The 56003-nt window shown below is 59.8% G+C and carries 58 protein-coding genes and 2 pseudogenes (1 of these 60 cut by a window edge); 18 read left to right on the forward strand and 42 right to left on the reverse strand.

The window, feature by feature from the left end:
- Positions 1-572 (forward strand): annotated as a pseudogene (rne, locus tag NV64_RS06330) (ribonuclease E); the annotation flags it as partial.
- A 348-nt stretch (positions 573-920) separates the two neighbouring features.
- On the opposite strand, the gene flgL reads toward rne, so the two are convergent.
- The 11 genes from flgL to flgB all read right to left on the reverse strand — a co-directional run bounded on the left by flgL (position 921) and on the right by flgB (position 10835).
- Positions 921-1886 (reverse strand): flagellar hook-associated protein FlgL, encoded by a 966-nt coding sequence (flgL, locus tag NV64_RS06335; RefSeq protein WP_101505560.1) that lies wholly within the window; start codon positions 1884-1886, stop codon positions 921-923.
- A gap of 21 nt (positions 1887-1907) precedes the next feature.
- Entirely contained in the window at positions 1908-3560 is a 1653-nt protein-coding gene (gene flgK, locus NV64_RS06340; RefSeq protein WP_101505561.1) for a flagellar hook-associated protein FlgK, read from the reverse strand.
- A gap of 145 nt (positions 3561-3705) precedes the next feature.
- Entirely contained in the window at positions 3706-4635 is a 930-nt protein-coding gene (gene flgJ / locus NV64_RS06345; protein ID WP_101505562.1) for a flagellar assembly peptidoglycan hydrolase FlgJ, read from the reverse strand.
- Positions 4635-5744 carry a flagellar basal body P-ring protein FlgI gene (locus NV64_RS06350; RefSeq protein WP_056236612.1) on the reverse strand — a complete coding sequence of 370 codons (1110 nt, stop codon included), beginning with the start codon at positions 5742-5744 and terminating at the stop codon, positions 4635-4637. The genes flgJ and NV64_RS06350 overlap by 1 nt, the downstream gene beginning before the upstream one ends.
- A 9-nt stretch (positions 5745-5753) precedes the next feature.
- Positions 5754-6455 carry a flagellar basal body L-ring protein FlgH gene (locus NV64_RS06355; RefSeq protein WP_056236614.1) on the reverse strand — a complete coding sequence of 234 codons (702 nt, stop codon included), beginning with the start codon at positions 6453-6455 and terminating at the stop codon, positions 5754-5756.
- Positions 6456-6537: 82 nt separating this feature from the next.
- Positions 6538-7320, reverse strand: a complete 783-nt coding sequence (flgG, locus tag NV64_RS06360; protein WP_056236616.1) for a flagellar basal-body rod protein FlgG — start codon at positions 7318-7320, stop codon at positions 6538-6540.
- Positions 7321-7335: 15 nt separating this feature from the next.
- Positions 7336-8091 (reverse strand): flagellar basal body rod protein FlgF, encoded by a 756-nt coding sequence (locus NV64_RS06365; protein WP_056236618.1) that lies wholly within the window; start codon positions 8089-8091, stop codon positions 7336-7338.
- 21 nt (positions 8092-8112) lie between these two features.
- Positions 8113-9309 (reverse strand): flagellar hook protein FlgE, encoded by a 1197-nt coding sequence (flgE, locus tag NV64_RS06370; RefSeq protein ID WP_056236620.1) that lies wholly within the window; start codon positions 9307-9309, stop codon positions 8113-8115.
- A 24-nt stretch (positions 9310-9333) separates the two neighbouring features.
- The gene (flgD, locus tag NV64_RS06375) at positions 9334-10002 is read right to left on the reverse strand and encodes a flagellar hook assembly protein FlgD (protein WP_056236622.1); all 669 of its coding nucleotides are present in this window, start codon (positions 10000-10002) and stop codon (positions 9334-9336) included.
- Positions 10003-10013: 11 nt separating this feature from the next.
- The gene (flgC, locus tag NV64_RS06380; RefSeq protein ID WP_056236623.1) at positions 10014-10418 is read right to left on the reverse strand and encodes a flagellar basal body rod protein FlgC; all 405 of its coding nucleotides are present in this window, start codon (positions 10416-10418) and stop codon (positions 10014-10016) included.
- Between the two features lie 3 nt (positions 10419-10421).
- The gene (gene flgB, locus NV64_RS06385; RefSeq protein ID WP_056236625.1) at positions 10422-10835 is read right to left on the reverse strand and encodes a flagellar basal body rod protein FlgB; all 414 of its coding nucleotides are present in this window, start codon (positions 10833-10835) and stop codon (positions 10422-10424) included.
- Between the two features lie 153 nt (positions 10836-10988).
- Here flgB and flgA point away from each other — a divergent pair, with 153 nt between their 5' ends.
- The 3 genes from flgA (at position 10989) to flgN (ending at position 12541) form a co-directional block, all read left to right on the forward strand.
- Positions 10989-11657: a flagellar basal body P-ring formation chaperone FlgA gene (flgA, locus tag NV64_RS06390; protein ID WP_101505563.1), complete on the forward strand. Its 669-nt coding sequence runs from the start codon at positions 10989-10991 to the stop codon at positions 11655-11657.
- Positions 11658-11806: 149 nt separating this feature from the next.
- Positions 11807-12106 carry a flagellar biosynthesis anti-sigma factor FlgM gene (gene flgM / locus NV64_RS06395; protein ID WP_056236629.1) on the forward strand — a complete coding sequence of 100 codons (300 nt, stop codon included), beginning with the start codon at positions 11807-11809 and terminating at the stop codon, positions 12104-12106.
- A 3-nt stretch (positions 12107-12109) separates the two neighbouring features.
- Positions 12110-12541, forward strand: a complete 432-nt coding sequence (gene flgN, locus NV64_RS06400; RefSeq protein ID WP_056236632.1) for a flagellar export chaperone FlgN — start codon at positions 12110-12112, stop codon at positions 12539-12541.
- A gap of 126 nt (positions 12542-12667) precedes the next feature.
- Here the strand turns inward: flgN and murJ are convergent, their stop codons facing one another.
- From murJ to rimJ, 4 genes are all read right to left on the reverse strand, one after another.
- Positions 12668-14206, reverse strand: coding sequence for a murein biosynthesis integral membrane protein MurJ (gene murJ, locus NV64_RS06405; protein ID WP_056236634.1), 1539 nt, complete (start codon positions 14204-14206; stop codon positions 12668-12670).
- Between the two features lie 195 nt (positions 14207-14401).
- Positions 14402-15325, reverse strand: a complete 924-nt coding sequence (locus tag NV64_RS06410) for a Gfo/Idh/MocA family protein (protein ID WP_101505564.1) — start codon at positions 15323-15325, stop codon at positions 14402-14404.
- The gene (locus tag NV64_RS06415; protein ID WP_056237158.1) at positions 15318-15989 is read right to left on the reverse strand and encodes a DUF480 domain-containing protein; all 672 of its coding nucleotides are present in this window, start codon (positions 15987-15989) and stop codon (positions 15318-15320) included. Before NV64_RS06415 ends, NV64_RS06410 begins: the two co-directional genes overlap by 8 nt.
- Before the next feature lie 8 nt (positions 15990-15997).
- Entirely contained in the window at positions 15998-16591 is a 594-nt protein-coding gene (gene rimJ / locus NV64_RS06420; protein ID WP_056236636.1) for a ribosomal protein S5-alanine N-acetyltransferase, read from the reverse strand.
- 272 nt (positions 16592-16863) lie between these two features.
- On the opposite strand from rimJ, the gene grxB reads away from it, so the two are divergent.
- The 9 genes from grxB (at position 16864) to NV64_RS06465 (ending at position 23887) form a co-directional block, all read left to right on the forward strand.
- On the forward strand, positions 16864-17511 hold the full coding sequence (gene grxB, locus NV64_RS06425; protein WP_056236638.1) for a glutaredoxin 2: 648 nt from the start codon (positions 16864-16866) through the stop codon (positions 17509-17511).
- Positions 17512-17842: 331 nt separating this feature from the next.
- Positions 17843-18406, forward strand: coding sequence for a lipoprotein (locus NV64_RS06430; protein ID WP_056236641.1), 564 nt, complete (start codon positions 17843-17845; stop codon positions 18404-18406).
- Between the two features lie 318 nt (positions 18407-18724).
- Entirely contained in the window at positions 18725-19777 is a 1053-nt protein-coding gene (gene pyrC, locus NV64_RS06435) for a dihydroorotase (protein WP_056236642.1), read from the forward strand.
- A gap of 114 nt (positions 19778-19891) precedes the next feature.
- Positions 19892-20134, forward strand: a complete 243-nt coding sequence (gene dinI / locus NV64_RS06440; protein WP_056236643.1) for a DNA damage-inducible protein I — start codon at positions 19892-19894, stop codon at positions 20132-20134.
- A gap of 185 nt (positions 20135-20319) precedes the next feature.
- Positions 20320-20595, forward strand: coding sequence for a hypothetical protein (locus NV64_RS06445; RefSeq protein WP_056236644.1), 276 nt, complete (start codon positions 20320-20322; stop codon positions 20593-20595).
- 208 nt (positions 20596-20803) lie between these two features.
- Positions 20804-21058 (forward strand): biofilm formation regulator BssS, encoded by a 255-nt coding sequence (bssS, locus tag NV64_RS06450; protein ID WP_056236645.1) that lies wholly within the window; start codon positions 20804-20806, stop codon positions 21056-21058.
- Between the two features lie 131 nt (positions 21059-21189).
- The gene (gene solA / locus NV64_RS06455) at positions 21190-22317 is read left to right on the forward strand and encodes an N-methyl-L-tryptophan oxidase (RefSeq protein WP_101505565.1); all 1128 of its coding nucleotides are present in this window, start codon (positions 21190-21192) and stop codon (positions 22315-22317) included.
- Between the two features lie 417 nt (positions 22318-22734).
- Entirely contained in the window at positions 22735-23289 is a 555-nt protein-coding gene (locus NV64_RS06460) for a cytochrome b (protein WP_056236647.1), read from the forward strand.
- A gap of 22 nt (positions 23290-23311) precedes the next feature.
- A complete protein-coding gene (locus tag NV64_RS06465) occupies positions 23312-23887 on the forward strand; it encodes a YceI family protein (protein ID WP_056236648.1) in 576 nt (191 codons plus the stop codon).
- Between the two features lie 44 nt (positions 23888-23931).
- Here the strand turns inward: NV64_RS06465 and NV64_RS06470 are convergent, their stop codons facing one another.
- Positions 23932-24984, reverse strand: a complete 1053-nt coding sequence (locus NV64_RS06470; protein ID WP_056236649.1) for a rhodanese-related sulfurtransferase — start codon at positions 24982-24984, stop codon at positions 23932-23934.
- 318 nt (positions 24985-25302) lie between these two features.
- Between NV64_RS06470 and NV64_RS06475 the strand changes: the two genes are divergently transcribed.
- Both NV64_RS06475 and NV64_RS06480 read left to right on the forward strand, forming a co-directional pair.
- Positions 25303-26220, forward strand: a complete 918-nt coding sequence (locus NV64_RS06475; RefSeq protein WP_101505566.1) for a Kdo(2)-lipid IV(A) acyltransferase — start codon at positions 25303-25305, stop codon at positions 26218-26220.
- A 226-nt stretch (positions 26221-26446) separates the two neighbouring features.
- Positions 26447-26845 (forward strand): MysB family protein, encoded by a 399-nt coding sequence (locus NV64_RS06480; RefSeq protein ID WP_056236653.1) that lies wholly within the window; start codon positions 26447-26449, stop codon positions 26843-26845.
- A 205-nt stretch (positions 26846-27050) separates the two neighbouring features.
- Here NV64_RS06480 and NV64_RS06485 read toward each other — a convergent pair whose 3' ends face one another.
- The 3 genes from NV64_RS06485 to NV64_RS06495 all read right to left on the reverse strand — a co-directional run bounded on the left by NV64_RS06485 (position 27051) and on the right by NV64_RS06495 (position 31567).
- Positions 27051-27290: a YceK/YidQ family lipoprotein gene (locus NV64_RS06485; protein WP_255354443.1), complete on the reverse strand. Its 240-nt coding sequence runs from the start codon at positions 27288-27290 to the stop codon at positions 27051-27053.
- A gap of 178 nt (positions 27291-27468) precedes the next feature.
- Complete coding sequence (mdoH, locus tag NV64_RS06490; RefSeq protein ID WP_101505567.1) at positions 27469-30024, reverse strand: glucans biosynthesis glucosyltransferase MdoH; 2556 nt, start codon at positions 30022-30024, stop codon at positions 27469-27471.
- Positions 30017-31567 (reverse strand): glucan biosynthesis protein G, encoded by a 1551-nt coding sequence (locus NV64_RS06495; RefSeq protein ID WP_056237162.1) that lies wholly within the window; start codon positions 31565-31567, stop codon positions 30017-30019. Before NV64_RS06495 ends, mdoH begins: the two co-directional genes overlap by 8 nt.
- Before the next feature lie 252 nt (positions 31568-31819).
- On the opposite strand from NV64_RS06495, the gene mdoC reads away from it, so the two are divergent.
- Positions 31820-32959, forward strand: a complete 1140-nt coding sequence (mdoC, locus tag NV64_RS06500) for a glucans biosynthesis protein MdoC (protein WP_056236657.1) — start codon at positions 31820-31822, stop codon at positions 32957-32959.
- 152 nt (positions 32960-33111) lie between these two features.
- Here the strand turns inward: mdoC and NV64_RS24465 are convergent, their stop codons facing one another.
- Positions 33112-33717, reverse strand: coding sequence for a phospholipase D-like domain-containing protein (locus NV64_RS24465; RefSeq protein WP_369814376.1), 606 nt, complete (start codon positions 33715-33717; stop codon positions 33112-33114).
- Positions 33718-33729: 12 nt separating this feature from the next.
- Between NV64_RS24465 and NV64_RS24470 the strand changes: the two genes are divergently transcribed.
- On the forward strand, positions 33730-33912 hold the full coding sequence (locus tag NV64_RS24470; RefSeq protein ID WP_369878858.1) for a hypothetical protein: 183 nt from the start codon (positions 33730-33732) through the stop codon (positions 33910-33912).
- Between the two features lie 177 nt (positions 33913-34089).
- Here NV64_RS24470 and NV64_RS24475 read toward each other — a convergent pair.
- Together NV64_RS24475 and NV64_RS23660 are read right to left on the reverse strand one after the other, a co-directional pair.
- Positions 34090-34578, reverse strand: a pseudogene (locus NV64_RS24475) (phospholipase D-like domain-containing protein); the annotation flags it as partial.
- A gap of 170 nt (positions 34579-34748) precedes the next feature.
- Positions 34749-34916: a hypothetical protein gene (locus NV64_RS23660; protein ID WP_199177631.1), complete on the reverse strand. Its 168-nt coding sequence runs from the start codon at positions 34914-34916 to the stop codon at positions 34749-34751.
- 731 nt (positions 34917-35647) lie between these two features.
- Here NV64_RS23660 and NV64_RS06515 point away from each other — a divergent pair.
- Entirely contained in the window at positions 35648-37651 is a 2004-nt protein-coding gene (locus NV64_RS06515) for a bifunctional diguanylate cyclase/phosphodiesterase (protein ID WP_101505569.1), read from the forward strand.
- A 102-nt stretch (positions 37652-37753) separates the two neighbouring features.
- On the opposite strand, the gene NV64_RS06520 is transcribed toward NV64_RS06515, so the two are convergent.
- The 20 genes from NV64_RS06520 to NV64_RS06615 form a co-directional block, all read right to left on the reverse strand.
- Positions 37754-38983 carry a beta-ketoacyl-ACP synthase gene (locus tag NV64_RS06520; RefSeq protein WP_199177632.1) on the reverse strand — a complete coding sequence of 410 codons (1230 nt, stop codon included), beginning with the start codon at positions 38981-38983 and terminating at the stop codon, positions 37754-37756.
- Positions 38980-39711, reverse strand: coding sequence for a 3-ketoacyl-ACP reductase FabG2 (locus tag NV64_RS06525; RefSeq protein WP_101505570.1), 732 nt, complete (start codon positions 39709-39711; stop codon positions 38980-38982). The genes NV64_RS06520 and NV64_RS06525 overlap by 4 nt, the downstream gene beginning before the upstream one ends.
- A complete protein-coding gene (locus tag NV64_RS06530) occupies positions 39708-40184 on the reverse strand; it encodes a hotdog family protein (protein WP_101505571.1) in 477 nt (158 codons plus the stop codon). Before NV64_RS06530 ends, NV64_RS06525 begins: the two co-directional genes overlap by 4 nt.
- The gene (locus NV64_RS06535) at positions 40181-41335 is read right to left on the reverse strand and encodes a beta-ketoacyl-[acyl-carrier-protein] synthase family protein (protein ID WP_101505572.1); all 1155 of its coding nucleotides are present in this window, start codon (positions 41333-41335) and stop codon (positions 40181-40183) included. The genes NV64_RS06530 and NV64_RS06535 overlap by 4 nt, the downstream gene beginning before the upstream one ends.
- On the reverse strand, positions 41332-41898 hold the full coding sequence (locus NV64_RS06540; protein WP_101505573.1) for a DUF3261 domain-containing protein: 567 nt from the start codon (positions 41896-41898) through the stop codon (positions 41332-41334). The genes NV64_RS06535 and NV64_RS06540 overlap by 4 nt, the downstream gene beginning before the upstream one ends.
- Positions 41895-44213 (reverse strand): MMPL family transporter, encoded by a 2319-nt coding sequence (locus NV64_RS06545; RefSeq protein ID WP_101505574.1) that lies wholly within the window; start codon positions 44211-44213, stop codon positions 41895-41897. Before NV64_RS06545 ends, NV64_RS06540 begins: the two co-directional genes overlap by 4 nt.
- Positions 44185-44799, reverse strand: a complete 615-nt coding sequence (locus NV64_RS06550; RefSeq protein ID WP_101505575.1) for an outer membrane lipoprotein carrier protein LolA — start codon at positions 44797-44799, stop codon at positions 44185-44187. Before NV64_RS06550 ends, NV64_RS06545 begins: the two co-directional genes overlap by 29 nt.
- Entirely contained in the window at positions 44796-45218 is a 423-nt protein-coding gene (locus tag NV64_RS06555) for a thioesterase family protein (RefSeq protein WP_101505576.1), read from the reverse strand. Before NV64_RS06555 ends, NV64_RS06550 begins: the two co-directional genes overlap by 4 nt.
- The gene (locus NV64_RS06560; protein ID WP_101505577.1) at positions 45212-46921 is read right to left on the reverse strand and encodes a glycosyltransferase; all 1710 of its coding nucleotides are present in this window, start codon (positions 46919-46921) and stop codon (positions 45212-45214) included. The genes NV64_RS06555 and NV64_RS06560 overlap by 7 nt, the downstream gene beginning before the upstream one ends.
- Positions 46915-47259 (reverse strand): hydroxymyristoyl-ACP dehydratase, encoded by a 345-nt coding sequence (locus tag NV64_RS06565; protein ID WP_101505578.1) that lies wholly within the window; start codon positions 47257-47259, stop codon positions 46915-46917. Before NV64_RS06565 ends, NV64_RS06560 begins: the two co-directional genes overlap by 7 nt.
- Positions 47246-48562, reverse strand: coding sequence for an AMP-binding protein (locus NV64_RS06570; RefSeq protein ID WP_233208942.1), 1317 nt, complete (start codon positions 48560-48562; stop codon positions 47246-47248). Before NV64_RS06570 ends, NV64_RS06565 begins: the two co-directional genes overlap by 14 nt.
- 11 nt (positions 48563-48573) lie before the next feature.
- Positions 48574-49134 carry a hypothetical protein gene (locus tag NV64_RS06575; RefSeq protein ID WP_101505580.1) on the reverse strand — a complete coding sequence of 187 codons (561 nt, stop codon included), beginning with the start codon at positions 49132-49134 and terminating at the stop codon, positions 48574-48576.
- Between the two features lie 16 nt (positions 49135-49150).
- Positions 49151-49399 carry an acyl carrier protein gene (locus NV64_RS06580; RefSeq protein WP_101505612.1) on the reverse strand — a complete coding sequence of 83 codons (249 nt, stop codon included), beginning with the start codon at positions 49397-49399 and terminating at the stop codon, positions 49151-49153.
- A 20-nt stretch (positions 49400-49419) separates the two neighbouring features.
- Positions 49420-49689 (reverse strand): phosphopantetheine-binding protein, encoded by a 270-nt coding sequence (locus NV64_RS06585; RefSeq protein WP_101505581.1) that lies wholly within the window; start codon positions 49687-49689, stop codon positions 49420-49422.
- 19 nt (positions 49690-49708) lie between these two features.
- Positions 49709-50503: a 1-acyl-sn-glycerol-3-phosphate acyltransferase gene (locus NV64_RS06590; protein ID WP_101505582.1), complete on the reverse strand. Its 795-nt coding sequence runs from the start codon at positions 50501-50503 to the stop codon at positions 49709-49711.
- Positions 50496-51224 carry a beta-ketoacyl synthase chain length factor gene (locus NV64_RS06595; protein WP_101505583.1) on the reverse strand — a complete coding sequence of 243 codons (729 nt, stop codon included), beginning with the start codon at positions 51222-51224 and terminating at the stop codon, positions 50496-50498. The genes NV64_RS06590 and NV64_RS06595 overlap by 8 nt, the downstream gene beginning before the upstream one ends.
- 55 nt (positions 51225-51279) lie before the next feature.
- On the reverse strand, positions 51280-51663 hold the full coding sequence (locus NV64_RS06600; RefSeq protein WP_101505584.1) for a hypothetical protein: 384 nt from the start codon (positions 51661-51663) through the stop codon (positions 51280-51282).
- A 199-nt stretch (positions 51664-51862) separates the two neighbouring features.
- Entirely contained in the window at positions 51863-53239 is a 1377-nt protein-coding gene (locus NV64_RS06605) for an efflux transporter outer membrane subunit (protein ID WP_101505585.1), read from the reverse strand.
- On the reverse strand, positions 53236-54468 hold the full coding sequence (locus tag NV64_RS06610) for an HlyD family secretion protein (RefSeq protein WP_082502349.1): 1233 nt from the start codon (positions 54466-54468) through the stop codon (positions 53236-53238). The genes NV64_RS06605 and NV64_RS06610 overlap by 4 nt, the downstream gene beginning before the upstream one ends.
- Positions 54465-56003, reverse strand: partial view of an MFS transporter gene (locus NV64_RS06615; protein ID WP_369814378.1) — the 3' portion only. 102 nt of this gene lie beyond the right edge of the window; 1539 of the gene's 1641 nt are visible here — the last part of the coding sequence; its start codon lies beyond the right edge, outside the window — the gene reads right to left on this strand; the stop codon is at positions 54465-54467. Before NV64_RS06615 ends, NV64_RS06610 begins: the two co-directional genes overlap by 4 nt.

The raw sequence follows: 56003 nt of genomic DNA on the forward strand, positions 1-56003 counted from the left end.
TCGCTGAACCGCAGGCAGAGACCCCGGTGAGCGTGGTGAATACCGATGACACCACGGCTATCGACGTTGCTGCCGACCAGGTACCTTCGGTGATCCCACCGGCGAAAGAGAGCGTGGTTGAAGAGGTGATTGCTCAGGCGGTTGCCACTGATGATGCCCGGGTGACTGCAGCGGCTGAACAGGTTGCAGAGCCTGTGACAGCGGATGCGGCAGTCGCCAGCGAACTGGCGCAGCAGCAGGCCGCGGACGTCAGTGAAGAGACGGCACAGCAGGTTGCTGAGATCGTTGAAGCGCAGCAGGCTGCCGTGGCTGAACAGCCGGCAGTCAGCGAACCGCATGCTGCGGTCCCGGGGCGCGATCTGCCCGCCGCTGAGCTGAACGCTGCACCGGCGCAGGGCGTCTACAAGCACCACGCTACCGCACCGATGACCAAAGCACCTGCGCCGGACTTCCAGCCAGAACCGGCCCGCAACAGCGACTGGGTACGCCCGGACTTCAACTTTGAAGGTAAAGGCGCTGCGGGTGGCCACGCCGCTACTCATCAGGCGACCGCACCGGCAACGCGTCCTTAAGCGACGGGTTAGCTGATGCAAAAGCCCCGGCCAGCTGGCCGGGGCTTTTTTTTGCGCAAAATACCCCCCCCTCACTGCCCTGCATAACATCAGGCTGCGGCCTGTACCGGCGGCCTTGTGTAACGCCCGCCTCAGGGTGCCACCTCCGGCGCAATAAGGGGTTAACCGCCTGCCGCAGAATTCTGCCTGAGTCTGCCACTCCCTTCCGGTTGCGCTCGGTGTCGTACCGGCTGGTGCGGTGCTGCAGGATAAACAGCAGGCAAAAAAAAACCGCCGCCAGCAGGTCAGTGCGGGCAGCGGTTCAGGTTGAACGTCAGTATTGAGGCGCGCTCGAGAGTTAAATCAGTATTACGCGTTCATCGCAAACAGCGACATCTTCGACATCTGGCTGAATACGGTATAGGAAGCCTGCAGCGCCGCCTGCTTCATCGTCCAGTCGGATGCTGCTTCGGTCACATCTGCATCCACCAGCCCGCTCATCTGAGTTTTCAGATTCAGCGCAGTATCCGCCGCACGGTCATCCAGGTCTTCCAGCTCCTTGAGCTGAATACCGTTCTCAGAGCGCACGCTCAGCACGTTATTCAGTGAGTTACTCAGGCCACGGTTGGTTTTAGCGATGGCGTCGCTGGCCGCGGTACGCGTGGCTGAGTCAGCGTCTGCCAGCGGAACTTTCAGTGAGGCAATCGCGGTGCTCAGTGTCGTAAAGAGATTGCTTTCACCGGCAGAGCCGTCCGGCTCGGTTTTGGCGTTACTGGTCAGCGACATAAAGACTTTTTCGCCGGTGTGGCTGGTGGTCATAGTGCGGCTGGCGTCCACTTTCTGCGTAATAGCAATATCGCCGCCGTTATAGGTGACGTTGCCGCTGGCATCGGTGCTGAAGGGTGGAGTGTCACTCTTGTAACCGCCAAAGATATAGCGGCCGTTACCGTCGGTGCTGTTTGCCAGGCTCAGCAGCTGATCGCGCAGGCCTTCCAGCTGGGTGGCGTAAGAGGCGCGGTCATCATCAGACAGCGTACCGGTTGCGGCGGCCACGATAGTGGTCTGCGCGCTCTGAATCACCGATGTCACCTGAGTCAGGGTGGTTTCTTCCGTCGACTGCGCCTGAGTGGAAAAGACGCGCGCGGTCTTAAACTGATCCTGCTGCGCCTGCGCCTGGGAGACCACTACCGCCTGCGAGGCGGCAACCGGGTCGTCGGACGGTTTTACAACGCGTAAGCCGGTAGAGAGCCGATCGCCTGCCGCCAGCCAGCTCTGCTGAGCCGTCGAGATGCCGCGCGTCTGCTGGTCATAAATCATCGTGGTACTGAGTCGCATGGTGTAGTCCTTCTGGCGCTATCAGCGAACGGCGCTGAGTAGAGCATCGAAAATAGAGGAGGCCGTCTGCAGCACCTGCGCGTTAGCCATGTAGTACTGCTGATAGCGGGTCAGATTACCGTACTCCTCATCGAGGTTAACCCCGGAGACGGACTGCTGCTGGTTGCTCAGCTGCGTCACCACGTTGGTCTGGGTGGTGCTGGTGGTTTTCAGGGTGCTGGTTTTGTTACCCACATCCGCCACCATGCTGGCATAGGCCTGGGTCAGGGTGCTTTTACCGTTGATCACGCCTTTGGTCTGCAGGTCAACCAGCGCCTGGGCATTTTCATTGTTGCTGACACCGTTGGCGCTGCTTGCCGCCGCCAGTTTGGCTTCGTCGGTAATACTGACGCTCATATTGGTAATAACGTTGGCCAGCGGCTTCACGGTAAAGCTGTCTTTTACCGCCGGCGTGCCGTCAACCGTCAGCTTCAGGCCGTCAAAGCTCAGCGTTGCGTTGCCGTCGGCGTCGGTGCCGCTGGCGGCGGTAATGCTGGCGTTATCGCTGAGACGAGTCACCTTCCAGCCATTGTCGCCAAAGGTGACGGTGTAGTTAGACGCCTGCACTTTGCTGCTGTCGGCAATGGCCGCCGTTACCTCAGTAGCGCTGGTATTTTTGGTATTCGACAGCACGCTGGTGCCACCGAAATTGAAGAAGTCTTCACCGGCGTCGCCGTTACTGTCAACGCCCGCCTTGTGCTGGGTGTTGAAGCTGTCGCCCAGCGCCAGCGCCAGCTGGCTCACCTGGTTGCGGGTGCTGTCAAGATCGCTGCGGAACGCCAGCAGGCCGCCCAGCGAACCGGTGTTGAACTGATTTTCAGGGATCTCGCTGGTGTTGCCGGTTTTAGCGTTGACCGTGGCCAGGGTGATGCGGCCCGGATCGCTGCTGGAAGGTACCGCCGCCAGCTGATAGTAGCTGCTGCCGTTCACCAGCGAGATGCCGTTACCGATTGAGATATTGTAGCTGGTGCCATCCTGCTGGCTGACGGTCACGCCCACCAGGTTGTTCAGTTCGTTGACCAGGCGGTCACGCTGGTCCAGCAGATCGTTCGGATCGCTGCCGGCGCTGGTGTTGGTAAGTTTAGCGATCTGCTGGTTGATATTGGCGATCGATTTCGCGTAGGTGTTGACCTGATCGACCGTTGACGAGATCGAGGTGTTCAGGCTGGTGTCCATATTGCTGAGGTAGGTATTGGTCACCTTAAACTGGTTCACCAGCCCTTCGGCTTTACCCAGCACCGCCTGCCGCGCTGACGGATCGCTGGCGTTACTGACCAGCGTCTGCACCGAGCTGAAGAAGCTCTGGATGCTGCTCGACAGCGTGTTGCTGGTGCTGGAAAGCATATCGTCAATGTTAGAAATCTGGCTGTACTGGGTGGTCAGCGCGCTGTTCTGCGCGCTGGCCGTGCGCAGCTGGGTGGTAATAAACTGGTCATATTCGCGGGAAATCGCCGACACCTTAACGCCGTTGCCGTAATACTGGCCGCCGAGCAGCGTACTGTTACCCTGCGCCAGCACGGTGGTCTGACGGGAATAGCCGGACACGCTGTAGTTACTGATGTTGTTACTGGTAGTGCTTAACGCGGCCTGAGCGGCGCTTAAGCCGGTCATTGCGGTATTAATGATGTTAGACATGTCGGTTCCTTTGTTACCGGCAGCGGCAGTGCCAGCCATGACGAAAACGATGCCGGGAGAGAGCTCATCCGGCCTGTAGCAGTTATCGGTAAAAAGCAGGCAAACTTGAGCGGTTTCTTCAGACTGAAACCGCTGCATAACCGGGTCAGAACAGCTTGCTCAGGTCCTGGCCGTAGGCTTTTACCACCTTGTCACCGATGTGTTTAAACTGCTGGATCATGCCCATCAGCTTCTGGGCATATTTCGGATCGGTGGCGTAGCCGGCGGCCTGCAGCGCCCGTGCGCCCTGCTCCGGTGAAGAGGCGCTGGTCACCGCCGCGTAGCGTGGGTTGTTACTCAGCAGATTGACGTAGTCCTGCAGCGCCTCGGAATAGGAGTCATAGACGCGGAACTTCGCGTTAACCTTCTTCGCCTCACCGTTCTCATACTCGGTGGTCATAATATCGGTGGTCTTACCCTGCCAGCTGCCGCCGGCCTTGATACCGAAGACGTTAAAACTCGGCTTGCCGTCGCGGGTGAGGATCTGCCGCTGCCCCCAGCCTGACTCCAGCGCGGCCTGCGCAAGGATCAGGTGATGTGGGATCCCGCTCTGTGCGCTGGCCTCGCGCGCCGGCTGCGCCAGCTGGGCGATAAAGGCCTGGCCGTCGGGCGTGCCTGGCGTCGGCAGGCGCGGCACCGCACGGCGCACGGTTTGTTCCATCTCCAGCGGCGGCAGCGTGTTGATAAAGCTTTTATCCAGCGGCATCGGCACCGTGCCGGCCTTCTCGTCCGGCGGAGCCTGGGTTGCCATCTGCTTAACGATCACGTCCGCCAGCCCCAGCCCTCTCGCCGCAATCTGCTGGCTGATCTGCTGATCGTAGACCGAGGTGTAGAGTCTGGTCTGGTCGCTGCTCATCAGGCCATCCTGCGGCAGCGCGTCGCGCATGCTTTTCATCATCATCTGCACGAACATCCCTTCCACCTGCTTCGCGACCGCTTTGGCATGGGTTTTCGGGTCGCTGGCGGCCAGCCGCTTCAGGTTGTTTAAGGAGCGGCTGTCCCAGGCCGCATCCGTCATCGACTGCGCGTCACCCATCAGATAATTTCCAGTTTGGCGTGCAGGCAGCCCGCCGACTGCATCGATTGCAGAATCGACATCAGGTCGATCGGCGTGGCGCCCAGCGCGTTCAGCGCGCGTACCACGCTGTTCAGGTTGGCGCTGGCGCTGACGCTCTGCAGCGCGCCGCCGGACTGGCGCATGTCGATCTGCGTCTGCGGCGTCACCACCGTCTGGCCGCCGCCAAACGGCGTATCCGGCTGGCTGACGTTCTGCGTCTGGTTAACGGTGACCGACAGGTTACCCTGCGCAATCGCGCACTGGCTGAGCATCACTTCGCGGTTCATCACCACCGATCCGGTACGCGAGTTGATGATCACCTTCGCGTCCTGAATCGGCACCGAGACGTCGATATTTTGAATGTCGGCCAGCAGGCGCACCTGAGAGGTATTGTTGGCCGTGGTGCGGATCTGCACGGTGCGCCCGTCCACCGCCTGCGCCATACCGTAACCGCCGCGGCTGTTAATGGCATCGCTGATGCGCTGCGCCATGCTGAAATCTTCCGCATTCAGGAACAGATTAATGACGTTACTGGTGCCGAAGTTGTTCGGCAACTCACGCTCAATGGTGGCACCGCCGGTGATGCGGCCGCCGTTAACCTGGTTGACCTGCACGCTGCTGCCGCCCGCCGAAGCCGCCGCGCCGCCCACGAGGATATTCCCCTGCGCCAGCGCATAGACCTGGTTATCGACCCCTTTCAGCGGGGTCATCAGCAGCGTACCGCCGCGCAGGCTTTTGGCGTTACCCATTGAAGAGACCACCACGTCCATCACCTGCCCCTGACGGCCAAAGGCCGGCAGTTTGCCGGTGACCATCACCGCCGCCACGTTTTTCAGCTGCATATTGGTGCCGGCCGGCACGGTGATGCCCAGCTGCGACAGCATGTTGTTCATACTCTGGGTGGTGAACGGCGTCTGGGTGGTCTGGTCACCGGTGCCGTCCAGCCCCACCACCAGGCCATAGCCAATCAGCGAGTTATCACGCACGCCGCCGACGGTGGTCAGATCGCGTATACGGTCCGCCCGGGTCGGTAAACTGAGCGCGGTCAGTACCAGCAGCAGGGCAAATCGACTCAATACATAACGCATGGCAACCTCTTACATCGGTGAAATATTCAGGAAGAACCGCTGCAGCCAGCCCATAGTCTGCGCTTCATTGATGTAGCCGTTACCGACGTACTCAATGCGCGCGTCGGCCACCTGAGTGGAGACCACGCTGTTGCTGCCGCTGATGGTGCGCGGATTGACCACGCCGGAGAAGCGAATAAATTCGGTTCCCTGATTAATCTCAATCTGTTTCTCACCGATCACGTTCAGGTTGCCGTTCGGCAGCACCTGGTTAACGGTAACGGTAATGGTACCGGTAAAGGTGTTATTGGCCGTTGCGCCGCCCTTACCTTCGAAATCATTTTTACCGGCGCCGGCGAAGGTGGTCTTATCTCCACCCAGCAGGCCGCTGAGCGAACTTGGCGTAGCGGTCAGGCCAAAGCTGCTGCTGCCGTTACGACCGGCATTGGCGGTAGAACTCTTACTCGCGCTGACGTTTTCCTGCAGCGTGATGGTTAACGTGTCGCCGATATTACGCGGGCGGCGATCCTCGAACAGCGGCTGGTAGCCGTAGTTCATCGGCATCACGCCCTGAAAAATTGAGCCGTTGACCACCGGGGGAGAAGCCGGCAGCGGCTGCGCCGTGGTTGATCCTTCGACCAGCGGCTTACGTGGCACTAAGGCACACCCGCTCAGCGTCAGCAGCAGCGCGGCGACCATCAGACGTCCAGGCAGTGAAATCGGCATCGCCATGGAAATAAACCTTTTGTTACGGATGATAGAATTACGGGCCGGGCGAACCCGGCACCTGGGACGTGTTAAGTAACCCGCCCGGTTAGACCTGGTTCAGCTTCTGCAACATCTGATCGGAGGTGCTGATCGCCTTACTGTTAATTTCGTAGGCGCGCTGGGTCTGGATCATGCTGACCAGCTCTTCCGCCACGTTAACGTTGGAGGTCTCAACGTAGCCCTGATAGAGCAGCCCGGCACCGTTGTTGCCCGGGTTACTTTCCGTTGGCGCACCGGAGGCCTGGGTTTCCTGATACAGGTTCTCACCCATGCTTTCCAGGCCGGCATTGTTAATGAAGGTGCTCAGCGTCAGCTGACCGACCTGCACCGGGTTGGTTTGCCCCTGCTGGGTCACGCTGACCACGCCGTCGCGAGAGACGGTCATGCTCAGGGCGTTGGCCGGGATGGTGATCGCCGGCTGCACCGGGAAACCACCGTTGGTCACCAGCTGGCCGTTCTGATCGGTCTGGAACGAGCCGTCGCGGGTGTAAGCGATGGTGCCGTCCGGCATCTGCACCGAGAAGAAGCCCTGGCCGTTGATCGCCACGTCTTTCGACGATTCGGTCTGCGACAGGTTGCCCTGATTGTGCAGGCGCTCGGTCGCGACAGGACGCACGCCGGTACCGATCTGCAGGCCTGAAGGCAGCGTGGTCTGCTCAGAAGACTGCGCGCCTGGCTGACGCATGGTCTGGTACATCAGATCTTCAAATACCGCACGCTGGCGTTTAAAGCCGTTGGTGCTGACGTTCGCCAGGTTGTTGGCGATGACGTCCATATTAGTCTGCTGGGCGTCCAGACCGGTTTTAGCAATCCACAAAGAACGGATCATCTGTTATTCCTCTGCTCAGCTCATTGACAGCAGCTGGTTAGCGCGTTGTTCGTTTTCATCGACGCTGGAGATGACTTTCATCTGCATCTCAAAGCGGCGGGCGTTGGCAATCAGGTCCACCATGGTTTCGGTCGGCTTAACGTTGCTGCCTTCCAGCACGCCCGGCATCACTTTGACCGCCGGATCGGCCTGCAGCACCGCGCCGCGCTGCGCCTGAGCGGTCGCGTTAAGGCGGAACAGGCCATCATCACCGCGCACCACTTCACTGCCGGTGGCCTGTACCAGCTTCAGACGCCCCAGCTGGACCGTGGCGTTAGGCGCATCGCCCGGGTTCAGCGCGGTAATCGAACCGTCGGCGGCGATGGTGATCTCCGCCCCGTCCGGAACCGCGATTGGACCACCGTCACCCATCACCAGATTGCCCTGCACCGCCAGCTGGCCGGTCGGGGTAATCTGCATGCCGCCGTTGCGGGTATAGGCTTCGCTGCCGTCGGCGGTCTGCACCGCCAGCCAGCCGTCCTGCTGCACCGCCACGTCCAGCGCGCGCTCGGTATAGTCGAGCGGGCCCTGCGACATATCGGCACCGGGCGTTGACGCCGTCACCAGCGTTCGCGTCGGTAGCGACAGGCCTTCGACCGGTACCGCGCGCGCGGCGTTAAGCTGGGCGCGGAACCCCGGCGTTGAGGCGTTTGCCAGGTTACTGGCGGTAACCGCCTGCTGATTGAGAGTCTGGCTGGCAGCCCCCATCGCGGTATAGATAGCGTGATCCATAGGACAATCCTGTTAAGCGAATTAACGCAGGTTAACCATGGTGTTAAGCAGCTGATCCTGAGTTTTGATGGTCTGCGCGTTCGACTGATAGTTACGCTGCGCGACGATCATATTGGTCAGCTCTTTCGCCAGATCGACGTTAGAGGCTTCCAGTGCGCCAGCGGTCAGCGTACCGAGGTTACCGGTACCGGCCAGACCCACCAGCGCCTGCCCGGAGGAGGCGGTTTCGGACCACAGGTTATCGCCGACTGCCTTCAGGCCTTCAACGTTGGCAAAGTTCGCCAGCAGCACCTGGCCCAGCACCTGGGTTTTTTCGTTGGCGTAGGTACCGACGATGGTACCGTCATCGTTAATGGTATAGCTGGTCAGCGCGCCCGGCTTGTAGCCATCCTGAGTCGGGCTACCGAAGTTGCTGGCGACGTTTTGCTGCTGGCTGCCGGTCAGGTTGAAGGTGAAGGTCTGCGGAGCAGAGCCGTTCAGGCTGCCCAGCGACAGGGTCTGCGTGGCCTGGGAAGTCAGCTGACCGTTACTGTTGAAGGTCATAGTAAAGGTGCCCGCCGCCTGACCGGTGGTGGTGTCTACCGCGTTAGCGGTCCAGTTGTTGTCGCTGTTCTTGCCAAAATAGAGGTCAACGGCGTGCTCGTTACCCAGTGAGTCATACACGGTCATCTGGGTGTGGGCGGTAAAGCTGGTCGAATCGTCCGGATCGAACGTGGCGTTGGCCGGGCTCTTATCGGTGGAGTTCAGGTTAGCCACCAGAGCGGCTCGGGTGGTGGCACTGGCGGGCATCGCGGTGGTCGGCACGCTCAGCGCTACCGGATTTGCACCGGTCTGCACGGTCAGCGGGTTGCCGGCCGACGGGTAGCCGGTCAGGAACTGCCCCTGCATGTTAACGATATTGCGGTTCTCATCCAGCGTGAACTGGCCGTTGCGGCTGTAGTAAACGCCACCGGCGCTGTCGGCCATGCGGAAGAAACCGCCGTTGCTGATCGCCACGTCCAGACCACGGTTGGTGGTGTTGGTCGAGCCATCACCGAAGTCCTGCACCACGGCAGCAACGCGGGTACCGAGGCCGATTTTTGAGCCGGCAAACATATCGGCAAAAGCCACGCTGCTGGCCTTAAAGCCGGAGGTGGCGGAGTTGGAAATGTTGTTACCGATCACGTCAAGGTTGCTGGATGCCGCGTTTAAGCCGCTGACTGCCTGGGAAAAAGCCATGATGTCGCTCCGAAAATAGGGTTGTTAAATAATCTGACGCACGTTTTCCAGGGTAGTGGTACCCAGGGTGCCGAGATCCAGAACCGCGCCGGTCGACGTCTTGGTCACGCCGCTGACGTAGGCATAGTTAAGCGGCTGCGTAACCAGCTGGCCGTTGCCGTTGCTGGCGGCGATGGTAACGGTATATTTGCCGTCGGCGGCGACGGTGCCCGCGGTGGTTTTACCGTCCCACTGGAAGGTATGCACGCCGGCGCTCATCGCCCCTAAGTCGATGGTCTGCACCACTTCACCGCTGGCGTTGGTGATGGTGGCTTTCGCCGCGGTCGCTGCTTCGCTCAGCTCCACGCCAAACGGCGAGGTGGTGCTGTTGCCGACCAGCACCTGCGAGCCAGCCACCATCACGCCGTGGCCAATCAGGGTGGAAGCCTGCAGCGTCTGGCCGCTGGTAATCTGCCCGGAGATAGAGCCCAGCGTGGTGTTCAGCTTCTCGATCCCGCTCAGGGTGTTGATCTGCGCCAGCTGACTGGTCAGCTGGGCGTTATCCATCGGATTGGTCGGATCCTGGTTTTTCAACTGGGTGACCAGCAGGGTCAGAAAGTTACTCTGAAGATCCGCTGCACTGGTGTCGCTGGAAGAGGACGAACCGATCGTCGTGGTACTCAGCGACTCATTAACGCCTACTGCAATGCCCATCGGTTAACTCCTTATTGGCCCATCGTTAAGGTTTTCAACATCATCTGCTTCACGGTGTTTAACACCTCAACGTTGGCCTGATAGCTGCGCGAGGCCGACATGGTATTTACCGTTTCACCCACCACGTCCACATTAGGCATCTTCACGTAGCCTTTTTCATCGGCCATCGGATTACCCGGCTCGTAAACCAGTTTGGCCGGTGACGGATCGTCAATCACGCTGGCCACGCGTACGCCGCCGGTCGGTGAACCCGGTGCCGCGTTAACCTGAAAGACCACCTGTTTCGCCACGTACGGCTGCCCGTCCGGGCCGGTGACGCTGTCGGCGTTGGCCAGGTTACTGGCGCTGACGTTAAGACGCTGTGACTGCGCCGCCATCGCCGAACCGGCGATATCAAAAATGTTTAACAGTGCCATGCGTTATTGCCCCTGTAGTACCGACATCATGCCTTTGATCTGGCTGCTGATCAGCGTCAGATCCGTCTGGTACTTCAGGCTGTTATCGGCGAATTGTGTACGTTCACGATCCATATCCACCGTGTTGCCATCCAGCGAAGGCTGGTCCGGTACGCGGTACATCAGATCGAGTGAAGGGGGATTGCTGGTTTCCGCAGGAATATGGCGTGCCGACGTCACCGCCAGCGCCAGGCCGGATCCCGGCGCGCGCCCGTTCGCCATCACCTGTTTCAACTGGCTGGCGAAATCAATATCGCGCGCCTGATAGCCAGGGGTGTCTGCGTTGGCGATATTGGATGCCAGGATCTCCTGCCGCTGTGCACGCAGGTTTAACGCTTCGGTATTAAACCGAAGGGCTGCGTCCAGTTTGTCGAGCATGCGTCCTCCGCTTACTGAGTATTCAGAGTTGACAGCATAATCGCCCGCCGGAAAGCCTATCGTTTGAATAGCGCTAAAAATGGTCGCTAATTTGCGCCTTGACAGGAATGGGTCACGGGTAGAATCAGGTCATTCTTAAAAAGGGGGCTGCCTGTGCAAAAAGTGATACGCATCGTAACCGTTCTGCTGACGCTGCTGGCGGCGACGGCCAGCGCCGGCGACCTCAGCAGCCAGCTGAATCAGTTTTTTAAGGCCCGCTATGGGCAAAGCGGCAACCCTGCCGATACCCTTAACGTGGCGATCAAAACGCCTGAGAAGCTGTGGCCTTCCTGCGAAAAGCCACAGTTTTCGCTGCCCGGCAACGGCCGGATGTGGGGAAATATGAGCGTGGCGGCCAACTGTGACCGTGACCGGCGCTACATTCAGGTGCAGGTGCAGGTCACCGGAAGCTATGTGGTCGCCGCCCGCGCGGTCCAGCGTGGCACCCCGCTGACCGCCGGCGACCTGCGGCTGATGCGCGGCCGGCTGGACACCCTGCCCGCCCGAACGTTGCTGGATCTGCAGCAGGCCGTTGAGGCGATTGCCCTGCGCGACCTGGTCCCCGGCCAGCCGGTAACGCAGATGATGATGCGTCAGCCGTGGCGGGTCAAAGCCGGGCAGACGGTCAGGGTGGTGGCTAGCGGCGACGGGTTTAACATCACCAACGAGGGCAAGGCGATGAATAACGCCACCGTGGCGCAGAACGTGCGGGTGCGCCTGAGCTCAGGACAGATCGTCAGCGGTCCGGTGGGTTCCGATGGGAATGTTCTGATCTCGTTATAAACCATTAAAGAAATCTTCCGCTCTGCCGATAGTCTGGATAGCAGACGTAGTACTATAGCCAAAATAAATTCAGTCTCTTCGGCCCGGTAGCCCGGCACGCTTTTTCAGCGTACCCCGCCACCCTGGCTGATGTTTCCAGGAGCCAGACTATGAGCATCGACAGAACCCAGGCACTGAACGCGGCCAGCACGGTACAGACGCGCGATACCAATGATGTCGTGCCGCCAAAAGCCCGCCAGACGGCCGGGAAAAGTACCGACACCGCAGCCTCTCAGGTGATGCTGAGCGGCGCACAGTCACAGCTGACTAAAGCCAGCGCGCAGGATATCAACACCGCGCGCGTGGAGCAGTTAAAAACAGCAATCCGTAACGGCGAACTGAAAATGGACACCGGCAAAATTGCCGATGCGCTGATTCAGGAAGCTAAAGACGCTCTTCAGGGTAATTAATGAATGGATAAGCTACTGAACACACTGGATAAAATGCTGGAAGTGTTGGCATCACTGGCTGAAGTGATGGAAGCAGAACAGCAACAGCTTTCGGCAGGTCAGGTTGACAGTAGTTTATTACAGCGCATCACCGAAGATAAAAACTCGCTGCTCGGCACGCTGAATTTTATTGAAGAGATGCGCCGCGAGGCGGAAAAAACCAGCGCGCTGCATGTGCCCTACAGCCGCTACCCTGAGCTGGCCCGCCGCTGGGCGGCGATTCAGGATCAGACCGTGAAACTGCGCGACGTCAACCTGCATAACGGCATGCTGCTGAATCATCAGATGACGCACACCGAGCAGGCGCTGGAGATGCTGAAGCCGCATCAGTCGCAGAAGTTCTACGGCCCGGATGGCCAGGCGCGTCAGGGCGGGTTCCTCAGCCGCAAAGCCTGATGCCCTCCGCACCGCCCCCACCCTGCCACGCACTGCGTCGCGGGGTTTTCGCTTTTCCGTCACGCATGTAACCGGGAGTGCGTCAGCGCCGGTTTATCGTGCGGGCGGCGGGCGCCCGCACAATCCTTACGCTACGGTGCGCCGGGCAAAGTCACGTACGCGGAAGCCGAGTAAAGCCAGCGCGGCAAAATAGACCCCGCCGCCCACCGCGCAAACCGCCGCCAGCCGCAGCAGCCGTTCAGCCATATTCCCCGTCGCCCATTCCGGCATCAGCGCCAGCACGCCAAACAGCGCCGCCGCCATCAGGATCACCGCCACCAGCAGGCGCAGCAGGAAACCGGCCCAGCCCGGCTGCGGCTGGAAAATATCCTGTTTGCGCAGCTGCCAGTAGAGCAGCGCCGCGTTCAGGCAGGCACCCAGGCCAATCGACAGCGACAGCCCGGCATGCTTCAGCGGGCCGATAAACGCCAGGTTCATCAGCTGGGTCATCAGCAGCGTAAACATGGCGATGCGCACCGGCGTTTTAATGTTCTGGCGGGAGTAGAAACCGGGAGCCAGCACTTTCACCACGATCAACCCCATCAGTCCCACCGAGTAGGCCACCAGCGCACGCTGGGTCATTGAGGCGTCAAAGGCGGTAAACTTGCCGTACTGGAACAGCGCCACGGTCAGCGGTTCGGCCAGGATCCCCAGCGCCACCGCGCAGGGCAGCGCCAGCAGGAAACAGAGCCGCAGCCCCCAGTCCATCAGCCGTGAGTACTCAACCTGATTGCCGCTGGCAAAGCTTTTCGCCAGCGACGGCAGCAGAATGGTGCCCAGCGCCACGCCCAGCACCCCGGACGGAAACTCCATCAGCCGATCGGCGTAATACATCCACGACACCGAGCCGGAGACGAGGAACGAGGCAAAGATGGTGTTGATGATCAGCGAGATCTGGCTGACCGACACGCCGAGAATTGCCGGGCCCATCTGACGCATAACTCGCCAGACCCCGGCGTCCTTCATGTTCAGCCGCGGCAGCACCAGCATGCCAATCTTGCGCAGGTGCGGCAGCTGATAGCCCAGCTGCAGTACACCGCCCGCTACCACCGCCCAGGCCAGCGCCAGCACCGGCGGGTTAAAGTGCGGCGCGGCAAACAGCGCGAAGCCGATCATGCTGACGTTCAGCAGCGTCGGCGCAAACGCCGGCACCGAGAAGCGGTTCCAGGTGTTAAGGATTGCCCCGGCCAGCGAAGCCAGCGAAATCAGCATGATATAGGGGAAGGTGATGCGCAGCAGCGAGGAGGTTAGCGCAAACTTGTCGGCGGTATCGGTAAAGCCGGGCGCGGTGACCATGATCACCCACGGGGCGGCCAGCATGCCAAGCACGGTGACGATCGCCAGCGCCAGGGTCAGCAGGCCGGAGACGTAGGCGACGAACACCCGGGTGGCGTCATCGCCCTGCTTACTTTTATATTCGGCAAGGATCGGGACAAAGGCCTGCGAAAAAGCCCCTTCGGCAAAAATACGCCGCAGCAGGTTCGGCAGCTTAAAGGCGACAAAAAAGGCGTCGGTTGCCATGCCGGCACCAAACACGCGGGCGACAATCGCGTCACGGGCAAAGCCGAGCACGCGCGAGAACAGGGTCATTGAGCTGACCGCTGCCAGAGATTTCAACAGGTTCATGGGTTTCCTGACTGACGTGCCGGAGAGGGAATCATCCCTCTCCGGCCGATCGACCGGTTCAGCACGGGCGGCGTGTGACGCGGCGGCCCCGGCACAAACCGGCCTGCATTAAGGTGAGCATAGTGTACTGATGTGCAACGAAATAACCACCGGCGTTTGTTACCGTTTTTATCGGTACCGCCACCGTCCGGGCCGTTACTCGCGCTGCGCCTCGTGCCACAGCCGTTCGACAATGCGCTGCGCCATCAGCGCCTGTTCACCGCTGACGCTGGGGGCGGTCTGGTTTTCGGCACAGCGGATAAAGTGGTGCGCCGCGCCGACAAAGCCACGCTGCTCCAGGGTCGTCTGCCAGCCCGGGATCGGGTCAATAGTCACTTTCCCGCCCCGTTCCTGCTGCCAGTCGCGCATATCGCTGACCTGGTAAACCGCACCGTCATCAATAGCGCTAACGCGTTCGGCCTGACTGCCGGCGCAGCGGTGCATGCTGGTGGTCACCTGCACGCCGCCGGCGCGAAAGTGATGTTCGGCATACAGCAGGTGGCCATCGTCGTTGGTCTGCAGCGTGCCGCTCTGCGCCACGCCTGGCGCGCCGGCCAGCCACAGCGCGCTGTCGACCACGTGCAGATAATCATCCAGCAGGGTAAAACCGGCGTCGCGCGGGCCGACGCTGTCGCTGCGGTGTTTATCCATGCGCAGCGAGGCGGGCTGCACCAGTGCCGCCTGCAGCTGCAGATAGCGCGGGGCAAAGCGGCGGTTAAACGCCACCATCAGCCTGCGGCCGCGTGCGGCGGCCAGCTCGACCAGCTGTTCCGCTTCGCGCAGCGTGGCGGCCAGCGGCTTATCGACGCAGACGTCTTTGCCCGCGCGCAGCAGCCGATCGACGATGGCGAAGTGCGTGGCGGTGCTGCTGTGCACGAACACCGCATCACAGGCTGATGCCAGCGCGTCCAGCGAGGAGAACAGCGGAATGCGATAGCTGTCACAAACCGGCCGCGCCTTCTGCTGGTTGGGGGAGAAGGCACCGGCCACCTCCCAGCCGTCGGTGCAGGTGACCACCGGCAGCCAGGCCTTTTGCGCAATCCCCCCCAGCCCGACGATGCCAACTCTCAGCTTACTCATCGTCCTGCTCCTGATTGCCGGTCAGCCGCGCCAGCTGCTGTTGTAACGCCGCCACCTGCTGCTCCAGCTGGCTGACCCGGTCGGCGAGGCTCGCCCCACCGGCTGACAACGCCGCCGGGGTGTCAGTGTCGTTTTCGGCGGCGGCGGCGTCCACCTCGCCGCTGAACAGATGCATAAAGCGGCTCTCGCGTTTGCCCGGCTCGCGGGCCAGACGCACCACCAGCGCGCCCGACTCACGCGTCGCCAGCTGCGCCAGCGCCTGCTCCACCTCGGCCATATCGGCAAAGTCATGGATACGCTGGCAGCGGGTACGCAGCTCCCCCGGCGTCTGCGCGCCGCGCAGCAGCAGGGTGGCGACCAGCGCCACCTCGCCCGGGCTCAGCTTCAGCTGACCAAACTCGGAGTTACAGAAGCGCTGCTCGTACTTCATTACCCGGCTGCCAAATCCGCTGAGCCCGGTAACCTGGTGTTTTTTTACCAGCAGATCGAGGGTGTTCTGCACCTCGCCTTCGCTGAGCGCCATCACCGGTTCGCGATTCGACTTCTGATTACAGGCCGTTACTACCGCGTTCAGCGACATCGGATACTGATCCGGGGTGGTCACCTGCTTTTCCAGCAGGCAGCCAATCACCCGCGCTTCGTGCGCGGACAGCGGATTTTTGATCATCAGGGTTATACTCCACGCCGCTCCGGCGTCCAGTCAGGGGTGGTCAGCGCCGTCAGGACGTGATCCTGCCAGCGTCCGTCAATCATCAGGTAGTTCTTCGCATAGCCTTCTTTCTCAAACCCGAGCCGGGCCAGCAGGTCGCCGCTGCGCTGATTGTGCGGCATATAGTTGGCCATAATGCGGTGCATGCGCTGCTGGCGCTGCATATAGCGGATCGCCGCCTGCAGCGCTTCAAACATCATCCCCTGCCCCTGCCACTTCTCGCCCAGCGAATAACCGAGGTAGCAGGCGTGGAAGGAGCCGCGCAGCACGTTGCTGAAGTTGGCCACGCCGCGCACTTCATTTTCGGCCGGATCCATCACCGCAAAATAGTAGGCGCTGCCCTGCTTCTGCAGATCGCTAATCAGCCCGAGACGCGCCTGCCAGCCGGAGGGATAGCAGTGGCTGTCGTCGCGGATCGGTTCCCAGGGTTTCAGGTACTGACGGTTTTCCGCATAGTAATCGGCCAGCCGCCAGGCATCGCGCTCATGGACCAGGCGGACCACCAGACGATCGGTGGTCAGCCGCACTTTCGGGGCAGCGGTTCGATAGCCAAACATCGTTTCTCCTGAAATCGGTGGCCGGAATAGCGGTGATAACGCTTACTATACCTGCCAGGCGGATTGGCGGTAAAACACTGACGAACAAAATAATGATGATGCAATCATAAAACCACTGAAAACGGCTGACGACAGCTAAAATCCGTTACCGCCGTCGGCTGGCAGCGCCACCGTCTTTCCGCTAAAGTTTGCCCTCTCCCCTGTTCTCTTCCATACTTTGCGAATATATTCAGCCAATTAATTGTCACACTGACGCTAAAAAGGAGACGATATTGAAACTCTATATCTACGATCACTGTCCGTTCTGTGTGAAGGCACGCATGATTTTCGGCCTGAAAAATCTGCCGCTTGAGCTGGTGGTGATGCTCAACGATGACGAAGAGACGCCGATCCGCATGATCGGCCAGAAGATGGCGCCGATCCTGGTGAAGCAGGACGGCAGCTTTATGCCGGAGAGCCTGGATATCGTCGGGTATGTCGATAATCTGGACCACCAGCCGCTGCTGACCGGCCCGCTTAATCCGGCCATCGGTGACTGGCTGCGCCATATTCAAACCTACGTCAGCAAGCTGCTCTACCCGCGCGTGGCCGAAGCGCCGTTCGCCGAGTTTGCCACCCCGCAGGCGCGCAGCTATTTCAAAAACAAAAAGCAGCAGGTGGCCGGTGATTTCGAGGAGCTGAAAAAGCACTCTGCCGGTTTGATTAAGAACGTCAACGACGACCTGCGCAAGCTGGATAAGCTGATCGTTCAGCCAAATGCGGTCAACGGCGAGCTGTCGCTGGATGATATCCACCTGTTCCCGCTGCTGCGTTCGCTGTCGCTGGTGGCCGGCATTGAGTACCCGAGCCGCGTCGCCGCCTACCGCGACAACATGGCGAAACAGACGCAGATTAACCTGCTCAGCTCGGTCGCCGTCTGACCCTGTGGCGAACCGGCAACGGCCGGTTCGCCTCTTCTCCGGCGCTCTCACTGCCGCAACGTCGTCCTGCTCTTCAGCCAGCGCTCCCGCGCTTATGTGCTCCTGCCCTTGTGCCTGATCCCCTGTGCATCTGCCTGTGCTCCCGGTCCTCTTGCCTGATCTCTGCGTCTCTGTCCTGCCAGCCGCTTCTGATTCAGCCCCGGCACAGACACGCCCGTGCGCTGCCCCTTCCCCGAACCATTCGGCGTTGTCCTGGTGACGCGGGCCGTGAACTGTTGCATGCTGTGGCATCGCGGCAGGATGCGCCGTTTGACTCACGAGGAAGAAGAGCATGAAGAAACCCTTTTTAGCCGCCGCGGCCCTGCTGCTGGCCGGCCTGATCGCCGGCTGCAGCCAGATTGCCAGCTACAGCATCAGCGAGCAGGAGATTAACCAGGCGCTGGCGAAACATAACAATTACGAAAAACAGCTCGGGGTGCCCGGGCTGGTGGACGCGCATATTGTGCTGAACGATCTCAGCAGCCAGATCGGCCGCGAAGAGCCCAACAAGGTGACGCTGAACGGCACCGCAAAGGTCAATATCAGCTCGCTGTTCGGCCCGCAGCAGGCGGAGATGAAGCTGAAAATGAAAGCGCAGCCGGTGTTTGACCAGCCGCAGGGCGCGATCTATCTGAAGGATATGGAGCTGGTGGAGGTGCAGGTGCAGCCGGAGAAGATGCAGGGGGTGCTGAAAACCCTGACGCCGTATCTTAACCAGTCGCTGAAAGACTACTTCAACCAGAAGCCCGCCTATCTGCTGAGCAGCGATCGCAGCAAGGCGGAGTCGCTGGCAAAACGCTTCGCCAAAGGGCTGGAAGTCAAGCCGGGTGAGCTGGTTATTCCGTTTACCGACTAAGCTGATGCAGCCCCAGCCGATGTGGCTCAGCCTGGGCGTATGCCTGCCCGAACGGCCCGCCGTCGAGGGGTTGCGCGGGCACCTCTGCTAATAGCAGTTATCGTCTGGCCGAGACAGACCACGGCCTGCGTCATTTCGGTCACTGGCACAGAGTGCACCCTCTACATCTGACTGACGCCGAATTTATCTTTGCCGGCTCCGGCCGGCGATTAATCCGCCAACGCCCTGATAAACCAGGTGCAATTAGCACGGTTTATCCCTATGCTTAGACCCCGGCCAAAACCTGCCATCTCTTCAACTTTTGCCGGAGCACATCGCATGACCTCACAACCCCAGCAGTTAGTTATTCGCCGCCCAGACGACTGGCATATCCATTTGCGTGACGGAGAGATGCTGGAGGCGGTAGTGCCCTTTACCAGTGAGGTCTGTGGCCGGGCGATCGTGATGCCAAACCTGGTACCGCCGGTGACCAGCGTGGCCGCTGCCCGTGCTTACCGTGAACGTATTCAGGCCGCCGTACCGGCCGGGCACCGCTTTACCCCGCTGATGACCTGCTACCTGACCGACGGGCTGGATCCGAACGAGATCGAAAGCGGCTTCCGCGAAGGCGTGTTTACCGCCGCCAAACTCTACCCGGCGCATGCCACCACCAACTCGGCGCACGGCGTCACCAGCATTGCCGCCATTGCCCCGGTGCTGGAGCGCATGCAGAACATCGGCATGCCGCTGCTGATCCACGGCGAAGTGACCGATGCCCACATCGATATTTTCGATCGCGAAGCCCGTTTTATTGAAACGGTGCTGGAACCGCTGCGTAAGCAGTTCCCGGGGCTTAAGGTGGTGTGTGAACATATCACCACCAAAGAGGCGGCGGCCTACGTGCTGGAGGGCAATGAGCTGCTGGCGGCCACCATCACCCCGCAACATTTACTGTTCAACCGCAACCATATGCTGGTCGGCGGTATTCGCCCGCACCTTTACTGCCTGCCGATCCTGAAGCGCAACGTGCACCAGGAGGCGCTACGGGCCGCCGTGGCCAGCGGCCATAACCGTTTCTTCCTCGGTACCGATACCGCCCCGCACACCCGTGACCGCAAAGAGGCCTGCTGCGGCTGCGCCGGGGTGTTTAACGCGCCGTCGATGCTGGCCGCCTACGCTACGGTGTTTGAAGAGATCGGCGCGCTGGCACACTTCGAAGCCTTTACCTCAGAGAACGGCCCGGCGTTTTATGGCCTGCCGCTGAATGAAGGCACGGTGACGCTGGTGCGTGAGCCGTGGACGGTAGCAGAGAGCGTGGCGGTGGGCAGCGACGGCCATACGCTGGTGCCATTCCTCGCCGGTGAAACCCTGAACTGGCGCGTGCAGGCATAATTCCCGGTGCTATCCGCCGCCGGCTCCCTGCCGGCGGCGGAAAATATTTATGCCTGCTCATTGCTTTCGTGAAAAATACTGTATACATTCACAGTATATTAACCGGAGGCTCTCATGCGTGTTGAAGTCACTGTAGCAAAAACCACCTCACTCCCCGCCGGCGCGCTTGATGCCCTGACGCAGGAGCTCAGCAAACGTATCGATCGCCATTTTCCCGACGGCCATAATACCGTATCGGTTCGCTATGCCAGCGCCAGTAACCTGACGGTAATGGGTGGCGGCAAAGAAGCCAAAGATCAGATTAGCGATATTTTGCAGGAGACCTGGGAGAGCGCCGACGACTGGTTTATTCCCTGACTTGATCTGACCGCGCACGCCGTTTGCCTGCCGCGTCCCCCCGTTTTACCGTTGTGCCATTTTGCCGGGTGTCGCCATCCGGCTTTTTTACCTTCTGCTGACGCCTTGCCCTCTGGACGCCGCCCGAATAATCTCTTACTCTGATTTTCTCCCTGCCGCTGTGGTTAATGACTGAGGTTTTGTTTATGACTGCCGATAATCCTGAACAGGCAATGACCTTTGGCGAGCTGCTGACGATGATTGGCGATCAGCAACGTCGGCTGAACGTGCTGGAAAATGCCTTTTCGCTGCTTTCCTTCTGCCTGGATGAGCGGGCTAATCAGCTGTTGATCCACAGCCTGCGCCTTGAAGGGCAGAATCAGTACCGCGATGAGCAGACCCAGCAGCACTTTCTGCAGCTGGCCGGGGAGCTGGAGAAGCGTCGCAGCGGTGAGCCTCTCGGCGGCGTGAGCGAGGCCTGACGTATCCCGGCTCAGCGGGGGCCGCAGGGCTGTATGAAATGAAAGACGCTGAGTTTTCAAGTCTGTCCTGATGCGTCCTGCCGATGAACCTCGTCGGCGTAATGTGAAACTTCTGTTATAATTACGGAGCTCTAAGGAAATTCTGTATAAGAACCTCGATAAATCACTTTGTTGTCATCATCAACACGAGTAATAAAGGGGGTTATAAATGGACAGAAACAAAGACGTAATCCAGACACATCCCCTCATTGGATGGGATATCAGCACCGTAGACAGCTATGACGCAATGATGATCCGCCTGCACTCGTTGTCCTCTAATGAACAGCAGGCTGAAGATGCAGAAGTCGGCCAGACTTACTGGCTCACCACCGACGTTGCCAGACAATTTATTTCAATACTTGAGGCCGGCATCGCCAAGATTGAAGCGACGGAATACCAGGATCGCGATTACAAGAAACATTAGACCGCGCTAAACCGTTCAGAAAAAGGCACCCTCCGGGTGCCTTTTTCATGCCCGTCAGTTTTGTTATCCTCACCTTAAAATTAATTGCATAAGCGTTGCCGCGCCGCGGCAATTCAGGGAGTAATACGGATATGGTGTATGACTTAATTATAGTGGGTAGTGGCTCGGTCGGCGCAGCGGCAGGCTGGTACGCCACCGAAGCCGGGCTGAACGTGCTGATGATTGACCGCGGTCATCCGCCGCACAGCGAAGGCAGTCATCACGGAGAGAGCCGCTTAATCCGCCACGCCTACGGCGAAGGCGCCCGTTACGTGCCGATGGTGTTACGTGCCCAGCAGCTGTGGGACCAGCTGGAACAGCAGAGTGGTGAACGCATTATGCAGCGCAGCGGGGTGCTCAATCTGGCACCGCAGCAGGCTGAGTTTATTCAAAACGTCATCCACAGCGCGCAGCAGTTCGGCCTGGAGGTCGAGGTGTTGAGCGGGGAAGAGGTCAGCCAGCGCTGGCCGCATATTAACGTTCCCGCCGGTTACGTCGGCGTATGGGAACCCCGTTCCGGTTATCTGAAATCAGAAGTGGCGGTTAAAAGCTGGATCGTCCAGGCCAGAGATGCCTGTTGCGCACAGCTGTTTAACTGCGAGGTCACCGCAATTAGCGAACAAAACGGCCTGCAGACCGTCAGCACCCCGGAGGGGGATTTCCAGGCGCGACGGCTGCTGGTGACCGCCGGAACCTGGGTAAAAACCCTCTACCCGGCCCTGCCGGTAACGCCAGTGCGTAAGGTGTTTGCCTGGCACCAGGCCGACGGCCGCTACAGCGAGAATAACCGCTTCCCCGCCTTTGCCGTGCAGATGCCGGACGGCGATCACTACTACGGTTTCCCGGCGGATAACAATGCTATCAAGATCGGCAAGCATCAGGGCGGCCAGCCGATCTCCTCCCCCGAACAGCGCACCCCGTTCGGCAGCGTCCGCGAGGACGGCAGCGAACTGTTCGGCTTTATCCGCCAGTTCCTGCCGGGCGTTGGCGTCTGCCTGCACGGAGAGTCCTGCACCTACGACAACTCGCCGGACGAAGACTTTATTATTGATACCTTCCCCGGCCAGCCCAACCGGATGATCGTGACCGGGCTGAGCGGCCACGGCTTTAAGTTTGCCAGCGTGTTGGGGGAAATTGCCGCGCAGTTTGCCCAGGGCATCGACAGTGAATTCGATCTGACCCCGTTCTCTCTTGCCCGTTTCAACCAGCCGGGGATCTGACCGGCTGACTACCGGCCTGACCGCCCTTCGGGCAGGCCGGATTGCCCCTCAGGCAACCCGCTGCCCGCTGCCGTTTCCCGCGCCCCCCTTTCCTGCTCACCCGCATACATTGTACAGTAAACCTAATATCTCAAAAAAACGCACATTGACAAAAAGTGACAAAACACTGACGTTAATTTAAATTTGCGACAAAAATTATGAATGTTATTATGTGCCCGGCATTTGCATCCGCTGCATATAACCGTGACTAAAACGCCTTAAAGGAGATCGCCCTTCTGATTTTCTGAGCATCTGATGAATTTATAATTCAAAAAATTTCAACAAATTAATAAATTATGCAACTTATGAAATTAGTGGTTGCTTTTAACCTTTCCGTTAGCCAATCTTTAATTCCCTCTACGTTTATCGGGCATTGAGATGCAGTGGAAGAATAGCGAGAGCCGTTATGGCTCACTGAGTATCAGCATTCACTGGTTAGTGGCGCTAGCCGTTTATGGCATGTTCGCGCTGGGCCTGTGGATGGTCACGCTGGGCTACTACGATACCTGGTATCACAAAGCCCCTGAGTTACATAAAAGCATCGGCATGGTGCTGTTCGCCGTGATGCTGCTCCGGGTGGTCTGGCGCTTTGTTTCGCCGCCGCCCAAACCCCTGAGCAGTTACTCCACGGCGGTGCGCCACGGCGCGATTACCGCCCATGTGTTGCTGTATGTGCTGCTGTTTTCGATTTTAATCAGTGGTTACCTGATCTCAACCGCTGAAGGCAAGCCGATCAATGTGTTTGGCATTGTACCGGTGCCGGCCGTGGTGGCCGGGCTGGGCGAACAGGCCGACCTGGCGGGTGACATTCACCTGTGGCTGGCCTGGAGCGTGGTGGTGTTGTCCGTATTACACGGGCTTGCCGCGCTGAAACATCACTTTATCGATCGCGATATTACGTTGAACCGGATGCTGGGTCGCCGCACCGATTAACCTTTGGAAATGGAGAGTTGTTATGTTTAAAAAAACCGTTCTCGGATTAACCACCGCCGCCTTACTGATGACGGCGGGTACCGCCGCCGCCGCAGACTACAAAATTGATAAAGAGGGCCAGCACGCCTTTGTGCAGTTCCGCATTAAACACCTCGGCTACAGCTGGCTGTACGGCTCGTTTAAAGATTTCGACGGCAGCTTCAGCTATGACGAAGCGGACCCGAGCAAGGACAAAGTCAACGTGACCATCAACACCGGCAGCGTCGATACTAACCATGCCGAACGTGACAAGCATCTGCGCAGCGCAGACTTCCTGAATGCCGCCAAATTCCCGCAGGCCACCTTCGTGTCGACCGGTGTGACCAAAGAGGGTGACGAGCTGAAGGTGAAAGGTAATCTGACCCTGAACGGCGTGACCAAACCTGTCGAGCTGGAAGCGAAGCTGACCGGTGAAGGCAAGGATCCGTGGGGTGGCTATCGTGCCGGCTTTGAAGCAGAAGGTAAATTCGCGCTGAAAGACTTCAACGTGAAGTCCGATCTCGGCCCGGCGTCACAGGAGGTTGAGCTGATTATCTCGGTGGAAGGCGTACGCCAGTAAGCTGAAGCGCGCTTCCCGCTCGTAACGCGGGAAGCGCAACCCTGTTACTCTTCCGGGGAAGGGATTTTCAGGGTGGTATTCAACATGCCGCGCGACTTGTTGAAGATTTTATTGCCGTTCTCGCGTCCCGCACGGCGAGCGCGCTGCTCTTCCGGCGTTAACGCCAGCTCTTCCTGACACAGCGGGCTGCAGCAGTGGCTGTACTTTTCCGCACAGCTCGGGCACTGAATAAACAGCAGGTGGCAGCCGTCGTTCAGGCAGTTAACGTGCGTATCACAGGGCGCACCGCACTGGTGGCAGTTGGCGATTACATCGTCAGAGATGCGCTCCCCCATCCGCTCGTCAAAGACAAAGTTTTTACCCTTGAAACGTACCGGCAGCCCCTGCTCGCGGGCGCGACGGGCGTACTCAATAATGCCCCCTTCGATGTGGTAGACGTTTTCAAAGCCGTTGTGACGCATCCAGGCACTGGCTTTTTCACAGCGGATGCCGCCGGTGCAGTACATCACGATCTTCTTCTCTTTGTCTTCCTGCAGCATATCCACCGCCATCGGCAGCTGATCGCGGAAGGTATCCGCCGGGATCTCCATCGCGTTATCGAAATGGCCCACTTCGTACTCGTAGTGGTTGCGCATATCAACAAACACCGCGTCCGGATCGTCGAGCATGGCGTTAACGTCCGCCGCCTTCAGATAAGCACCGACGTCGCTGGCATCAAAGCTTTCATCGGTGATGCCGTCGGCCACGATGCGCTCACGAACCTTAAGACGCAGCACCCAGAAGGATTTGCCGTCGTCATCCAGCGCGATGTTCATGCGCAGGTTGTTGAGCTGCGGATGGAAGCCGTACAGCATCGCCTTCATGGCGTCATACTGGCTGGCTGGCACGCTAAGCTGGGCATTGATGCCCTCGGCGGCCACATAAACGCGGCCAAACACCTTCAGCGCGGTCATCGCCACGTACAGCGCGTCGCGGAAGGCGCGCGGATCGTCAATGGTGAAGTATTTATAGAAAGAGACTGTGGTGCGCGGTTCGGTTTCGGCCAGCATGCGCGCCTTCAGCTCTTCATTGGAAACGAGGTTATGTAACACTGGCATGGTGTACTTTCCTGATTACGATGAGAGAAATTTTTGCGGCGCAATCATACACCAATAAACAATTTTTTGCAGTGATGAGAGAATTGTCTCATGCCCCGGTGTTTTGTCACCACAACCCTTACGAAGCATGACCTTAACGACAATCGTTAAATTCACTGCATGCGCTTTCGCTCAGGCAGGCTACTTCCTTAAAATGGTGAAATATTCACCGCTTATCGTCATTTTTTTTCAGTAACTATCCGAAAAATGGCACAATAGGTCATAATTAAAATTTAACGGACAGCATAATAGTCCCCCCTTTTTGAGATCTGGAAACTCATGACTCAGCTGCCTCAATTTCGCCGCGCGTTGCTGCATCCCCGTTACTGGCACACCTGGTTTGGGATTGTCCTGCTGTATGCCCTGGTGCTGCTTCCCTATCCCCTGCTGTATCGTCTGGGCTGCGGGCTCGGCCGCATGTCGATGCGTTTCCTCCGCTCACGTGTGAACATCGCCCGTCGCAATCTGGAACTGTGCTTTCCGCAGATGCCTGCCGCCGAACGCGAGGCGCTGGTAAAACACAACTTCGAATCGTTGGGCATGGGCTTAATCGAAACCGGCATGGCCTGGTTCTGGCCGGACTGGCGCATCAGAAAATGGTTTACCGTCAGCGGCCTGGAACATATCAGCAAAGCGGCTGAGAATAACAAAGGCGTGCTGCTGATTGGCATGCACTTCCTGACCCTGGAACTGGGCGCGCGCATCTTTGGCATTCACAATCCCGGCATCGGCGTTTACCGGCCAAATGACAATGCGCTGATCGACTGGCTGCAGACCTGGGGACGTATGCGCTCTAACAAGAGCATGCTGGATCGCAAAGATGTGAAAGGCATGATCCGCGCGCTGAAAAATGGCGACATTATCTGGTACGCGCCGGATCACGACTACGGCCCAAGAAGCAGCGTGTTTGTGCCGTTCTTCGCCGTTGAGGATGCCGCCTCCACCAAAGGTAGCTATATGCTAATCCGCATGGGTAATCCGGCGGTGATCCCGTTTGTTCCGCGCCGCCTGCCGGAAGGCCGTGGATACGAGATGGTGATCCTGCCTGAACAACAGGTGCCGCTGGACGATGAGAGCAGCACCGCGCACGCCATGAATCAGGTGGTCGAACAGGGCGTGCTGATGGCACCAGAGCAATATATGTGGCTGCACCGCCGCTTCAAAACCCGTCCGGAAGGGCAGCCTTCACTGTACTGACAGCAGGCCGGTTCGCCGGCCTGCTTTTTCAGACGATCCATGGGGACCCTGGGGTTAAGGCTGCACCTGTTCCCGCATCAATGACAATAATCCGGATGTGATGACAGCACCCGGTCAGTACTTTCCACTAACACGCCGAGAAATTTTTCCGCCCCTTCCCTTGCATCTTTGCCATCAGCGACAACAATTAACCTTGTTTTAGTCACCAGATATCAAGGATATGCCCATGAACCTGTATGCAACCCTGGAAGAAGCCATTGACGCCGCACGCGAGGAGTACCTGGCGGCCAATCCGGAAGTCGATGAAGAAGAGGCGTCGATTGAGCAGTTTAACCTGCAGAAGTACGTGATGCAGGACGGCGACATTATGTGGCAGGCGGAGTTCCTGACCACGGAAGCCGATCAGGGCGAAGGCCTGCCGGTCGCCAGCGGTGAGGCCGCTCAGGCGATTTTTGACGGCGATTTCGATGAGATCGAACTGCGCCAGGAGTGGCTGCCAGAAAATACCCTGCACGAATGGGACGAAGGCGAGTTTCAGCTGGAACCGCCGGCCGGCACTGAAGAGGCGGACGCCGCGGCAGAAGAGTGGGAAGACGACAACAGCGAGTCAGAAAACCGCTTCTGACCCGGCTGGCTTACTTGTGAAGCCGTGATGTCCTGTGGGCTGTCACGGCTTACTGGTCAGGCCGTGATGCATAGCGGTCTGTCGCAGCTTACTGGTCAGGCCGTGATGCGAACCTGGCTGTCACGGCTTACTGATCAGGACGTGTTGCGCAGCGGGCTGTCGCAGCTTACTGGTCAGGCCGTGATGCGAACCTGGCTGTCACGGCTTACTCGTAGGGCCCGTGTTGCGCATCCACCGGCAGCAACAGGGTGTCGACCACCAGCGACAGCGGCAGGTCGATGATGGCAATAAAGCGCCACGGCTTATCCTGAATGTCCCACTGTACGCCGGGATAGTACTGGTTACCGTGCCCCTGTCCGGGCACGGCTCTGCTGATAATGCTGCCGCAGCCGCACAGCATCACCGCCGCAAGCCCCACCGCCACACTGCGAATAAACCTTGTCACTGCATTCTGCCCCGGAGTAAAAAACGCACTATTCTACAGCGTGCTTTTTACCGCAACAGCGCATCAAGTGCAAAGAAAACGTAAAAACGCTGCTGTTTATCTTCCCACCCCACGCCGGACGCCGTTTTGCAGGCAAAAAAAACCGGAACACAGGGTTCCGGTTTTGTTACCACCAGGCTTACTGATTATTCAGCGCCTGCGGATTCAGCTTCAGGGTCTGATAGTGATCGAACCAGTCGTGATACTTATCGGCGTTCTGCCACAGGCGATAGTGCATGCGCGACAGCGTCACCGGATCGCTGAGCAGCGCCAGGCGATCGTCACGCCCCAGCTTCACCGGCGACTGGCTCAGCGCCTGATCGACACGGCGGTCGCGGGCGTATTCCAGAATATCGCTTTTCAGGTGACGCGAGGTCGCCAGCGCACTGGCCAGCGCGTTAAACGACGGGTGGAACATGGCGTGCATAAAGCCATTATCCAGCTGACGTTCACGGTTCAGCACCACGTAGCGGTCGGTATCCAGCAGCTCTTTCGGCGGATCGTACTCTTCCGGGATCAGGAACAGGCGGCCGCGTTTGGAGGCCTGGCCCAGCGTACCCCGGCTTGACCACACCGAGACAAACGGCGACAGGATCAGCGAGAAGACGATCGGCGACAGCCACCACAGGAAGTTGAGATCCAGCCAGCCCATACCGCCGGCCCACACCAGGCCCAGCAGCATCTGCGAACCGTGGCGACGGAAGGCTTCGCTCCACGGCGTGGCGTCATCGTCACGCTGCGGCGAGTTCCAGACCACTTCCCAGCCCAGGAAGGCGCTGACCACGAACACCGTGTGGAACAGCATGCGCACCGGGGCCAGCAGCACCGAGAACAGCATCTCAAGGAACAGCGAAACCAGCACGCGCAGCGCACCGCCGTAAGGTTTGGCCCCTTTGCACCACACCAGCACCACGCTGAGCAGTTTTGGCAGGAACAGCAGCACCAGCGTGGTGGAGAACAGCGCGATTGCCAGTTCCGGCCGCCACTGTGGCCATACCGGGAACAGCTGGCGCGGCTGCAGGAAGTACTGCGGCTCCATCAGCGTGTGCACCACCTGCAGCGCGGTGGAGAGCGCCAGGAACATAAACCACAGCGGCGCAGACAGGTAAGACATCACCCCGGTCAGGAACACCGCACGGTGTACCGGGTGCATGCCTTTCACCAGGAACAGGCGGAAGTTCATCAGGTTACCGTGACACCAGCGGCGGTCGCGCTTCAGCTCGTCCAGCAGGTTAGGCGGCAGCTCTTCATAAGAGCCCGGCAGATCGTAGGCGATCCACACTCCCCAGCCCGCACGGCGCATCAGCGCCGCTTCCACGAAGTCGTGGGAGAGGATCGAACCGGCGAACGAGCCCTCACCCGGCAGCGGCGCGAGCGCACAGTGTTCGATAAACGGCTTCACGCGGATAATCGCGTTGTGCCCCCAGTAATGCGACTCACCCAGCTGCCAGAAGTGCAGGCCGGCGGTAAACAATGGCCCGTAGACGCGGGTGGCAAACTGCTGACAACGTGCGTACAGCGTATCCATGCCCGAAGCTTTCGGCGAAGACTGGATAATACCCGCGTTCGGGTTGGCTTCCATCATCCGCACCAGGCCGTTAAGGCACTCGCCGCTCATCACGCTGTCCGCATCCAGCACCACCATGTAGCTGTACTGGCTACCCCAGCGGCGGCAGAAGTCATCGATGTTACCGGACTTACGTTTCACGCGGCGGCGGCGGCGGCGATAGAAAATGCGCCCTTCCCCACCGACGTCACGCACCAGCTCCATCCACGCCTTCTGTTCTGCCATGCAGATGTCCGGGTTGTAGCTGTCGCTGAGGATATAAACGTCGTAGTTCTGCTGCTCGCCGGAACGCACCACCGATTCCCAGGTGGCGCGCAGGCCGGCAAACACGCGGCCGACGTCTTCATTACAGATCGGCATAATCAGCGCGGTGCGGTGCTCCGGGTTGATCGGCTCATCGCCGTTAGTCAGGTAAGAGATGCTGTATTTATCTTTACCGATCAACAGCTGCAGGAAGCCCATCAGCGCGGTCCAGAAGCCGGCAGAGACCCAACAGAACAGAATGGCAAACAGGAACAGAATACCGGTCTGCAGCACGTAAGGCAGGATCTGCATCAGCGACTGCTGCCAGTTCTGGTTGATCATCTCCAGCGGATCGATCAGCGCCCAGCCCTGGTACGGCAGAATGGTTTTCATGTACCAGGTGGCGATCACCGTCTGGATCAGCGTCAGCCCCAGCAAAATATAGCGACGAATGGAGCCAACGTGGCGCCATTTATCTTCGGTCTTCTGCTCTTCTTTGTTGGCATAACGGGGCGTTGATTTGCGCCCGCGCAGCGAGTTCCACGCCCGGGCCACCGGGTTGGTGCGCCACTCTTCCGGATACATCGAGGAGCGGGTGTGCTGCGGCATCGCCTTAAGCGTGGTGCGGTCCAGCGTATCTTTATCAAACTGCGCGCCGTCGGCAACCGAGTCCGGCCAGCTCATCTGCACGCGGGCTTTCACTGACTCCTGCGGTGCGTCGTCCGCACGGGTTTCTACCGGGCCATCCTCGGCCAGCTGATGGTGCAGCTGGCTGAAGCTCTCCTGCGGCCCGGCGGGAAGCGCGTCACGCAGCGCCCCTTTCCGCTCGGCGGTCAGGGGCAACGCGTCAATGTATTGATCGGGTATTACGGTCGATTTATTCATTGGCAGGCAACTGATAGCTCCAGGTTTCGGTCAGCGTTTTGTCGCCGTTAACCAGCGCCGCACGCATTTCTGTTGGCTGTTTATTGTCCTTCACCTTCAGGCGCAGCACCAGACGCCAGCCTTTGGTGACCGGGTTATAACGCACGCTGTTTTCAACCAGCTCGCCGTTATTACCAATGCTCACCTGCGGGGCCACCGGCGTATTTTCCGCCAGCTTGCTCATTTCCGGGCCGGTGAAGTCAACGATAAAGGCGACGGTGCCGTCCGGCTGGCGCACCAGGTTGGACTGCTTCACGTCACCGGTCGAGCGCAGCGTGCTTTTTACATAGGCCGTTTCGGGCGAGTGCAGCTGGTTCTCATCACGGGTGAAGTGCAGGCGATAGTTGAAGTCCATCTCTTTGCCCGGCTCCGGCAGGGTTTCTGGCGTCCAGAACGCAACGATGTTGTCGTTGGTTTCGTCAGAGGTCGGAATTTCAACCAGCTCTACGCGTCCTTTACCCCAGTCGCCTTTTGGCTCGATCCAGCCGCTCGGGCGCAGATCGTAGCGGTCGTCCAGATCCTCGAACTGTTCGAAGTTACGGCCGCGCTGCAGCAGACCAAAGCCGCGCGGGTTTTCCACGGTAAAGGTGCTGACCGCCAGGTGGCGTGGGTTGTTCAGCGGACGCCAGATCCACTCTCCGTTGCCGGCGTGGATCGACAGGCCGTTGGAGTCGTGCAGCTCTTTGCGGTAGTTGGTGACCGGCGACGGCTGGTTGGCACCAAACAGGAACATGCTGGTCAGTGGAGCCACGCCCAGCTTGCCGACTTTGTCGCGCAGGAACACTTTTGACTGTACGTCAACGGTGCTGTCTTTACCTGGGGTAATCAGGAAGCGGTACGCGCCGGTCGCGCGCGGCGAGTCCAGCAGCGCGTAGATCACCAGGTGCTTATCCTGCGGTTTTGGCCGCTCGATCCAAAATGATTTAAAGCGCGGGAACTCTTCACCGGACGGCAGCGCGGTGTCGATCGCAAGTCCCCGGGCAGACAGACCGTAAACCTGGCCGTTGCCGATTACGCGAAAGTAGCTGGCACCCAGGAAGCTGGTAATTTCGTCTTTCTTATCTTTACTGTTCAGCGGGTACAGCACTTTGAAACCGGCAAAGCCGAGGTTTTTCAGCGTGTCAGGATCGTGCGGAACGTTACCGAAGTTGAAATAATCCGCCGAGTATTTGATCGGACGAACGCTGTTTGCCGTCACTTCATTAAGCTGTACCGGGGTGTCGAAGTACATGCCCTGATGGTAAAACTCGAGCTTGAACGGGGTTTTCAGTTTATTCCAGTAGGCCTTATCATGGTTAAACTGGATCTGCTGATAGTCAGCATACTTCATGTCGCGCAGCTGCGAGGGCAGATTACTCTTCGGCGCCTCAAAGCCTTTACCGGCTAACTCCTTCGCCTGCTTTGCCACGTCATCAATGTTAAACGCCCAGCTGGCGCTGGTGTACATTGAAAGCAAAACGGCCAGGCCAGACCAGCGCAACAGCATCTTAGGTTTATTGTTCATTTTACTCAGCACATCTCCCCCTTCCGGGCGCGTAAATCAATTCAATCCATCTTAATGGATAATCTGGCTTTCCGACAGCCTGACAACGTTTTTGTTCCACTATTCTGAATCCTTAAGGTCCCACTTCTCAAGTGCTTAGCGGAAACAGAATCGACTGATAGTATACCCGCCTTTACTCTTCTAAAGTAAGCAGTAAGCTTTAGGCCGGTTCAGGGTGAACCGGAATGATAACGTGTTGAATAGTGGATAAATATGACTAAAACGACGCCGCAACGAGAATATTTTCTGGATTCCATTCGCGCCTACCTGATGTTATTAGGCGTGCCTTTTCATCTTTCTCTGATTTATTCATCGCAAAACTGGTCAGTAAACAGCCCGGCCCCCTCAGAATGGCTGACGCTGCTGAACGAGTTTATTCACGCTTTCCGCATGCAGGTTTTTTTTGTTATCTCCGGCTATTTCTCTTATATGCTCTATCTGCGCTATGCGCCGGGCGACTGGCTGAAGGTGCGGCTGGAGCGGGTTGGCATCCCGATGCTGGCCGCCATTCCGCTGGTAACGCTGCCACAGTTCTTTATGCTGAAGGCCTGGACCAGTAAGGTTGGCGACTGGACGCAGATGACCACCTATCAGCGTTATAACGCGCTGATGTGGGATCTGATTTCCCACCTGTGGTTCCTGCTGGTGCTGGTAGTGCTGACCCTGGCCGGTTTCTGGCTGTTCCGCCTGCTGCGCGACGCAAGACCGGCAAAAACAGACTATTCCGATCTCGGCTGGGGCAAACTGACCCTGTTTATCCTGCTTTCTGCTCTGGCGTGGGGGGCGTTTCGCCGCGTCATGCTGCTGCTGGCTCCGCAGGTGCTGGGCGACGGTCTGTTTACCATGGCGGTAATGCAGTCGCTGCAATTTCTGCCGTTCTTTATTCTCGGGGCGATGGCGTGGAAATACCCGGCGATTAAGGCGCTGTTTGTGAAGCCCAACCCCTGGACCTTTATCGGCTCGGCGCTGGCGTTCGCCGCCTATGTGGCCAACATCTCCTGGAATAAAGGTGACGGCTGGCTGTACGAACTGGATGCGCTGTGCGCGATGCTAATGGGGCTGTGGATGGTCAACGTGGTGTTCTCGCTGGGCTACCGCCTGCTTAATTCACACTCACCGCGGGTCACCTATCTGGTTAACGCCTCACTGTTTATCTACCTGGTCCACCACCCGCTGACCATCCTGTACGGCGTGTTTGTCGTTCCGGCCATTGGCAGCAGTACGCTGGGCTTCCTGCTGGGGCTGGTGATGGTGTTTGGCGCCGCCTTCCTGCTGTATGAGATCCACCTGCGTATTCCGCTGCTGCGCTTCCTGTTTTCCGGTAAACCGCAGGGTGCCAAAGCGCGCAGCTAGCGGGCCGTCAGCCGCTGCCTGACTCACGCTGCCGGCGCAGACGATCGTGCCAGTGCGGACTGCACTGGCATCCAGGTTGAGCGGCCCGCGACTGACTGCCCCTGCTGGCCTGACAGCCTGGCAACGGGTGAGTATGCCCCCTGCCGTTGCGGTTACAGCAACCACTCGATCGGTAAACGCCACACCAGCCTGACCAGCAGCCTCTGCATCAGGCGGGTGCGCGGTTCATGCTTGTGTACCTGTTCACGCGCCTCGCCCGGATACTCAACCCAGTTGACCCGCCCCCACTTATCCAGCCGCAGCGTCCATGCCCGCTCGCGCAGGTTATCGATAAAGCGCTGGTGCAGGGTGGAAGCGAGGCTCTCGCTCTCAATCACCAGCCCCATCTCGGTGTTGAGCACCGCAGAACGCGGATCAAAGTTAAACGAGCCGATAAACACCGTTTTATTGTCCACCGAGAAGGTTTTGGCGTGCAGGCTGGAGCCGGAGTTACCGGTCAGCCCGCGGTCGTGCGGCGCATCCTGGGCGTTGCCCTGCGGTTTCAGCTCATAGAGGGTGATGCCATGACGCAGCAGTTTCTTACGCCACTTGGCGTAGCCGGCGTGTACTACCGAGACATCGTTGGCCGCCAGAGAGTTGGTGAGAATGGCGATCCTGACCCCTTTGCGCACCAGCGCCAGCAGCTGCGCCACGCCTGAGCGGGTCGGCACAAAGTAGGCAGAGATAATATCAAACTGCTGCTGCGGCTGGCCGATCACCTCCAGCAGCCGCTGCGGCAGCAGGCTACTGGTTTTTGCCCGCCCCAGCCCTTTACGCGGATCGTCGCTGAGCAGACGGGTATGCGCCCAGATAAACGGCAGGCTGCGCTGCTCCAGCTCGCTGACGAATGTCGAACTGTGCAGGCGGCTCAGGTAACGCTGCACCTGCTCGCTGTCGCGCCAGGCCTCCGGTAGCGACACCGCCGAAGGGGCATCTGCCGCCGCGTCTTCAACCACCGATGCCAGCGGTGCCACGGCCTCGCACTGCCAGTAGCGGCCGAAGTCCCGCGAGACCTCGCTGACCACCGGCCCCACCGCCAGCACGTCGAGATCGGAGAACAGCGGCGCGTCACCCGCGCCAAAATATTCGTCACCGATGTTGCGTCCGCCGACGATGGTTGCTTCACCGTCTACGGTAAAACTCTTGTTGTGCATCCGTCGGTTAAGCCGGGCGAAATCGGTCAGATAGCCCAGCGCACGCAGCAGGCGGAAAGAAAACGGGTTAAACAGTCGGATCTCAATATTTTCATGGCGGTTGAGTTCGCTCAGCGTCTCATCCAGCCCCTGGGTATTGTTGTCATCCAGCAGCAGGCGCACTTTTACCCCACGCTGCGCCGCCTCCAGCAGCGCGCTGAACAGCAGCCGCCCGGACATATCGTTCTGCCAGATGTAATACTGAATATCGAGCGTCTGCTGCGCCATGGCGATCAGCAGGTAACGGGCAGCAAAGGCATCCAGACCTTCCGCCAGCGGATAGATCCCGCTGTGCAGCGGATGCGCCGCCACCAGCGGCATGATCGCCCGCTGTAATCGCGGCGCCTCGTCGGGCCGCACAATTGACTCAGGGCCAACGTCGCTCATCACTGTTCCTTTACACGTCTTCGGGTCACGTTGCTCTCCCCCGCCGCAGGATCGGCGCACGGAGGACTCAATCAGCGTAGCACGGGCGTCGGCCGCTGGCGGAAGTTAACTGAAAACAGGGGGTACGGCGTTAAAGCCGCAGAGATCGGGTTATGCAGAATAGCGCGGGATCAGAGCGAAGAGTTATCAGACAGTTGGCAGGTTTTAACGTCGATTTTCTGTTCAGGCGGGGTACGAACGTCAGAAAGCCAGGTGAGCGTGAACAGCACCGTCACGGTGATCAGCCCGGCGGCCAACAGGCCAACCAGCGCCAGCAGTTTGTCTTCTCTGGAATCCATTACGCCTCCCTCCGTGGTATCGGCATTGCAGCGGCCCGTTGCCGGGGATTATGACAGCCACAATGTAATAGTCAGGACGAAGATTATAAGGGTTAGGGAGGTGACTGCAAGTACCACAATGGCAAACTGCGCATCATCCAGCGGGATCCGGGGCTCTCTTTCCGGTTTTAATTCAGAACTCTTTTTCATGTTCAGCCACAGCGTACTGACAAAAACCCCACCCGGGTGCCAGTAAAATTTAAATGACGTCCATTTCATACAGTCAGATAAAATTCAAAATTCGCCGTCCGGACAGGGCAACAAAATAAAGAATTACTTACGTAAAATCAGCGCAGAACCCAGACAAAATAGCAGCATCAGCCTGCAACACCACTCTGTCTGATGCGAATAATCATAACACAGCGGTGAAAAAGATTAATGCATTAAATTGACTTATATCCGCTGATTCAGGAATAAGATATTCCTTTTGGTAATGCACCCACAGCAGGTTTAGCTACCCTCCTTATCTTTGCGCCGTGAAACAGTTTATATAAATTAATGCAAGTCTCTGAGTCGTATCGGATAAAATGCCTGATTACGCACGCTTAACGTCACGCGCCGTCCAGCGTCATTACGCCTGTTTTCGCCGCGTTTTGCGCCAGATGACATGGACTCAGGCCTGAAATGGCTTGATAATACTGGCGCTAACGTGACAGCTTCGCCCTGATTCTTGCAGCGCTACCAGGTTTATTATGTATCGACATCGCCTTCCTGAAGAGAGTTTATTCATTTTTGAACAGATTATTGAGCAGAGCAGCCAGGCGATTTTTATTGTCGATAACATTCTGGCGCTGACCTTTGCTAACCCGGCGGGTGAAGTGCTTTATCAGCAACTGCTGAGTAGCGGAAAGCTGCGCGATGCCCTGCTGGCGGACGATCCGCTATGCGATCTCTCTTCCCCACGACAGCCCTGCTATCTGCGCACCCGAGTGGTGAATCTGAACGCTCCCCCTCACGCCGGTGACACCCTGCTGATCGCCAGCGACATCACCACCGAAGTGGTCGCACAGCAGGACGCGCGGCTCTCCCGCTGGCGTCTGGAGAAGACGCTGGAGCTGGCGGAAGAGGGCTTCTGGATGTGGGATATCACCAGCGGCATGATTTCACACAACAGCGACTGGAACCCGCTGTTTGGTTTTAGCGACGGCAAGCTGACCCACCATCAGGATGCAATGTTCGCCACGCTGCATCCTGACGATATTGCGTCGGTAAAACAGCATTTTTCCGCGCACCTCAGCGGGCAGACCTCGCAGTTTCACTGCGAGTACCGCGTGCTGACCGCCGCAGGCCAGCGCTGGGTGCAGAGCCACGGTAAGGCGGTGCGTCACGACGGCCAGGGGCAGGTGGTGGAGATGCTGGGTAAAGCCAAAGATATTACCGAAAAAAAACGCCGGGAAAGCGCGATGTTACAGCTGGCCTGGCAGGATCCGCTGACCCAGTTAGACAACCGCGCGCGCTTTTACGATAAGGTCGAAGCCGCGCGGACGCACGCCAACAACGGCCAGTTTTCCGCCCTGCTCTACCTCGACCTCAACCGCTTTAAAGAGGTCAATGACAGCCTCGGCCACAGCGCCGGTGATGAACTGCTTAAGCTGACCGCCCAGCGCCTGCGTGCCACCCTGCGCAGCCATGACACCATCGCCCGGCTTGGCGGCGACGAGTTTGCCGTGCTGGTGACCAACCTTGGCGAAAGTCACGCACCCGCGCGTGAAAAGTTGATCCTGCTGGCCGACCGTCTTTTGCACAGTCTGGAGCAGGATGCGACGATCGCCGAACGCCACGTCAACATCAGCAGCAGCATTGGCATCTACCTGTACCGTGACGACACCACGCCAATCGCGGAGATGATGCACAAAGCCGATATGGCGCAGTACTACTCCAAGCGTAACCAGCGCAAGTGGATGTTCTGGTCGTCGCGCCTGCATGCTGAACAGCGCCAGCGGGACAGCATCGAGAGCGGCCTGCGCCGCGCGCTGAACAACGACGAGTTATTCCTCGAGTACCAGCCGCAGTTTTCGCCGGCGGGGATCCCCCTCGGTCTGGAAGCGCTGCTGCGCTGGCGTACGCCGGACGGTGAACTGGTGCCGCCCGCGACCTTTATCCCGGTAGCCGAAAACAGCGGGCTGATCCTCAATATCAGCGAGTGGGTGCTGGAGCAGACCTGTCGTCAGCTGAAGGCCTGGCAGTCGCTGCGTGGCATGGACCAGGTACACGTCTCGGTCAATATCAGCCCTCGCCACCTGCGGCGCAGCGACTTTATCGCCCAGGCGGAACGCATCGTCAGCCGCAGCGGCATCGTGCCGCAGCGGCTGAGTTTTGAAATTCTGGAAACCGCGCTAACCGATATCGACGACGTGCAGCGCAAGCTGCTGGCGCTGCGCGATATGCAGCTCGGGATTGCGCTGGATAACTTCGGCAGCGGCATGGCCTCGCTGACCGGGCTGCGCCGTCTGGGGATCGATGAGGTGAAGATTGACCGCTCGCTGGTGATGGAGATGAACAGCAACGCCCAGCAGCTGCAAACCATCCGGGCGATTATCGCCATGTGTCAGGCGCTGGATATTAATATCGTTGCCGAAGGCGTAGAGAACCGGGCGCAGTTTGATACCCTGTGCCAGCTTGGCTGCCACCGTTTTCAGGGCTGGCTGTTTTCACGATCGCTGCCGGTGGATCAGGTGCAGAGTTTGTTTATGTGAGCTGCAGACGGGCAGGCATTTAAAGCCGAACGGGACAGACATCAGCACCCCGTTACACGGCGACTCACGCCAGGCCCCTGCCCTGACGTGAGTCGCTGCCCTTTAAGGCCAGCGCCGGAAAATCAGCGACGTATTAATGCCGCCAAACGCGAAGTTATTGGACTGGATGTAATCAGTTTGCAACTGACGCGGCTGATGCATGATGTAGTCCAGATCGCCGCAGTCCTCCGCCGGTTGCGTCAAGTTCAGGGTCGGCGCAAACCAGCCCTCACGCATCATCTCAATGCTCATCCAGGCTTCAAGCGCACCGCAGGCACCCAGCGTGTGGCCAAAATAGCTCTTTAGCGAGGAGATCGGCGTATGTGCGCCAAACACCGCGGCGGTCGCCAGGCTCTCTGCCACGTCACCGCGATCGGTGGCCGTGCCATGAGCGCTGATATAGCCAATATCACCGGCCGTCAGCCCGGCGATGCGCAGCGCCCCTTCAATACACACCTGCATTGTTTCGCGCTGCGGCTGGGTAATATGTGCAGCATCGCAGTTGGTATGAAAACCGAGAATCTCAGCATAAATAGTGGCACCGCGCGCCTCGGCATGTTCCAGGCTTTCGAGAATCAAGGTACCCGCGCCTTCGCCGATCACCAGGCCGTCGCGCTGACGGTCAAAGGGTGAGGGCGTACTCTGCGGGCGGTCATTACGCTGACTGGTGGCGAACAGCGTATCGAACACCGCCGCCTCTGACGGGCACAGCTCTTCCGCCCCCCCAGCGACCATCACCGTTTGATAACCATGACGAATGGCCTCCCACGCGTAGCCTATTGCCTGGCTGCCAGAAGTACAGGCGCTGGAGGTAGGGATCACCCGGCCGCGCAGGCCAAAGAACAGCCCGGCGTTGACCGCTGCGGTATGCGGCATCATCTGAACATAAGTGGTACCGGTAATATTATTGGTGTGTTTCTCGGTCAGCATAGTCGCAAACTCGCTGACCGGGCCGGTGCTGCCGGTGGACGAGCCATATGCAATGCCGGTGGCACCGCTGGTCAGCACCGGGTGTTCCAGTAGCCCGGCCTGCTCCAGCGCCAGTTCGGTGGCCCGGGTTGCCATCAACGATACCCGGCCCATTGAGCGGATACGCTTGCGCGTATAGTGCGGCGGTAGCGTAAAATCATCTACCGGCGCGCCCAACTGAGTGTTCAGCCCGGCATACACCTGCCACTCCGGCATCGATCGGACCGCATTTTTTCCTGCCCGTAGCCGTTCAGCCACCGCCGGCCACCGTTCTCCGAAGGCGGTCACCCCCCCCATACCCGTTACCACCACACGCTGGATCACAACATACCCCCATTGATCGAGATCACCTGGCGCGTCACGTAACCCGCGATATCCGACATCAGATAACTGGCCAGCCCGGCCACTTCGTCCGCCGCCCCCATCCGCTTCATCGGAATCATCTTCATTGCTTCCTCCAGCGCCGGCTCTGCCATCTGAATCATGCCGGTGTCGATCAGGCCGGGCGCGATGCAGTTAACCGTGATGCGCCGTTTAGCCAGTTCGATGGCTAATGCCTTAGTGGCACCGATAATACCGGCCTTGGCGGCACTATAGTTAACCTGCCCACGGTTGCCCGCAAGGCCCGAGACCGAAGAGAGCGTGATAATACGCCCACCGCTTCGCAGGCCGACCATCGGCATTACGCAGGGCTGGATCACATTGTAAAAACTGTCGAGGTTGGTGTGAATCACGCTGTCCCACGCCTCATCATCCAGAGCCGGGAACGCGCCATCACGGGTGATCCCCGCATTGCTCACCACACCGTAGTAAGCGCCGTAGCGTGCAATATCGGCTTCCAGCTCCTGACGGCACTGTTCGCGGTCAGCGATATCAAAAGCCAGCATGCGCCCCTGCACGCCTGCTTCAGCGATCGAGCGTAACGTCTCCTCTGCGCCCTGCCGGTCGCGGTGGTAATGTACCACTGGCGTGAAGCCGTCTGTTGCCAGGCGCAGTGCAATGGCACGGCCAATACCTTTACTGGCTCCCGTCACTAAAACTGAACGCATCATCCGTTATTTCCCTGTTCTATAATTTTCTGTAACTCTAGGTTATCAGGCTGATAGGTATTCAGCCGTCCGCTGGCCACACAGGCATCATCGATGCAAATCTGACCTTCAAAACTGCCCATTTTTTCATCACGCATCAACAGGGTGACGTGAACATTCAGCCAGCAGTCAGCGGGAAATGCGGCCAGCGTCGTGCGATAGCCTCGCCCCCCCAGCAGCATGCCGATTTGCGGCGCAGCATCATCCCGCCGTTGCGCATGCCAGCCGGACCAGACGCCGATGGTCTGTGCGAGGATCTCAATGCCATACCATGCCGGTAACGCACCGGCAGCATTGAGAAACGGGGCCAGTACGCTGCACGCGCTAACCTGCACCCGGCAGTGTGCCGTCTCTTCCGTCACTGCGATTACCCGATCAATCAACACCATGGGTGCGGAATGCGGCAGGTAACGGGCGGCAGGCAGGTAATCGGTCATGGAATCGTTCCTAAGATCAGGCAGGCGTTATTTCCGCCAAAGGCAAATGAATTACTGGCAATAAAGCGTTGTTTCAGCTGCTGCTGCTGCTGCAGCAAGCCAAATTCACCCAGCTCAGGGTCCGGGCTGCTAACGCTGAAATCCTGGGCGGGGAGCGGCAGTTCAGCGGTTAACAGCAGCCAGCACAGCGCGGCTTCGGTAATACCCGCCGCGCCGAGGGTGTGTCCGGTCAAATGCTTGGTAGAGCTGCAGGCGACCAGGTCCCCAAACAGACGCCGGATCACGGCGGCTTCGACCTGGTCATTCAGCCGGGTAGCGGTACCGTGCAGATTGATATAGCCCAGCTGCTGGGGTGCAAGACCCGCCTGCTGCAGCGCCTGTGACATCGCACGTTCCGCGCCGGCCCCCTGCGGGTGCGGTGCAGACATGTGGTATGCGTCGGAGGACTCACCGACGCCAAGCAGTGCCACGCCCTGCCGTTCACGGCCAAGCAGCATCAGCGCGCCCGCTTCGCCAATGGTAATACCGTCGCGCTGTTCGCTGAACGGTGTGCAGCGCCCGCGGGAGAGCGACTCCAGGCTGTCGAAACCGTTTAACGGCATGCGGCTGAGGGTATCCGCCCCGCCGACAATCGCCACGTCAGCCAGCCCGGCTGCAATCAGCCGCTGTCCGCTGATCAACGCCCGCGCGCTGGAGGAGCAGGCGGTAGAGAGCGTATACGCCGGGCCGTCCAGCTGCAGGTAGTGCGCCAGAAAACGCGACGGATCGCCCAGCTCCTGCTGGTAATAGTGATATCTATCCTGACCCTCGCTGATAAAACGGTCACCCTCATCCAGTCCCGAGGTGCTGGTGCCAAGCACGATCGCCACGCGATCGCGACCAACGCGGGCGATGGCCGCATCAACCTGAGGGCGGATCTGCATTAACGCCGCCAGCAGCAGCTGATTATTACGGCTCTGGTGGGCCATCAGATAAGGGGGGATCTCCGGTAACGGGGCATCAATACGCCCCGTCCAGCAGGGCCGGTCATTTGTCAGCCAGCGATCGTCTGGCCGCATGCCTGGTGCGACGCCCCGGCGCAAATTTTCCACCACCTCATCCTTTGAGGCCCCCAGAGCATTAAGCATACCCACGGCAGTAATGGTGATCATGACGCGTTCAGATCCTGAATAGTAATTTGGTAGCCAAAGGCAAACTGCTGCACGCTCACCGGCAGGCGTTGCGAACCGCGCTGCAGATAGCGGATTTCGGTGATCAGCTCCCCCTCTGCATCGCGCAGCTGGCGACGATCTCCCCGATCCTTTAGCGTCCAGCCTGGCGGCAACTGTTGCTGCCAGACGGCCAGCGGCCAGCGACTCAGCATAATGTCGGCCAGTACCTGACTGGCTGGCGGCATCTCCGGCAGCACCAGCGACTGCTCGGTATGGATCCCCTGCTGATTGTAGGTGACACGAAACAGGCGGATACCGAGCGATGAAAGTCCGGCCAGGGTTATTTGCTGCGCATCAGCGTTCAGCAGCACCAGTAGCGACTGCTGTCTGCCTTTAAAACTGCCGGTCAGCAGCTGCTGCTGGCTGAACGGCGGGCTGATGCCCGGTGCCGGCAGCATCACGCGCACGCCAGGCTTCAGCCACGCCTGCGGGCGGGCGTCGGGCGGGCGGGCGCAGCCGGTTAACAGCAGCACCGCACAGAGTAGCGCCATCAGCATTTTCATTTTGCTTTCCTTTTGGGGGCCAGCGCCAGCGGAGCGAGCAGAAAGGCGGTAAAGATGCCGCAGCACAATACAATACCGAAACTGCTAATCGCCTGGGTGCTGCTGAATACCAGCATCCCCAGTGTCAGCAGCGTGGTGGCCATTGCCAGCATCACCGCCAGCAGTGAGGTGATCGGCGTGCCGCGTGGATTGCTGAAGAACAGCGTGTAGTTAATGCCAATTCCCAGTACCAGCACCAGCGCCAGCAACGAGAACAGGTTAAGGTTGTGCCCGGAGAGGGCCAGTGCGGCCAGGCCGGCGGCCAGCGACAACAGCGATGGCAGGGTACAAATCAGGCCGCGGCGCAGGCCAAGCCGCACGATATAGCTGCAGGCGATCGCAGCAACGGCCGCCAGCAGCAGCCAGCTCAACATCCCGCGGTAGAAGGCAAATAAGCGGCTAAAACTCTCTTTACGGTCGTTCCAGCTGACGCCTGGCAGCGCAGCCACTCGCTCCGCCAGCGCGGCACCGTGGGTTACGCCGGACACCGGCACCAGCACCGCGCTGCGACCGTCTGGCCGGGTGAGCCACAGTAGCCGCCAGCCCTCGCTATTTGGGCTGGCTAACCACGCCACGGGCGTGACCGGCATCGCCGTCACATCCGCCGCCGGTACCGTTATCCCGGCGGCCTGCAGGCGGGCGTTCACCGTCGGTGCGGCCTGGCGCAACAGCTCAAGATCGTGCTGCTGCTGTGCCAGTGAAGCCAGCGGCAGCAGGCGGTATCCCTGCAGCCAGCCGCGCGCGTGCGCCTGTTCCAGCAGCGGTGCGACCGCCTCCAGCCGTTGCAGGGTCTGCTCTGCCGTTTCGCCATGCACCGTCAGCCAGGTTTGATCGGCGCTCTGGCCGGTCAGTTCGGTGATCTGTTTCTCCTGCTGCAGCAACGCGGCAGGCAGTTGCTGTAACTGGGCAATATCATCATCAACCCGCAGCTGACTGAGTCCGACCATAGAGAACAGTGAGACAGCCAGCGGCAGCCCGACGTTCAGCCATCTTCTGCGCCGCCATGCCGCCAGCCAGCGTCCCAGCAGCGCCAGCCCAGGAACCGGACGCACCGGTAGGCCGGCCACCAGCCAGGGATACCAGCAGATGACCGTCAGGCAGGAAGCGGTGAGGCCGGCAGCCGCAAACACCGCCAGTTGACGGATGCCGGGGAACGGGGCCAGCACCATGATCAGCCAGGCAATCGCCGTGGTCCCGAGCGCCAGCAGCAGCGTCCGCTTCACCTTGGCCAGGCTCTGCCAGGGGGTGACATCCGCCCCGTGCACCATCCGTTCGGTAAGGTAATAGAGGGTGTAGTCAGCGGAGATGCCAACGATGCTCAGGCTCATCACCAGGGTCATCAGGTGCAGTTCGCCAAAGCACAGCAGGGTGATTACCGTCCCGGCCAGCGCGCCAATCGCCACCGACAGCGTACACAGCAACAGCGGGCGCAGCGATCGAAAGACCGAGAAGACCAGCAGCAATACGCCGATAACTGTCGCCAGCCCGAGGGTGGAAACATCGTGTCGCGCCTGCTGGCTGGCGTAGTCGCTGAACCAGACGGTACCGCGTGAGAGTAACTGTGCGGCAGGATAGACATCCTGCCACTGCTGTTGCTGCTGCCGTAGCTGGCCGATAAGCGCATGGCTCTGCTGCATATCGAACGAGTCACCGGCCAGCTCACCATGGATGAAGTACCAGCGTTGCCCTTGAGCATCACGCGCGGTAAGCCAGCCGTCGCTGAGCGTCAGACGGCTGGCATTTTTTTGTAACGCCAGCTGCGCCCCCCTGACCAGCATCAGCGGATCGTGCTGCAGTTCCCGGCCGCTGACCCCGGAGAACGCTGAAAACAGCTGTGCCAGCACCCAGTCAGCCTGCCCCGCCCCGCCCTGCTGCAGCCGAAAACGGGTGGTCGCGTCGATCAGACCGTTGCGGTGCTGCCAGGCAAACGCTCCCCACGCCTGCTGCTGTGCGACATCCAGCGGTCCGCGCACATTTTTCAGCGCCGGCAGCTGGCGCAGACGCGCCAGCCAGGCGCTGGCGACGTCGGGATTATCCTGTTCACCCGCACTTACCAGCCAGACCATCTGCCGATCCAGCCGCTGCATAAATCCCTGCTGCAGATCGGCCGGCATGCCGCCCAGCGTCTGATCCGGCAGCAGGGCCAGCACGCTGCCGTTAATGCGCGCCTGTGGCCATAACCCCCCCAGCGCGCTCAGCAACAGCAGACAGGTAAGCAGCCATGCCAACGCCGGCCGGTAACGACGCTCAGAAGTCAAAACGCTGCCGCTCTTCATCGCTCAGGCTGGCTGGCGTCAGACGCTGCTGACTAAAGGTGATGGCCGTTCGATCGCCCTGCCGGTCGTCCAGCGCAATCTGATCGAGATACTCAGCACCCTGCAGCGTAATGGTGGTAAACAGCTTATCCAGCGGGGTAGTGACCGGCGTCAGCACCAGCCGCCAGCGTTCGCCACCCAGACTTTTGAAATCCAGCGTGAAATTCTGTTCCAGTACCTGGCGGTCGGCCTGAAACAGCGCGCGCAGCAGATGATTAAACTGAAACATCTGCGGATTGCTCTCTGCGGTGACGATCTCAGGCGGCTGGCCATTCATCACCTGCACCATGCGTTTTTCATCCAGCAACAGCGTGAGAGGAAACGGCTGCACCTGCTGCCACCAGAGTCCTTTATCGCGGGCAATCAGCAGTTGACCACGGGATGTAAGCGGCTGTGCCATGCCGCTGATCTGCCGCAGTTGCTCAAAACTGGCGCGTACTACAGGCTGGCTGGCGAAACGCTGCTGCAGCGTCTCCAGCGTCTCCAGCGTGACGGCGCGGGCGCCGAGGCTGAACAGGGCCAGCGCGATCAACACGATTTTTTTCATGGCTGGATCCCCAGACGCTCAAACAAGATGGCCGGGGAGACAAAGCTCAGAGCATGTTCCCCCTCGGCCACTGCGACCTGGATGGTGTAGCCGGTGGTGGTCCGCCGGCCGCTCTGCACGTCGAAGATTTGATAGCTGATACGCAGCCGGTTCTCCACTTCCTCCAGCGTGGCACGTACGCGGATCCGCTGTTCAAAGGTCAACGCACTGCGGTATTTCACCCGGGTGTCGACCACCGGCCACAGATAGCCGGAGGCTTTCATTTCGCGATAGCCGTAGTTAAATTTCGCCAGTAGTGCTTCCCGCGCCACCTCGAAATAGCGGAAATAGTTACCGTGCCACACCACGCCCATAGCATCCACATCGTGGAAGGGCACGGTCAGTTCAACCTCGGTGCTGAAACGCGGATCGTTTAACACGGTGAATTTTTCTCCTGTTGCTGAACGCCAGATTCCGGCAACTGCCAGAAATCAAAAAAGTTAAACCAGTCGAGCGGTGAAATCAGCGCATGGTGCGCGAGCCGCTGTGCGTACTGATCGACCACCTGCTGTAATGCCTGCTGGCGCTCGCCGCGCGGGAGCAGCAGCGGATCGGCAAAGGGTTCACAGTAGAGTCGCAGCCTGCCCTGTTCGCGCAGGGCGAACATCAGCAGCACCGGGCAGCGCAGCGCCGCCGCCAGCACAAAGGGCCCCTGTGGAAATGGCGCAGGTTGACCCAGAAACTCGCTCCAGACCACCCGCCTCTCGCCGCCGCGCTGGCGGTTCACCGCGGTACGATCGGCGACGATAGCCACCCACTCGCCGGCATCCAACTTTTGCTGCAGCAGTATGGCGGTCTCCGGGCCAATGGTGCTGACGGGGATCACGTTGACGCTGGCCTGCGGCGCAATCTCGTCGAGCACGTGTTTAAAACGCCGGGCATTCTCGGTAAACACCAGCGCATTAATCACAAGGCCGCTAACTTGCTGTGCCAACGCCCGGCAGGCTTCAATATCCCCCAGATGCGACGCGAGGATCAGCCTACCGCCCGGCCTGCCGGCAGCGATCGCGGTTTCGGCGCCAGGGGCAAAATCGATATCCTTGCCCCACTGCAGATCGCCGCGCCAGCTGGCAATTTTATCCAGCATCGCGTCCCCAAAACGCAGAAAATGGTGGAAGCTGTTAAGCGGTCGCGGCAGGATTTGCTGCTGCGCAACAGCATGGCGGCCGATGGCCAGCAACCACTGCTGTGACGCCCGCCGCTGACGTGCCCCACTCAGCCAGTAGACCGCCACCACCGGCCACAGCAGCAGCGTAAAGGCAGAGCGCCCCAGACGCTGGTAAACCTGCAGCATAAAACGCATGCCCCACAGCCCTTTACGCTCCTGCGCGACCGACCAGTGTGGCTGACGCCGTTGACGCAGCAACTGTGGGATACGTGGCAACATGCCGAAAAACAGCCGGGTATGCATGAGGCTGATACGCAGATTGTCGCGCAGCCCATCAAAATGCGATACGCCATCTGGCGGATAGACAACGCGGGTGGGGATAAACCGGCTCGGGGTGCCCGCCCAGTAGAGGCGCACCATAATCTCGGTGTCGAAATCCATCCGCTGCCCAATCGCCTGGCGCTGTGCCAGCGCCAGCGACTCCACCAGCGGATAGACGCGGAATCCACACATGCTGTCCTTCAGCGAAAACGACAGCGTCTCCACCCACACCCAGAAATGGGTCACATAGCGGCCGTATAGCCGCGCGCGCGGCACCGAATTGTCATACAGCGGCTGGCCGGAGATCAGACTGTGCGGCTCAGCCCGGGCTGCCGCCAGTAATGCTGGGGCATCTTCAATATGGTGCTGACCGTCGGCATCGACCTGCAGCGCGTGGCTGTAACCGCGGGCGGCCGCCTGAGCCAGCCCGGCCATCACCGCCGCCCCTTTACCCTGATTGGAGGGCAGGCGTAACAGTTCGATGCCCGGGCCGATCAGCGCGGCGAGCTGTGCCGCCGTTTGCGTGTCACTGCCATCATCGACGATCAGCACCGGCAGATTAACGGCCGCCAGACGCGCCAGCACCGCGGGCATCATGGCACCGTGGTTGTAGCAGGGGATCACTACACAAGGCAGAAAGTCGCGTTTCAACACAAAGTCACCTTGCCGCTGCTGGCGGGCGTACGTCCTTGAGGCTGAATAATCTCGTAGAGGAAAGTCAGTTTTTGCGGTGCCTGCCAGCTCAGCGTTAACGCCAGGCTGGCACCGGGCAGAACCGGGTGCTGAAACTTAATGCTCTCTACCGCCACAAACGCTTTGCCCGGTACCAGCAGCTGAGTGGCGTAGTGGATCGCCCAGTCGAGCTGGGCCACGCCTGGCAGCAGCGGCTGAGCAGGGAAATGCCCCTGAAACCAGAACAGTTCCGCATCCACACGCAGCAGCAGTTCAAGCCGATCGGTCTGCCGGGTGACGCCAAGCTCAACGGGCAACATAAAATAACTCCTGTATTTGCGGCCAGTCACGTTTGCTCTGGCTGTTGTGAGGGATCGCCGCCACCACGCGCCAGAAGCGCGGTATGGCCACCGGCTCCAGCCAGCGCTGCAGCTCGCTGCGCCACTGACGTTTCAGCTGGCTGACATCATCCCCTCCGGCCGCCAGCACCAGTACCACACCAATTGCGCTGCGCCCGCCACGCGCGATCTGCAACGCGGCTGCATCAACAATGCCGGGCAGCGCCAGCAGCCGTCGTTCGATTTCACTGAGCGAGATGCGCTTATCTTCAATTTTCACGATGCGATCGCGGCGCCCGCACAGCTGGAACTGGTCACCGCTGAAGCGCAGATCGTCATCCAGTTGCAAGCCTGCTGCCTGCGGGATCAGCGGTGAGCGTGCCCACCATGTCTGCTGTGGGTCCTGCACGAGTGCCACGCCTGCGAAAGGTTGCCAGCCGGTACGCTCGGTAAGTCGACGACGGCTGGCCAGCACGCCAGTTTCAGTACTGCCATAGATTTCATCAACCGCCTGGCCGAGCCCCGCACAAACCCGGCTGGCATCGTCCCATGCCAGCGCGCCGCCGGCAGAGATCACCAGTTGACAATGTGGCGGCCGCAGAGAAAAATCGATGCGACGCAGGAAAGCCGGGCTGCCGATCAGCACGTAGCGCGCCGCCGGACGCGCCGCCAGCTGTTCGCTGTAATAGATCTGCTGACTGTCAAAGGGAAGGCCCAGCGCCAGTGGAAGGATGATGCGAAAACTCAATCCATACAGATGCTGATGGCTGACAGAGGCGATCACCTGGCAGCCGTGCAGCCGTGTTTCCCACAACGACGCCAGCCAGCGCGCCTCTTCATCCAGGCAACGAACCGGCTTCACCACTTTACGCGGCACGCCGGTCGACCCAGAAGTAAAGAGTATCACCGCAGCATCGGCAGGCACCGCTGGCAGCGCAGACATCGGCTCATCGCTGGGGTCAGGCACCGTCAGCAGCGGGCAGTTCAGCGTTAACGGCCGATCGCCGATCGCACCATCGAATTCCGTCTGCTGCTCTTCAAGCAGAGACGGACGAAGGTGACCGGGGATCACCGGCGTTTTCCCCGCGTGCAGGGTGGCCAGTAACGCCACGCTGAACAGATAGCTATCTTCAAAGCAGAGCGCCCAGCGTTGTTCAGGTTGCGACAGCAGGCGCTGACCCAGCTCACGGACCTGCTGCTGCCACCGGTGGCGGGTCAGCATGCTGCTGCCCCGCCAGGCAATCACATCATCACCCGGAGCGGTCAGCCACGCAGCCAGTGGCAGCACCGCCCTGCTCACCGAGCCGCTCGCATACGCTGGCGAATGCACCATTCGCAGGCCATCAGCAGCCCGATCAACAGATAACTGATTACCCCGTTCCATAGCGTCCACCAGTACACAGAATCAGCCAGGCAGGTGAACAGCGCCACACTGCCATTGAAAATAAAAAAGCCGCACCAGACCTGCGTCACCCGGCGGGTATAAACCACCGCATACGGAGGCAGGTCTGGTTCGCGCACCCTTGCCAGCCGCTCGACAAGGGGCATTCGGCTGAACAGTGAGGCAGCAAACAGCAGCAGCAGGATGGCATTCACCGCCACCGGATACCACAGCAGCAGCCGTTCGTTCTGCAGCAGACTACTGACGAGACACAGCAGTGCCGCCGCCGCCGCCAGCCATTTTCCTGCAGAGGCCAGCGCTCCCTTACGGCGACGTAACGCCAGCCAGCGCAGGACAAACAACAGTGCCAGTGGCAACAGCAGGCCGCGAAGCGGCGGGTGGCTGATGCTAAGCCAGACCAACGGCGGCCACAGCAGCAGTAGCAGGCCGCTCAGCAACGTTATCAGACGCGGCATGCCGGTGCCTGCATGGTCACTCTTCACCGATCAGCTGTTCGACCGCATCCACGACATCCTGCACGGTGCGCACCGATTTGAAGATTTCCGGCTTGATTTTGCGGCCAATGCGCTTTTGCAGATGGACGACCATATCCACCGCATCGATGCTGTCCAGCTCAAGATCCTCATACAGCCGGGATTCCGCAGTGATGTCTGCGGCATCCAGTTCGAACAGCTTCACCAGCAGTTCCACGATTTCCTGATAGATCGCATCTTTTTCCATCATAAAGCCTCCCGCTGCGTTCAGGGTGCCAGCGCAGTGCGCTGAGCGTGGATAAAGGCCGCCAGGGTTGCGACAGAGTAGAAGTGCTGGCGCATCTCGTCACTTTCAGCTGACAACACCACGCCATAGCGGTTTTTTACCGCCAGCCCCAATTCAAGGGCGTCAATCGAATCGAGACCCAGCCCGTCACCAAATAACGCCGCGTCGGTTTCAATCTCATCCGGGGCGATCTCCTCCAGATTAAGTGTGTAAATAATCATCTGTTTTATTTCGAGTGATAGCTCGTTCATACGGTCTTCCAATTATTCATTAATCTACTGGCGTTAATGCCTGTTGCAAAAATTGGGTCAGATGACGAACCGCGCGCGGGTACGTCTCTTCTTCACCGGCGATAAAATCGTCTATCGCAATATGCTGCCGGACGCTGACCCGAAAAATGGGTTTCTCCGGCGGAATATGGTACCAGCGGCTCTGCTTATTCAGCGTTTTCTGGCTACAGACAATCTGCACCAGCCGTAAATCACCGCCGCTGCGCACGGCAATATTCGCCGCACCACGTTGTAGTTTCAACGGCATACCGGGCTCGCTGCGTGTACCTTCCGGAAAAATGATAATCACGTCGCCCTGCGCGAGCCGCCGCTGACTGTCCGGCAGCAGCGTTTCCGCGTGACTGTTAACCAGGTAGTCTGCAGCGCGGATCACGCCGCAAAAAAAGAGGTTATCTTGCAGCCCGGCTTTCACCAGGCAGTCGGCTTCCGGCATCGCCGATGCCAGCAGCACATAATCTATCAGCGTAGGGTGATTGGCGACCACCAGACAACGGCGCTCACTGCGCAGCAGTTCTGCGTTATCGATATGATAGTCAAGGACGCCCAGCGCGCGTGCGCTGCGCAAAAACAGTCGAAAACTCCACGAGATACTGCGCCGGGCCAGCTGACGACGGCGTAATGGATCGCGCTGTATCAGCAGCAGCAGGTTGAACCAAACCAGCGACAGCAGCAGGCCACCCGCGCCGAACAAGGCAAAGCAACAACCGGTCATCAGCAGGCGCCAGCCGCGATTGAGCCAGCGGCCCCGGGTTACCGTCAGCACGCCTTCACTCATCGCGGCATTCCCACTGCCAGCTCACTCTTTCACCTGTCACGCAAAAACGTTTCTGCCCGGCCAGCCGGGCATGCAGAAACTGTAAGCTCTGAGGGAGAGCAGCCCACCGGGGAGAGGATAGTGGCTGACCGTAACAGCTGCAGTGGTCGCCCGCCGCCAGCAGGAGGGCCACGGCATAAGGTGCATGCAGCGTCTGATCGCTAACGTGGGGACGGTAAACGGCAGGAATAGCCCCATCAAAGTCCACCAGCATCACCTGTTGATAACCTGCGGCGTGCAACGCGGCGACTTCCACCAGCCCCTGCTGGAAAGAGTCGATACCGGCGGAGAGTGAGGTTGCGACCAGCGGCGCGGCGGCGGCAATGGTCAGGCTGCCCACGGCCGCGTTGTGAACGGACATGGTGAAGTCGGTAGGCGACGGCGTCTGCTGTTGCGCCAGCGCGGTCAGGATACGCAGATTACGTTCGAGCTCGCCATGCCGGCTGGTAAACACCACCGCGTCAACCGAATGACGGTGCAGCAGCTCCAGCCCACAATCGACCGCTGCGCGGCTGCCTTCATTTAACCGACGGGCGGCCATCATCGGTAGCTGGCTGCATTTCGCCAGCGGCAGCGCAGCATCGATGGTTGCCGGCAGTGCGCTCCAGTTCAGCCACTGTTCAGTGGTGCTCAGGCCGGGTGCTCTGGCGTGCCAGTCGAGCAGAGTAAAGGCTAATTGCATAAAAGTTCTTCATTTGACTGGTCACAAGAGGGGTTCCTGACCGGTCAATCCGCCCTTACTGCTGCTGTCCGGCCAGACGCAGCTGGATTTGGCGATCGAGATTGGTCACCCAGCGGTTATAGTTGCGGTGTATCTGCCCCGCCCCTGCCAGCAGATTCTGGCTGGCGACATAATTAATCTGATACTGGCTGGCGCTGTAGGTGATGCGAATATCGGCGACGTGACCACGCTGAGCGAGGTGGCCGTTAATTACACCGAGCTGTACCGGCTGCATGACCCATTCGCGATCGGCACCCGCCTGCAGGATCGCCGTTTTAAGTTGATTGTCGCTGTAATGAATGTTCAGCGTCTGGGTAACATTATGGATTGGTTGTGTACGTGAGCAGCCTGCCAGCATCAATACAGCAAAGGCAACGGCCAGATAAAGATGTGCTTTCATAGTGTCCCTGAATGATTTGTCCCGATACATCGCGCGTTGAGCCAACGCTGGTGAGACCAAATGTAAAGTTTTTCACATTATTCTGATTAATTATTGCTACGGGCAACAGTCTATCATCCGCCACCCGTTGATGAGAAGAGCCGCTGGACAGTTTAAGATCGTTAAACTAGTGCCTGCGGGATTGCCTCATGCTACAGGCTCACGGCTGCCAGCCGCCACCCAGCGCACGATAGAGGTCGACCTGCGCCAGCAGCAGGTTGTTCTTCGCCTGCACCACGCTGAGCTGAGTAGAGAACAGAGTGCGCTGTGCATCCAGCTGATCGAGGTAAGATGCGTAACCGTTCTGGTAGCGGTTGGTGGCGATACGTAGCGCCTCGCTAACCACCTGCTGCTGATTCTGCAGCTCCTGCAGCTGTTCGCCGTAGCGCTGGATGGCGTCCAGGTCGTCATTGACCTCGCTGAACGCGCTGCGCACCACCTTCTCATAGTTGTACAGCGCCTGATTGCGGCCGGCCATTGAGACATCGACCTGCGCGGTCAGCGCCTCGCGGTTCAGTAACGGGGCCAGCACGCTGCCGCCGATGCTCCACAGGCGGAACGGATTATCCACCAGCTGGTGCAGTACGGAATTCTGCAGCGTGCCGCTGGCGGTCAGGTTCAGCGACGGCAGCAGGCTGGCGCGCGATGACTGCAGCGTGGCGTCGACCGCCAGCAGCTGGCGCTCCGCCTGCACAATATCCGGCCGCCGCTGCAGCAGCTGCGACGGCATTACCGCCGGCAACGTCTGCGGCACCAGCCGGTCAAAATCACGGCTGCGGGCAATCTGCCGCGGATTCATCCCTACCAGCACGCTCAGCGCGTTCTCCTGCTGCGCAATCTGATGCTGCAGCAGCGGCACCTGCGCTTTGGCGGTCTGATATTCAGATTCAGATTGCACCCACTCCAGCTTTGAGGTGTAACCGCTGGCGAACTGGCGCTGTGCCAGCTTCAGCGAGTCCTGACGCGAGGCCAGCGTAGCGTCGGTGACCTGCAGCTGCCGGTCGAGCGACAGCAGGGTCATATAACCGGAGGCCACCGAACTGGCGATGGTCAGTTCGGCCGCCGCGGCCGCGGCCTGTTGCGCGGCCAGCGTGGCGCTGGCGGCATCAATGCTGCTGCTGCGCGCGCCCCACAGGTCGACGTTATAGTTAGCCTGCAGCAGCCCCTGAAATACCGTGGACTGCACCGGCTGCCCGGTCGCCGCCGAGATCGTGCGCGCCCGGGTGGCCGCTACCCCGGCGTCCAGGGTCGGAAAGTTATCCCCCTCCGCCCCGCGCAGCCGGGCGCGGTACTCATCCACCCGCGAACGGGCGGTGAGAATATCCGGGTTATTGCGCAGCGCCTGCTCCACCAGCCGGTTAAGGTCGGGATCGTTAAACGCCCGCCACCAGTTAGCTTCCGGCGCAGCGGCCGGGCCGGCCTGGTTGCGCCACTGTTCGGGGATCGGCAGCGAAGACGGAGCCTGCTCAACGTGGGTGGCACAGCCGCTCAGCAACGCGGCCAGCAGCAGCGCCGCGCCGGTATGACGGCGGATCATGGCTGGCCCCCAGCCGCGCCACGGTCATCTGCCGGTGGCACAATCCGCCCCGTCGCGTTCCCCTTACCATCGTCTTCAGTGGTGGTGGTCATGCCCGCGCCGGCTGACGCGCCCGGAGCCGCGCTGCGGTCCGACACACTCCCCTGCTGCGTTTCATCCGGCTCTGCTCCGGTATCAATACTCACCTCCACCGACATGCCGGGGCGCAGCCGTTCCGTATTACCGCCGGTAATGCGGATACGGACCGGGATACGCTGGGCGATTTTGACGAAGTTACCGGTGGCGTTGTCCGGCGAAATCGCGCTGAACTCCGACCCGGCCGCCGGCGAGATAAACTCCACCTCGCCGCTGAAACGCTCGCCGTTCAGCCCGTCCACGCGGAAGGTTGCCGGCAGGCCTGGGCGGATGCGCGCCATCTGCGTCTCTTTCAGATTGGCGATCACCCATTTTTGTTCAGGCACCACCGAGGTCAGGCGGGTACCGGCGCTGACGTAGGCCCCAAGCCGTACCGACATCTGCCCCAGCTGCCCGGACGCCGGTGCGACGATCTGCGTGTTGGCCAGATCGATTTTTGCCAGCTCCAGCGCCGCCTGGGCGCTGGTGACGTCGGCCGCCAGCGAGGCGCGGTTCACGATAGCGGTTTGCAGATCCTGCTTTGACACGTCCAGCGTCGCCTGGGCCTGCTGCACGTCCGCACGGGTCTGCGCGTTGCTGGCGCGGGCCGCGTCGCGTTCACGCACCGACAGCGAACCGTCGGCGGCAAGGCTCTCCACCCGCTTCAGATCCAGCCCCCCCTTCAACGCCTGGGCGCGGGCGTTCTGCAGCGCGGCCTCGTTGCGGGCGATCACCGCCTGCGCGCTGCGCTGCTGCTGCTGGTTATTCGCCAGCGCCGCCACCTTCATCTCCAGCGCCGCCTGCGCCTGGTGGACCTTCTGCCGGTAGATGCGGTCATCAATGGTCATCAACAGCTGCCCCTGCTGCACCGGCTGCAGATCCACCACCCTGACCGCGGTGATATAGCCGCTGACCTGCGGGCTGATAAAGGTCACCTGCCCGCGCACGTAGGCGTTTTCGGTCGACTGCATCTGGCTGGTAAACGGCGGCAGCTTCCAGGCGTAGAGGATCACCAGCACCCCGACCAGCGCAATGCCGGCACCGAGGGTAATTGATAAGATCCGCAGCTTGTTATTTCTCTGGCGTTCAGCAAACTGCTGTTCCTGTTGGCTCATGCTTTCCCCGTCCCCGGTATTGTTGTTGTTTGTTGCATCGCTAAGCGCTCGGCTTCCGCCTCACGTTTAGCCTGCTGCCAGCTGAGGTAACGCAGACGGCCAATGCGCCAGGTCACCCACAGTAAGGTGACGCCGGCCATCGCCGCCGTCAGCAAATAGACGTCGTTATAGGCCAGCACGTTGGCCTGTAACGTGGCCACCGTCTGCAGCTGGCTGGTACTCTGCGCACCGAGCAGCACGCCGTCGCCCAGCTGGCTGGCAAACAGGCTGTTGTACTGCGCCAGCCGTTCGGTGACGTTAGGGTCCAGCAGCGACAGCTGGTCGGCCAGCAGGCTGGAGTGGTACTTCTCACGCCAGGTCTGGAAGGTGCCGAGCAGCGCCGAGCCCATCAGCCCGCCGATGTTCTGGCTCATGCCGAACAGCACCACAAAGCTGACCAGATTTTTCGGCTGGGTGACCACGCCACCAATGCCTAAGAGCATGGCCGGAGCGATAAAGAAGGCGGTGCTGAACCCAAGCAGGAACTGGCTGAACAGCATATTGTCTGCGCGGGTCAGCGGGTTGGACTGCGCGTCCATCAGCGACGCGACCATCACAATCCCCAGCGACAGGACGATCGGCCAGTTAAGGTGTCTGGGGTTGATGGTCAGCGCGCTGACCACGATGCCGCTCGCCACACCGGCCAGAATCGCCAGCGCCAGCCCCTGCATCTGATCGTTGAGCAGCCCGACCTGCTGCAGATAACCGATCGCCCCGGTGTTCTGCTCGGCCAGCATCATCCGCAGCAGGATCATCACGATACCGAGACGCACGATCGCCCCGGTCCCCAGCCAGCGGGTGTTGATCAGCGGATTGCTGCGGTTGTGCTCCACCACCACCGCGGCAATCACCAGCACCAGCCCCAGCGCCAGGCAGACGCCCAGCCACGGCGTGCTGGTCCACCATTCGATGCGCCCCAGCGACAGTACGGCACAGAACAGCGCCATGCCGGGTGCCAGCAGGAAGAAGGTGAGAAAATCTTTCTTTTCAAAAACCTTGGTTCGTTCACCCGGCGGCAGCTTGAGGATCAGTACCGCCCCCAGCGACAGCAGCGCCAGGCCCAGTTCGAGCAGATACAGCCCGCGCCACTCGTCCAGCTGCAATAGCTCGCTGGAGAACAGCCGCGCCAGCGGGATCGCCAGCTGCGACGCGCCGATACCGATCGCCAGCGCCTTCAGCCGGTGCTTCGCCGGCCACGCCTGCACCTGGTAATAGATGCCCAGCGAACTGAGCGCGGCCCCAACCATGCCGTGCGCGGCGCGTACGATAATTGCCGAGCTGAGATCGTTGACCAGCAGATGAAAGAACGCCACCAGCACGTAGAGCACCAGGAAGGCTTCGGTGAACACCCGCAGCCCGAACTGCTGGCGGAACTTAACCAGTAACAGGTTGATCGAAATATTGCCCATTACGTACACGGCCGGCAGCCAGGCGATCTCATTGCTGTACGCGCCAAACACCCCCTGCAGGTTGGTGAGATTGGCGGTGACCAGCGC

It is taken from the genome of Erwinia sp. B116, from assembly GCF_002865965.1.
GTDB lineage: Bacteria > Pseudomonadota > Gammaproteobacteria > Enterobacterales > Enterobacteriaceae > Erwinia.

Excerpts from the sequence above, each read along its gene's own strand:
- flgE (WP_056236620.1), bottom strand. The coding sequence starts at position 9,309 with ATGGCTTTTTCCCAGGCAGTCAGCGGCTTAAACGCGGCATCCAGCAAC.
- NV64_RS06565 (WP_101505578.1), bottom strand. The coding sequence starts at position 47,259 with ATGTTGCCCGTTGAGCTTGGCGTCACCCGGCAGACCGATCGGCTTGAA.
- bssS (WP_056236645.1), top strand. The coding sequence starts at position 20,804 with ATGGACAGAAACAAAGACGTAATCCAGACACATCCCCTCATTGGATGG.
- NV64_RS06610 (WP_082502349.1), bottom strand. The coding sequence starts at position 54,468 with ATGAGCCAACAGGAACAGCAGTTTGCTGAACGCCAGAGAAATAACAAG.
- NV64_RS06595 (WP_101505583.1), bottom strand. The coding sequence starts at position 51,224 with ATGCAATTAGCCTTTACTCTGCTCGACTGGCACGCCAGAGCACCCGGC.
- NV64_RS06470 (WP_056236649.1), bottom strand. The coding sequence starts at position 24,984 with ATGCCAGTGTTACATAACCTCGTTTCCAATGAAGAGCTGAAGGCGCGC.
- solA (WP_101505565.1), top strand. The coding sequence starts at position 21,190 with ATGGTGTATGACTTAATTATAGTGGGTAGTGGCTCGGTCGGCGCAGCG.
- NV64_RS06530 (WP_101505571.1), bottom strand. The coding sequence starts at position 40,184 with ATGACCGATTACCTGCCTGCCGCCCGTTACCTGCCGCATTCCGCACCC.
- flgD (WP_056236622.1), bottom strand. The coding sequence starts at position 10,002 with ATGGGCATTGCAGTAGGCGTTAATGAGTCGCTGAGTACCACGACGATC.
- NV64_RS06495 (WP_056237162.1), bottom strand. The coding sequence starts at position 31,567 with ATGAACAATAAACCTAAGATGCTGTTGCGCTGGTCTGGCCTGGCCGTT.
- pyrC (WP_056236642.1), top strand. The coding sequence starts at position 18,725 with ATGACCTCACAACCCCAGCAGTTAGTTATTCGCCGCCCAGACGACTGG.
- NV64_RS06585 (WP_101505581.1), bottom strand. The coding sequence starts at position 49,689 with ATGAACGAGCTATCACTCGAAATAAAACAGATGATTATTTACACACTT.
- NV64_RS06600 (WP_101505584.1), bottom strand. The coding sequence starts at position 51,663 with ATGAAAGCACATCTTTATCTGGCCGTTGCCTTTGCTGTATTGATGCTG.
- murJ (WP_056236634.1), bottom strand. The coding sequence starts at position 14,206 with ATGAACCTGTTGAAATCTCTGGCAGCGGTCAGCTCAATGACCCTGTTC.
- flgC (WP_056236623.1), bottom strand. The coding sequence starts at position 10,418 with ATGGCACTGTTAAACATTTTTGATATCGCCGGTTCGGCGATGGCGGCG.
- flgB (WP_056236625.1), bottom strand. The coding sequence starts at position 10,835 with ATGCTCGACAAACTGGACGCAGCCCTTCGGTTTAATACCGAAGCGTTA.
- flgK (WP_101505561.1), bottom strand. The coding sequence starts at position 3,560 with ATGTCTAACATCATTAATACCGCAATGACCGGCTTAAGCGCCGCTCAG.
- NV64_RS06430 (WP_056236641.1), top strand. The coding sequence starts at position 17,843 with ATGAAGAAACCCTTTTTAGCCGCCGCGGCCCTGCTGCTGGCCGGCCTG.
- flgL (WP_101505560.1), bottom strand. The coding sequence starts at position 1,886 with ATGCGACTCAGTACCACGATGATTTATGACCAGCAGACGCGCGGCATC.
- NV64_RS06465 (WP_056236648.1), top strand. The coding sequence starts at position 23,312 with ATGTTTAAAAAAACCGTTCTCGGATTAACCACCGCCGCCTTACTGATG.
- mdoH (WP_101505567.1), bottom strand. The coding sequence starts at position 30,024 with ATGAATAAATCGACCGTAATACCCGATCAATACATTGACGCGTTGCCC.
- NV64_RS06580 (WP_101505612.1), bottom strand. The coding sequence starts at position 49,399 with ATGGAAAAAGATGCGATCTATCAGGAAATCGTGGAACTGCTGGTGAAG.
- NV64_RS06445 (WP_056236644.1), top strand. The coding sequence starts at position 20,320 with ATGACTGCCGATAATCCTGAACAGGCAATGACCTTTGGCGAGCTGCTG.
- mdoC (WP_056236657.1), top strand. The coding sequence starts at position 31,820 with ATGACTAAAACGACGCCGCAACGAGAATATTTTCTGGATTCCATTCGC.
- dinI (WP_056236643.1), top strand. The coding sequence starts at position 19,892 with ATGCGTGTTGAAGTCACTGTAGCAAAAACCACCTCACTCCCCGCCGGC.
- NV64_RS06355 (WP_056236614.1), bottom strand. The coding sequence starts at position 6,455 with ATGGCGATGCCGATTTCACTGCCTGGACGTCTGATGGTCGCCGCGCTG.
- NV64_RS06410 (WP_101505564.1), bottom strand. The coding sequence starts at position 15,325 with ATGAGTAAGCTGAGAGTTGGCATCGTCGGGCTGGGGGGGATTGCGCAA.
- flgM (WP_056236629.1), top strand. The coding sequence starts at position 11,807 with ATGAGCATCGACAGAACCCAGGCACTGAACGCGGCCAGCACGGTACAG.
- NV64_RS06540 (WP_101505573.1), bottom strand. The coding sequence starts at position 41,898 with ATGAAAATGCTGATGGCGCTACTCTGTGCGGTGCTGCTGTTAACCGGC.
- NV64_RS06350 (WP_056236612.1), bottom strand. The coding sequence starts at position 5,744 with ATGCGTTATGTATTGAGTCGATTTGCCCTGCTGCTGGTACTGACCGCG.
- NV64_RS06365 (WP_056236618.1), bottom strand. The coding sequence starts at position 8,091 with ATGGATCACGCTATCTATACCGCGATGGGGGCTGCCAGCCAGACTCTC.
- NV64_RS06525 (WP_101505570.1), bottom strand. The coding sequence starts at position 39,711 with ATGATGCGTTCAGTTTTAGTGACGGGAGCCAGTAAAGGTATTGGCCGT.
- NV64_RS06535 (WP_101505572.1), bottom strand. The coding sequence starts at position 41,335 with ATGATCACCATTACTGCCGTGGGTATGCTTAATGCTCTGGGGGCCTCA.
- NV64_RS23660 (WP_199177631.1), bottom strand. The coding sequence starts at position 34,916 with ATGGATTCCAGAGAAGACAAACTGCTGGCGCTGGTTGGCCTGTTGGCC.
- NV64_RS06605 (WP_101505585.1), bottom strand. The coding sequence starts at position 53,239 with ATGATCCGCCGTCATACCGGCGCGGCGCTGCTGCTGGCCGCGTTGCTG.
- flgN (WP_056236632.1), top strand. The coding sequence starts at position 12,110 with ATGGATAAGCTACTGAACACACTGGATAAAATGCTGGAAGTGTTGGCA.
- NV64_RS06475 (WP_101505566.1), top strand. The coding sequence starts at position 25,303 with ATGACTCAGCTGCCTCAATTTCGCCGCGCGTTGCTGCATCCCCGTTAC.
- flgG (WP_056236616.1), bottom strand. The coding sequence starts at position 7,320 with ATGATCCGTTCTTTGTGGATTGCTAAAACCGGTCTGGACGCCCAGCAG.
- NV64_RS06575 (WP_101505580.1), bottom strand. The coding sequence starts at position 49,134 with ATGCCGCGTCTGATAACGTTGCTGAGCGGCCTGCTACTGCTGCTGTGG.
- flgJ (WP_101505562.1), bottom strand. The coding sequence starts at position 4,635 with ATGGGTGACGCGCAGTCGATGACGGATGCGGCCTGGGACAGCCGCTCC.
- NV64_RS06460 (WP_056236647.1), top strand. The coding sequence starts at position 22,735 with ATGCAGTGGAAGAATAGCGAGAGCCGTTATGGCTCACTGAGTATCAGC.
- NV64_RS06515 (WP_101505569.1), top strand. The coding sequence starts at position 35,648 with ATGTATCGACATCGCCTTCCTGAAGAGAGTTTATTCATTTTTGAACAG.
- NV64_RS06550 (WP_101505575.1), bottom strand. The coding sequence starts at position 44,799 with ATGAAAAAAATCGTGTTGATCGCGCTGGCCCTGTTCAGCCTCGGCGCC.
- rimJ (WP_056236636.1), bottom strand. The coding sequence starts at position 16,591 with ATGTTTGGCTATCGAACCGCTGCCCCGAAAGTGCGGCTGACCACCGAT.
- NV64_RS06590 (WP_101505582.1), bottom strand. The coding sequence starts at position 50,503 with ATGAGTGAAGGCGTGCTGACGGTAACCCGGGGCCGCTGGCTCAATCGC.
- NV64_RS06480 (WP_056236653.1), top strand. The coding sequence starts at position 26,447 with ATGAACCTGTATGCAACCCTGGAAGAAGCCATTGACGCCGCACGCGAG.
- NV64_RS06545 (WP_101505574.1), bottom strand. The coding sequence starts at position 44,213 with ATGAAGAGCGGCAGCGTTTTGACTTCTGAGCGTCGTTACCGGCCGGCG.